Annotated in this window: 55 protein-coding genes and 1 pseudogene (2 of these 56 running past the window's edge); 14 read left to right on the top strand and 42 right to left on the bottom strand. The window is 68.8% G+C overall.

Going from position 1 to position 55907, the window contains the following annotated elements; genetic code table 11:
* The 8 genes from WS92_RS13335 to WS92_RS13300 form a co-directional block, all read right to left on the bottom strand.
* A protein-coding gene (locus WS92_RS13335) for a cytochrome c oxidase subunit 3 (protein ID WP_006024431.1) crosses the window boundary here: on the bottom strand, nucleotides 1-512 show its 5' portion. The gene continues 346 nt to the left of window position 1, outside the view; the window shows 512 of its 858 coding nt (coding positions 1-512); its start codon is at nucleotides 510-512; its stop codon lies off the left edge, out of view.
* A 133-nt stretch (nucleotides 513-645) separates the two neighbouring features.
* On the bottom strand, nucleotides 646-846 hold the full coding sequence (locus WS92_RS13330) for a DUF2970 domain-containing protein (protein ID WP_006024430.1): 201 nt from the start codon (nucleotides 844-846) through the stop codon (nucleotides 646-648).
* A 19-nt stretch (nucleotides 847-865) separates the two neighbouring features.
* A complete protein-coding gene (locus WS92_RS13325) occupies nucleotides 866-1471 on the bottom strand; it encodes a cytochrome c oxidase assembly protein (RefSeq protein WP_006024429.1) in 606 nt (201 codons plus the stop codon).
* A gap of 21 nt (nucleotides 1472-1492) precedes the next feature.
* On the bottom strand, nucleotides 1493-1633 hold the full coding sequence (locus tag WS92_RS13320) for a cytochrome oxidase small assembly protein (RefSeq protein ID WP_006024428.1): 141 nt from the start codon (nucleotides 1631-1633) through the stop codon (nucleotides 1493-1495).
* Nucleotides 1634-1701: 68 nt separating this feature from the next.
* Nucleotides 1702-3309: a cytochrome c oxidase subunit I gene (gene ctaD / locus WS92_RS13315; protein WP_006024427.1), complete on the bottom strand. Its 1608-nt coding sequence runs from the start codon at nucleotides 3307-3309 to the stop codon at nucleotides 1702-1704.
* 43 nt (nucleotides 3310-3352) lie between these two features.
* Nucleotides 3353-4930, bottom strand: coding sequence for a cytochrome c oxidase subunit II (coxB, locus tag WS92_RS13310; protein WP_015600434.1), 1578 nt, complete (start codon nucleotides 4928-4930; stop codon nucleotides 3353-3355).
* Between the two features lie 49 nt (nucleotides 4931-4979).
* Nucleotides 4980-5468 carry a DUF2244 domain-containing protein gene (locus WS92_RS13305; RefSeq protein ID WP_009911163.1) on the bottom strand — a complete coding sequence of 163 codons (489 nt, stop codon included), beginning with the start codon at nucleotides 5466-5468 and terminating at the stop codon, nucleotides 4980-4982.
* 236 nt (nucleotides 5469-5704) lie between these two features.
* Nucleotides 5705-6670, bottom strand: coding sequence for a methyltransferase domain-containing protein (locus WS92_RS13300; protein WP_015600782.1), 966 nt, complete (start codon nucleotides 6668-6670; stop codon nucleotides 5705-5707).
* Between the two features lie 83 nt (nucleotides 6671-6753).
* Here WS92_RS13300 and WS92_RS13295 point away from each other — a divergent pair, with 83 nt between their 5' ends.
* Nucleotides 6754-7521, top strand: coding sequence for a ComF family protein (locus tag WS92_RS13295; RefSeq protein ID WP_015600171.1), 768 nt, complete (start codon nucleotides 6754-6756; stop codon nucleotides 7519-7521).
* Nucleotides 7522-7582: 61 nt separating this feature from the next.
* On the top strand, nucleotides 7583-8053 hold the full coding sequence (gene trmL / locus WS92_RS13290; protein ID WP_006024422.1) for a tRNA (uridine(34)/cytosine(34)/5-carboxymethylaminomethyluridine(34)-2'-O)-methyltransferase TrmL: 471 nt from the start codon (nucleotides 7583-7585) through the stop codon (nucleotides 8051-8053).
* 233 nt (nucleotides 8054-8286) lie between these two features.
* On the opposite strand, the gene WS92_RS13285 is transcribed toward trmL, so the two are convergent.
* From WS92_RS13285 to WS92_RS13265, 5 genes are all read right to left on the bottom strand, one after another.
* Nucleotides 8287-8820, bottom strand: coding sequence for an O-acetyl-ADP-ribose deacetylase (locus WS92_RS13285; protein ID WP_059932655.1), 534 nt, complete (start codon nucleotides 8818-8820; stop codon nucleotides 8287-8289).
* A gap of 148 nt (nucleotides 8821-8968) precedes the next feature.
* A complete protein-coding gene (locus WS92_RS13280; protein ID WP_059932657.1) occupies nucleotides 8969-9967 on the bottom strand; it encodes an NAD(P)H-dependent glycerol-3-phosphate dehydrogenase in 999 nt (332 codons plus the stop codon).
* A gap of 25 nt (nucleotides 9968-9992) precedes the next feature.
* Nucleotides 9993-10463: a protein-export chaperone SecB gene (gene secB, locus WS92_RS13275; RefSeq protein ID WP_006024419.1), complete on the bottom strand. Its 471-nt coding sequence runs from the start codon at nucleotides 10461-10463 to the stop codon at nucleotides 9993-9995.
* Between the two features lie 116 nt (nucleotides 10464-10579).
* A complete protein-coding gene (grxC, locus tag WS92_RS13270; RefSeq protein ID WP_009911157.1) occupies nucleotides 10580-10840 on the bottom strand; it encodes a glutaredoxin 3 in 261 nt (86 codons plus the stop codon).
* An 11-nt stretch (nucleotides 10841-10851) separates the two neighbouring features.
* On the bottom strand, nucleotides 10852-11259 hold the full coding sequence (locus WS92_RS13265; RefSeq protein ID WP_006024417.1) for a rhodanese-like domain-containing protein: 408 nt from the start codon (nucleotides 11257-11259) through the stop codon (nucleotides 10852-10854).
* A gap of 133 nt (nucleotides 11260-11392) precedes the next feature.
* Between WS92_RS13265 and gpmA the strand changes: the two genes are divergently transcribed.
* The 3 genes from gpmA (at nucleotide 11393) to moeB (ending at nucleotide 14817) form a co-directional block, all read left to right on the top strand.
* Nucleotides 11393-12145 (top strand): 2,3-diphosphoglycerate-dependent phosphoglycerate mutase, encoded by a 753-nt coding sequence (gene gpmA / locus WS92_RS13260; protein ID WP_015600149.1) that lies wholly within the window; start codon nucleotides 11393-11395, stop codon nucleotides 12143-12145.
* 230 nt (nucleotides 12146-12375) lie between these two features.
* Entirely contained in the window at nucleotides 12376-13950 is a 1575-nt protein-coding gene (locus WS92_RS13255; protein ID WP_015601591.1) for a S41 family peptidase, read from the top strand.
* 108 nt (nucleotides 13951-14058) lie between these two features.
* Entirely contained in the window at nucleotides 14059-14817 is a 759-nt protein-coding gene (moeB, locus tag WS92_RS13250; protein WP_015602212.1) for a HesA/MoeB/ThiF family protein, read from the top strand.
* Between the two features lie 91 nt (nucleotides 14818-14908).
* On the opposite strand, the gene ptsP is transcribed toward moeB, so the two are convergent.
* The 7 genes from ptsP to WS92_RS13215 form a co-directional block, all read right to left on the bottom strand.
* Nucleotides 14909-16699 (bottom strand): phosphoenolpyruvate--protein phosphotransferase, encoded by a 1791-nt coding sequence (gene ptsP, locus WS92_RS13245; protein WP_171845220.1) that lies wholly within the window; start codon nucleotides 16697-16699, stop codon nucleotides 14909-14911.
* A 178-nt stretch (nucleotides 16700-16877) separates the two neighbouring features.
* Entirely contained in the window at nucleotides 16878-17147 is a 270-nt protein-coding gene (locus WS92_RS13240; RefSeq protein WP_006024411.1) for an HPr family phosphocarrier protein, read from the bottom strand.
* Nucleotides 17148-17225: 78 nt separating this feature from the next.
* Nucleotides 17226-17699, bottom strand: coding sequence for a PTS sugar transporter subunit IIA (locus WS92_RS13235; RefSeq protein WP_006024410.1), 474 nt, complete (start codon nucleotides 17697-17699; stop codon nucleotides 17226-17228).
* A 172-nt stretch (nucleotides 17700-17871) separates the two neighbouring features.
* Nucleotides 17872-18828, bottom strand: a complete 957-nt coding sequence (gene gshB / locus WS92_RS13230; RefSeq protein WP_015601505.1) for a glutathione synthase — start codon at nucleotides 18826-18828, stop codon at nucleotides 17872-17874.
* Nucleotides 18829-18855: 27 nt separating this feature from the next.
* Nucleotides 18856-20145 (bottom strand): glutamate--cysteine ligase, encoded by a 1290-nt coding sequence (gshA, locus tag WS92_RS13225; RefSeq protein ID WP_006024408.1) that lies wholly within the window; start codon nucleotides 20143-20145, stop codon nucleotides 18856-18858.
* A gap of 391 nt (nucleotides 20146-20536) precedes the next feature.
* Entirely contained in the window at nucleotides 20537-22060 is a 1524-nt protein-coding gene (locus tag WS92_RS13220) for an ammonium transporter (protein WP_061083858.1), read from the bottom strand.
* 32 nt (nucleotides 22061-22092) lie between these two features.
* Nucleotides 22093-22431, bottom strand: coding sequence for a P-II family nitrogen regulator (locus WS92_RS13215; protein WP_004198020.1), 339 nt, complete (start codon nucleotides 22429-22431; stop codon nucleotides 22093-22095).
* A 368-nt stretch (nucleotides 22432-22799) separates the two neighbouring features.
* Here WS92_RS13215 and WS92_RS13210 point away from each other — a divergent pair, with 368 nt between their 5' ends.
* Together WS92_RS13210 and WS92_RS13205 are read left to right on the top strand one after the other, a co-directional pair.
* On the top strand, nucleotides 22800-23051 hold the full coding sequence (locus WS92_RS13210) for an accessory factor UbiK family protein (protein ID WP_006024405.1): 252 nt from the start codon (nucleotides 22800-22802) through the stop codon (nucleotides 23049-23051).
* 139 nt (nucleotides 23052-23190) lie between these two features.
* Entirely contained in the window at nucleotides 23191-24774 is a 1584-nt protein-coding gene (locus tag WS92_RS13205; RefSeq protein ID WP_059932660.1) for a YifB family Mg chelatase-like AAA ATPase, read from the top strand.
* Between the two features lie 316 nt (nucleotides 24775-25090).
* On the opposite strand, the gene WS92_RS13200 is transcribed toward WS92_RS13205, so the two are convergent.
* Nucleotides 25091-25531 carry a GNAT family N-acetyltransferase gene (locus tag WS92_RS13200; RefSeq protein WP_059932662.1) on the bottom strand — a complete coding sequence of 147 codons (441 nt, stop codon included), beginning with the start codon at nucleotides 25529-25531 and terminating at the stop codon, nucleotides 25091-25093.
* Here WS92_RS13200 and WS92_RS35790 point away from each other — a divergent pair.
* Both WS92_RS35790 and WS92_RS13195 read left to right on the top strand, forming a co-directional pair.
* Nucleotides 25521-25685: a hypothetical protein gene (locus tag WS92_RS35790; protein WP_156443003.1), complete on the top strand. Its 165-nt coding sequence runs from the start codon at nucleotides 25521-25523 to the stop codon at nucleotides 25683-25685. The two genes, WS92_RS13200 and WS92_RS35790, sit on opposite strands and share 11 nt — an antisense overlap.
* A 135-nt stretch (nucleotides 25686-25820) precedes the next feature.
* Complete coding sequence (locus WS92_RS13195) at nucleotides 25821-26600, top strand: thioesterase II family protein (RefSeq protein WP_059932664.1); 780 nt, start codon at nucleotides 25821-25823, stop codon at nucleotides 26598-26600.
* Nucleotides 26601-27005: 405 nt separating this feature from the next.
* On the opposite strand, the gene WS92_RS13190 is transcribed toward WS92_RS13195, so the two are convergent.
* A complete protein-coding gene (locus tag WS92_RS13190) occupies nucleotides 27006-27821 on the bottom strand; it encodes a hypothetical protein (RefSeq protein ID WP_059932666.1) in 816 nt (271 codons plus the stop codon).
* A gap of 73 nt (nucleotides 27822-27894) precedes the next feature.
* Between WS92_RS13190 and WS92_RS13185 the strand changes: the two genes are divergently transcribed.
* On the top strand, nucleotides 27895-28431 hold the full coding sequence (locus tag WS92_RS13185) for a peroxiredoxin family protein (RefSeq protein WP_015602162.1): 537 nt from the start codon (nucleotides 27895-27897) through the stop codon (nucleotides 28429-28431).
* Nucleotides 28432-28486: 55 nt separating this feature from the next.
* Here WS92_RS13185 and WS92_RS13180 read toward each other — a convergent pair whose 3' ends face one another.
* From WS92_RS13180 to WS92_RS13140, 9 genes are all read right to left on the bottom strand, one after another.
* A complete protein-coding gene (locus WS92_RS13180; RefSeq protein ID WP_006024398.1) occupies nucleotides 28487-29842 on the bottom strand; it encodes a sigma-54-dependent transcriptional regulator in 1356 nt (451 codons plus the stop codon).
* Between the two features lie 49 nt (nucleotides 29843-29891).
* Nucleotides 29892-31925, bottom strand: coding sequence for a sensor histidine kinase (locus WS92_RS13175; RefSeq protein ID WP_059932668.1), 2034 nt, complete (start codon nucleotides 31923-31925; stop codon nucleotides 29892-29894).
* A 2-nt stretch (nucleotides 31926-31927) separates the two neighbouring features.
* The gene (locus tag WS92_RS13170) at nucleotides 31928-33214 is read right to left on the bottom strand and encodes a dicarboxylate/amino acid:cation symporter (protein ID WP_006024396.1); all 1287 of its coding nucleotides are present in this window, start codon (nucleotides 33212-33214) and stop codon (nucleotides 31928-31930) included.
* Between the two features lie 366 nt (nucleotides 33215-33580).
* Complete coding sequence (locus tag WS92_RS13165; RefSeq protein ID WP_059932714.1) at nucleotides 33581-35296, bottom strand: cation acetate symporter; 1716 nt, start codon at nucleotides 35294-35296, stop codon at nucleotides 33581-33583.
* A gap of 11 nt (nucleotides 35297-35307) precedes the next feature.
* Nucleotides 35308-35613, bottom strand: coding sequence for a DUF485 domain-containing protein (locus WS92_RS13160; RefSeq protein WP_059932670.1), 306 nt, complete (start codon nucleotides 35611-35613; stop codon nucleotides 35308-35310).
* Nucleotides 35614-35746: 133 nt separating this feature from the next.
* Nucleotides 35747-36952 (bottom strand): CaiB/BaiF CoA transferase family protein, encoded by a 1206-nt coding sequence (locus tag WS92_RS13155; protein WP_006024393.1) that lies wholly within the window; start codon nucleotides 36950-36952, stop codon nucleotides 35747-35749.
* A gap of 25 nt (nucleotides 36953-36977) precedes the next feature.
* Nucleotides 36978-38120, bottom strand: coding sequence for an acyl-CoA dehydrogenase family protein (locus WS92_RS13150; RefSeq protein ID WP_059932671.1), 1143 nt, complete (start codon nucleotides 38118-38120; stop codon nucleotides 36978-36980).
* Nucleotides 38121-38134: 14 nt separating this feature from the next.
* A complete protein-coding gene (locus tag WS92_RS13145; RefSeq protein ID WP_015601637.1) occupies nucleotides 38135-39346 on the bottom strand; it encodes an acyl-CoA dehydrogenase family protein in 1212 nt (403 codons plus the stop codon).
* 52 nt (nucleotides 39347-39398) lie between these two features.
* Nucleotides 39399-41525 (bottom strand): 3-hydroxyacyl-CoA dehydrogenase NAD-binding domain-containing protein, encoded by a 2127-nt coding sequence (locus WS92_RS13140; protein WP_059932673.1) that lies wholly within the window; start codon nucleotides 41523-41525, stop codon nucleotides 39399-39401.
* 158 nt (nucleotides 41526-41683) lie between these two features.
* On the opposite strand from WS92_RS13140, the gene WS92_RS13135 reads away from it, so the two are divergent.
* Nucleotides 41684-42586 carry a LysR family transcriptional regulator gene (locus WS92_RS13135; protein ID WP_009911141.1) on the top strand — a complete coding sequence of 301 codons (903 nt, stop codon included), beginning with the start codon at nucleotides 41684-41686 and terminating at the stop codon, nucleotides 42584-42586.
* Between the two features lie 67 nt (nucleotides 42587-42653).
* Here WS92_RS13135 and WS92_RS13130 read toward each other — a convergent pair.
* A pseudogene (locus WS92_RS13130) lies at nucleotides 42654-42891 on the bottom strand (hypothetical protein); the annotation flags it as partial.
* A 251-nt stretch (nucleotides 42892-43142) separates the two neighbouring features.
* Between WS92_RS13130 and ggt the strand changes: the two are divergent.
* Nucleotides 43143-45035, top strand: a complete 1893-nt coding sequence (ggt, locus tag WS92_RS13125; protein WP_059932675.1) for a gamma-glutamyltransferase — start codon at nucleotides 43143-43145, stop codon at nucleotides 45033-45035.
* Between the two features lie 126 nt (nucleotides 45036-45161).
* On the opposite strand, the gene WS92_RS13120 is transcribed toward ggt, so the two are convergent.
* Nucleotides 45162-46076 carry a LysR family transcriptional regulator gene (locus tag WS92_RS13120; protein WP_059932677.1) on the bottom strand — a complete coding sequence of 305 codons (915 nt, stop codon included), beginning with the start codon at nucleotides 46074-46076 and terminating at the stop codon, nucleotides 45162-45164.
* A 103-nt stretch (nucleotides 46077-46179) separates the two neighbouring features.
* Between WS92_RS13120 and WS92_RS13115 the strand changes: the two genes are divergently transcribed.
* The gene (locus tag WS92_RS13115) at nucleotides 46180-47169 is read left to right on the top strand and encodes a zinc-dependent alcohol dehydrogenase family protein (protein ID WP_059932679.1); all 990 of its coding nucleotides are present in this window, start codon (nucleotides 46180-46182) and stop codon (nucleotides 47167-47169) included.
* 170 nt (nucleotides 47170-47339) lie between these two features.
* Here WS92_RS13115 and lipA read toward each other — a convergent pair whose 3' ends face one another.
* The 3 genes from lipA to WS92_RS13100 all read right to left on the bottom strand — a co-directional run bounded on the left by lipA (nucleotide 47340) and on the right by WS92_RS13100 (nucleotide 49526).
* Complete coding sequence (gene lipA / locus WS92_RS13110; RefSeq protein WP_059932681.1) at nucleotides 47340-48329, bottom strand: lipoyl synthase; 990 nt, start codon at nucleotides 48327-48329, stop codon at nucleotides 47340-47342.
* Nucleotides 48322-49110, bottom strand: coding sequence for a lipoyl(octanoyl) transferase LipB (gene lipB / locus WS92_RS13105; protein ID WP_015601790.1), 789 nt, complete (start codon nucleotides 49108-49110; stop codon nucleotides 48322-48324). Before lipB ends, lipA begins: the two co-directional genes overlap by 8 nt.
* 89 nt (nucleotides 49111-49199) lie before the next feature.
* A complete protein-coding gene (locus WS92_RS13100; RefSeq protein WP_059932683.1) occupies nucleotides 49200-49526 on the bottom strand; it encodes a DUF2917 domain-containing protein in 327 nt (108 codons plus the stop codon).
* Between the two features lie 101 nt (nucleotides 49527-49627).
* On the opposite strand from WS92_RS13100, the gene WS92_RS13095 reads away from it, so the two are divergent.
* Nucleotides 49628-50590: a transcriptional regulator GcvA gene (locus tag WS92_RS13095; RefSeq protein WP_006024381.1), complete on the top strand. Its 963-nt coding sequence runs from the start codon at nucleotides 49628-49630 to the stop codon at nucleotides 50588-50590.
* Between the two features lie 10 nt (nucleotides 50591-50600).
* Here the strand turns inward: WS92_RS13095 and WS92_RS13090 are convergent, their stop codons facing one another.
* The 6 genes from WS92_RS13090 to WS92_RS13065 all read right to left on the bottom strand — a co-directional run.
* Nucleotides 50601-50909: an HP0495 family protein gene (locus WS92_RS13090; RefSeq protein WP_004189266.1), complete on the bottom strand. Its 309-nt coding sequence runs from the start codon at nucleotides 50907-50909 to the stop codon at nucleotides 50601-50603.
* A gap of 33 nt (nucleotides 50910-50942) precedes the next feature.
* Nucleotides 50943-51854, bottom strand: a complete 912-nt coding sequence (locus WS92_RS13085; protein ID WP_015600393.1) for a D-amino acid aminotransferase — start codon at nucleotides 51852-51854, stop codon at nucleotides 50943-50945.
* A gap of 85 nt (nucleotides 51855-51939) precedes the next feature.
* Complete coding sequence (locus WS92_RS13080; RefSeq protein WP_015601443.1) at nucleotides 51940-53250, bottom strand: D-alanyl-D-alanine carboxypeptidase family protein; 1311 nt, start codon at nucleotides 53248-53250, stop codon at nucleotides 51940-51942.
* Between the two features lie 581 nt (nucleotides 53251-53831).
* Entirely contained in the window at nucleotides 53832-54476 is a 645-nt protein-coding gene (locus tag WS92_RS13075; RefSeq protein ID WP_059932685.1) for an alpha/beta hydrolase, read from the bottom strand.
* Nucleotides 54477-54510: 34 nt separating this feature from the next.
* Nucleotides 54511-54828, bottom strand: coding sequence for a (2Fe-2S) ferredoxin domain-containing protein (locus tag WS92_RS13070; protein WP_015601571.1), 318 nt, complete (start codon nucleotides 54826-54828; stop codon nucleotides 54511-54513).
* Between the two features lie 152 nt (nucleotides 54829-54980).
* Nucleotides 54981-55907: the 3' portion of a VanZ family protein gene (locus WS92_RS13065; RefSeq protein ID WP_170963089.1), read on the bottom strand. 285 nt of this gene lie beyond the right edge of the window; 927 of the gene's 1212 nt are visible here — the last part of the coding sequence; its start codon lies beyond the right edge, outside the window; its stop codon occupies nucleotides 54981-54983.

Genomic DNA, 55907 nt, shown 5'->3' with positions numbered 1-55907 from the left:
TGATGCGACACCGTCAGCGTCGCGCCCGACGACAGCAGCAGCGCGGTGTTGAGGGTCGGGATCGGCCACGGGCCCATCGTCTTGAAGTGGCCGACGAGGGCGCCCGGGCCTTCGTTCGGCCACACGGCGGAGAAGTCCGGCCAGATCAGCTTGTAGTCGAGGCTGCCGAGCTGGTGCATCGCGATTTCGCGCGCATAGAACAGCGCGCCGAAGAACGCGCCGAAGAACATCACTTCGGAGAAGATGAACCAGCTCATGCTCCAGCGGTACGACTTGTCGACGCGCTTGCCGTACATCCCGCCTTCCGACTCGGCGATCGCGTCGCCGAACCAGTGATACAGCACGAACAGGAGCCACAGCAGGCCGACGAGCGCCGTATAGGGCGCCCACGGCTCGCCGTTGACCCACAGCGCGAACGAGCCGAGCATGATCAGCAGGCCGATGGCCGCGCTGATCGGGTGCTGCGACGGGTGCGGCACGAAATAGTACGGGCTCTCGTTTTGACCGGTCATGCTTGATTCTCCACTTCAGTCCAATTTGTTCCGGAACGATCCGGCTTATTTCTGCGGCGGCGCGCGCGGCGCCGCCTCGCTTTGTTTCTGCTCGCGGCCGCGCACGGCGGCGCGCCCGCTGAATCCGCCCCTGCTACCCGACGACCGCGTGCACGATCAGGATCAGCACGCCGACGAACACGGCCGCCCCGATCAGCGCGGCGATCAGCACGTACAGCGGGTTCAGTTGCGTCGCGTCCGCCTCGAGATCGCGCCGCTTGCGCACGCCGAAGAACGACCACATCACCGCCTTGATCGTCTGCGCGAACGTGCTCTTGTTGTCCGTTCCGCTCACCTACGTCGCCTCCTCAATATCACGCGGCGGGCTTCGCCGCAGCGCCGCCCGTGCGCTCCGCCGCGCCGCGCACGGCGGGCGCGGGCGTGTTCAGCTCGAAGAACGTGTACGACAGCGTGATCGTCTTCACGTCCTTCGGCAGCTTCGGATCGATCACGAACACGACCGGCATGTCGCGCGTCTCGTTCGCCGCGAGTGTCTGTTGCGTGAAGCAGAAGCACTCGATCTTCTTGAAGAACTCGGTGGCCTGCTTCGGCGCATAACTCGGGATCGCCTGCGCGACCACCGTCCTGCCCTGCCCGTTCGTCACTTCGTAGACGACCGTCGTCAACTCGCCCGGATGCACGTCGATGCTGTTGCGCTTCGGCTTGAAGCCGAGCGGGCCGCGCGCGTTCGCGTCGAGCTCGATCGACACCGTCCGGGTGTAATCGATCTGCGTATTTCTCGCCTCTCGCGCGCTGACGTCGCGCTGCAACAGGTTATTGATGCCGGTGATCTGGCAGATCGCGCGGTACATCGGCACCAGCGCGAAGCCAAAGCCGAACATCAGCCCCGCCACGACGACGAGCTTCACGAGCATCGACCGGTTGAACGCGCGATCGACGTTCGCCTCGGGCTTCGACATCAGGACTTCCTCAATACTGCGTCAGGACGTGGACGCAATCCACTGCCTGACGACGGCACCCACAAAGAAAACGGCGACGACGATGAGCAGGATCAAGAGCAGCCGCCTGTTGCCCGCGCGAATCTCGTCGGGCGTTCGTCTTTTTTGTGAATTCCGGGTCATGCGAATTTTTTCGTTCGGGTTGGCGCCGCCCGCGTCGTGCGACGCGGGCGGCGAACGCCATCAAACCATTACTCGACCGTCGGCGGATGCTCGAACGTGTGGAACGGAGCCGGGCTCGGCACCGTCCACTCGAGGCCCGTCGCGCCGTCCCACGGCTTGTCGGAAGCGCGCTCGAGCTCGCCGCCGCCGCGATACGCGGGCAGCACGACCGCGAACAGGAAGTACACCTGCGCGAGGCCGAAGCCGAACGCGCCGATCGTCGCGAGCTGGTTGAAATCGGTGAACTGCGCCGGGTAGTCCGCATAGCGGCGCGGCATGCCCGCGAGCCCCACGAAGTGCATCGGGAAGAACGTGATGTTGAAGAAGATCATCGACGACCAGAAATGGATCTTCCCGCGCGTCTCGTTGTACATCCAGCCGGTCCACTTCGGCGCCCAGTAGTACCAGCCGGCGAAGAGCGCGAACAGCGAACCCGCGACGAGCACGTAGTGGAAGTGCGCGACGACGAAGTACGTGCCGTGGTACTGGATGTCGAGCGGCGCCATCGCGAGCATCAGGCCCGTGAAGCCGCCCATCGTGAACACGAACAGGAAGCCGATCGCGAACAGCATCGGCGTCTCGAACGTGAGCGAGCCGCGCCACATCGTGGCCGTCCAGTTGAACACCTTCACGCCCGTCGGCACCGCGATCAGCATCGTCGCGTACATGAAGAACAACTGGCCCGTCACCGGCATGCCGGTCGCGAACATGTGGTGCGCCCAGACCATGAACGACAGGATCGCGATCGACGCGGTCGCGTACACCATCGAGCTGTAGCCGAAGAGGGGCTTGCGCGAGAACGCCGGGATCACCTGCGACACGATCCCGAACGCCGGCAGAATCATGATGTACACCTCGGGGTGGCCGAAGAACCAGAAGATGTGCTGATACATCACCGGATCGCCGCCGCCCGCCGCGTTGAAGAACGACGTGCCGAAGTGGCGGTCGAACAGCACCATCGTGATCGCGCCCGCCAGAACAGGCATCACGGCGATCAGCAGGTACGCGGTGATGAGCCACGTCCACGCGAACATCGGCATCTTCATCAGCGTCATGCCCGGCGCGCGCATGTTCAGGACCGTCACGACGATGTTGATCCCGCCCATGATCGACGACGCGCCCATGATGTGCACCGCGAAGATCGCGAAATCCATGCCCGGACCCATCTGCGTCGACAGCGGCGCGTACAGCGTCCAGCCGGCGGCCGTCGCGCCGCCCGGCGCGAAGAACGAGCCGACCAGCAGCACCGCCGCGACGGGCAGCAGCCAGAAGCTGAAGTTGTTCATCCGCGCGAACGCCATGTCCGACGCGCCGATCTGCAGCGGAATCATCCAGTTCGCGAAGCCGACGAACGCCGGCATGATCGCGCCGAACACCATGATGAGCCCGTGCATCGTCGTCAACTGATTGAAGAACTCGGGCCGCATGATCTGCAGGCCCGGCTCGAACAGCTCGGCGCGAATCGCGAGCGCCATCACGCCACCCGACAGGAACATGATGAACGAGAACAGCAGGTACAGCGTACCGATATCCTTGTGGTTGGTGGCGAACAGCCAGCGCCGCCAGCCGTGCGGGGTTTCGTGCGCGTGGTCGTCGTGCGCGTGGCCCGCGGCTACGTCGTGCCCGATGCTAGACATGAGAATCTCCTAATGCGAATACGTCGACAAACACAGCGACACGTCAAGCCGCCGGGCCGATCTCGACCCGCCGGGCTTCCTTCGCGTCCGCCCCGCCCGTGATCGTTTCCGGCTTCTTCAGAATGATGCGCTCCTGCGCGACGCCGGCCGTCTTCAGCGCGTCGCGCACGGCCTGCGCGCGGCGCCTGGCCAGTTCGGCGTTCGCGTCGGCCGAGCCCGTCTTGTCGGTGAAGCCCGACAACGCGAGCTTCGCGTCCGGATGCGCCTTCACGTATTCGGCCGCCGCGGCGATCGCGTCCTTCGCGTCCGCCGGCAGCTCGCTCTTGCCCGTCTCGAAATAGATCGCCGCCGGCAGCGCCTGTGCCTGCGCCGGCGCGGCCGCGCCCGATGCGTCGGCCGCCGGCGCCGCCGCACCGCCGTCCGCCTGCTGCGCGTCTTCCGGCATCTTGCCGTTGCGCGCGTCGGCCACCTGCTTCGGCTGCAGCGCGTCGCCCTTGTGGTTGCCCCACGAGTTGCGCTCGTACGTGATCACCGACGCGATGTCGAGATCCGGCAGCGACGCCCACGACGGCATTGCGCCCTTGCCCTTGAGCACCTGCTCGAGATGGCCGGCGATCGGGCCGTTGACGATCTTGCCCCCGTCGAGCGCCGGGAACGCGCCGACGCCCTTGCCGTTCGGCTGGTGGCACACCGCGCAGTTCGCCTTGTAGACTTCCTCGCCGTGCGCCATCAGCTCGGCGCGCGTATACACCTTGTCCGGATCGACCGCGCCCGCGGCGAGCTTCGCCTTCTGCGCGCTCACCCACTTCGCGTAGTCGTCGTCCGACAGCACCTCGACGACGACCGGCATGTACGCGTGCTCCTTGCCGCAGAGCTCCGTGCAGAAGCCGCGGTAGGTGCCGACCTTCTCGGCCTTGAACCAGGTATCGCGCACGAAGCCCGGAATCGCATCCTGCTTGACGCCGAACGCCGGGACGTACCACGAATGGACGACGTCGTTCGCGGTCGTGATGACGCGGATCTTCTTGTTGACCGGCACGACGAGCGGGTGATCGACTTCCTGCAGGTAGGTGTCGCTGATCGGCTGCTGGCCGTTCACTTCGGCGCGCGGCGTCGACAGCGTGGACAGGAAGCTGATGCCTTCGCCCGGGCCCTTCACGTAGTCGTAGCCCCACTTCCACTGGTAACCGGTGACCTTGACCGTGAGGTCGGCGTTCGTCGTGTCCTTCATCGCGACGACGGCCTTCGTGGCGGGCAGCGCCATCAGCACGACGATGATGAACGGCACGATCGTCCAGATGATTTCGACGGTGGTGCTTTCGTGGAAATTGGCGGCCTTGTGGCCTTTCGACTTGCGGTGCGCGAAGATCGAATAGAACATCACGCCGAACACGCCGACGAAGATCGCTGTACAGAGGATCAGCATCATCGTGTGGAGGTCGTAGAGCTCCTCGGCGATCTTCGTCGCGGGCGGCTGGAGATTGATCTCGTTGACGCGGGGGCCGCCCGGGCTGTCGCCCACCGCCAGAGCGGCGCCGGACAAGAGCAGACCGCTGCATGCCAGCACGCCCGTGAGGGCTCGCTTGATTGTTTTCATAGCTTCCTTACCCAAAATTTCCATTCAAACCCTCCCCCGTCGCAAGCCGCCCGCTTCACGCCGGCCGCCTCGTTCAGCCGCAGCGCGAAAGCGACGCGCGCAGCTCGCGCGCGAACTGCGCGCGCCGGTATTGCGCGAGGTGCTGCCCGACCACGACGGACTCTCCGCGCGACACCAATGTGACGGGATCGCGCGGCGACGCACCCGGCTCGACCCGCACCCAGCGCGGATTCAATTCGATCTGCGTCAGCCGCTCCGCGCTCATCCGCTCGATGACGAGCCGGTGAGGAAACAGCCGGATGCGTTCGTAATCGACTGCATGGCGCGCGTAGATGGCAAACGCGACGCCCACCGCCAGCAACTCGACCCCGGTGAAAGGCAGCACGAGCCACGCTCCGCGCCACGACAACAGGACCGCGATCAACAGCGAAAACGCCGCGAGCGACACGTAGAACGCCACGAACTGGCGTGGAGACGCCGAGCAGTTGCGCTTCATCAGCCAGTCCGCGAGGACCGGTTCGGCGTCGTGCAACCCGTCGTGCAACCCGTTCGCTGCTTCCATCGCTGCCTCTCGCGAATGGCGTCTGATGCTTGCCCGCATCGGGCCGGCCGTCCTGTATTGTGAGGACCCCCAGGACGACAAACTGTCGCATTATAGGCGGGTTCAAAGTCATCCACAAGCAAACGGCCATCGCCCGGCGAGCCAAGCGCGACAAGCTTCCCGGCCGTTTTAGGAGGCTTTTTGCAGCGTCCCTCGGCCGTTAATTTCCGGCATAACGAAAACCCCTCTTTACCGCGTCATGAACGCTTCGGCCGCCCTTTGCCGATGTCCTGCACGCGCACGATGCCGAAGCCTTCCGCCGTCGTGCGCGGCGCCGCCTTCCATGCATGCCCGTAGATCACTTCGAACGTGAGCGGAATCGTTCCGTCGTCGCGCCGGCGCGCTTCGAGCGCGTCGTACAGCGCCGCGCGCAGGCGGCGCGACGCATGGCCCGACGCGCCGCGCTCGAACGGATACGCGCCGAGGCGGCGCACGTCGGCGAGCAGCGAATCGGCGGACTTGTACGTGACGGTCAGCGTCTCCTGGTCCATCACCGGAATCTCGAAGCCGCTCTCGACGAGCATGTCGCCGAGGTCGTGCATGTCGACGAAATCGATCACGCGCGCGACGGCGCGCGCGCCGCCCGCCGCGGCGGCCGCGTCCGCGCACGCGGCGCGCAGCTCGCGCAGCGTGTCGGGGCCGAGCGTGCTGAACATCAGCAGCCCGTCGACGCGCAGCACGCGATGCCATTCGGGGAACACGAGATCGGGACGCGCGTGCCAATGCAGCGCGAAGTTGGACCAGAGGAGATCGAACGCGCCGCTCGCGAACGGCAGCGCGGAGAAATCGGCTTGCGCGACGCGCGGCCCGCGATGGCCGAGCGCTTTCGTGAGCGTCGCCGGCAGGAACCGGCGCCAGCTCGTCTCGGCCGTGTCGCGCGCGGCCGCGCGCGCGAGCATCCCGCCCGACGCGTCGACGCCGAACACGGGCGCTTCCGGAAAGCGCGCGCGCAGCAGCGGCAGGTCGTCGCCCGTGCCGCAGCCCGCATCGAGCACGCCCGCCGGGTTCACCTTGATGTAGTCGAGGCGCTCGCGCATCCGCTGCGCAATCTCGCGCGGCAGGAACGACACGGCGTCGAACGCGGCGGCGCGGCGGTCGAAGATCCGCCGCAAGCGCCGCGGATCGTAGGCCGGACGGCCGGTTTTTGCGGAAGCTGGGGACATGTCGGGCACACTGGCGAAGAGCCCGAAGTATACTCGCTCGCTTCGCGCCATTCAGCGAAGCGGCCCTCCGCAGGAGCCCGGCGATGGCGAATCCGGCCGTATTGCGCCGCCGCATACGTGCGGCGGCCGCGTGCGTGGGCATTGTCCTGGCACGTTTTTCCGCTGCTGCGCTGCCGAACCGCTGCGCGTTATGCGGCAATTTGTCACATAGGACAATTTGCGACTGTTGCGACGACGCCTATTGGAATGAGACCCGGCTGCGCTGCTCACGCTGCGCGTTGCCGCTGCACGGCGCGCGCGGTGCGATGCACTATTGCTGCGCCGCGTGCGCGAACGCGCCGCCGCCGTTCGACGCGACACTCGCGCTCGCCGACTACCGCGCGCCGCTCGACAGCCTCGCGCTCGACCTGAAGTTCCGCGCGCAGCTCGCGCTCGGCCGCGAATTCGGCGAGCGCCTCGCGCGGCTCGCGGCGGACGCGCTCGACGGCGCGCCGCCGCTCGACGTGATCGCGCCCGTGCCGCTCGCGCGGCGGCGGCTCGTCGAGCGCGGCTACAACCAGGCGTGGGCGATCGCGCGGCCGCTCGCGCGCGCGCTGAAGGTGCGCGCCGATGCGGCGCTCGTTGCGCGCGTGGCCGATACCGCGCCGCAATCGCGGCTCGCGTTCGATGCGCGGCGCACGAACGTCGCGGCGGCGTTCGACGTCGCGCGGCCGGTCGCGGGGCTGCACGTCGGCATCGTCGACGACGTGATGACGTCGGGCGCGACGCTCGATGCGCTCGCGCGCAAACTGAAGGATGCGGGCGCGCGGCGCGTGACGAACTTCGTCGCGCTGCGCACCGCGAAGGATTGACGGCGCGCCGCGGCGCGGCCGCCACACGGGTTCACACGCTTTTCACCGATCGAATCGAATCATGTTCAACGTTGTTCTCGTCGAGCCCGAAATTCCGCCGAACACCGGCAACGTGATCCGGCTGTGCGCCAACACGGGCGCGCGGCTGCATCTGATCGAGCCGCTCGGCTTTCCGCTCGACGACGCGAAGATGCGCCGCGCGGGGCTCGACTATCACGAATACGCGCAGATGCGCGTGCATCGCGACTGGGACGCGTTCGTCGCCGCCGAGGCGCCCGATCCCGCGCGGATGTTCGCGTTCACGACGCGCGGCTCGGGACGCTTTCACGACCGCGCGTTCGAGCCGGGCGACTGGTTCGTGTTCGGCCCGGAGACGCGCGGGCTCGCGAGCGCGCTCGTCGAACGCTTTCCCGCCGGGCAGCGCGTGCGGCTGCCGATGCGGCCGGGCAATCGCAGCCTCAATCTGTCGAACACGGTCGCGGTCGTCGTGTTCGAGGCGTGGCGGCAGACGGGGTTCGAAGGCGGGGCCTGAGCGAACGTCGGCCGCCTGGCGGCGGCGCGAAGCAAACGGCATGCGCGACCCACGCGCACGAAGCGAACGCCGCGTGCGCCTCTCGCACGACGCTTCTTGCACGACGCTTCTTGCACGACGTTCGCCGCCGACCTCCGATCGCCGGCCGATCACAAGCCGATTGCCGGCGCGGGGGCCGCGGCGGGAACCGATCGACGACGGCGGCGAGCGGCGAGCCGCGAACGAACGCGCGCTCAAATACGCGCAAGCGCCGCGCGATAAAGATCGAGCATCGCGTTGGAAAAGCACGCGAATACGATGCGCTCGAATCTCGCGTCGGCCAATTCGCCCGCGAGCGCGTCGGTCACGGTGCGCACCGCGATCGCAGTCGCGTCGGCCGGCGGAAAGCGATACACGCCGCAACTGATCGCCGGAAACGCGATCGACGTGCAGCCGGCGCCGGCCGCGACTTCGAGCGAGCGCCGGTAGCACGACGCGAGCAGTTCGGCCTCGCCGCGCCCGCCGCCGTGCCAGACCGGGCCGACCGTGTGGATCACGTACTTCGCGGGCAGGCGATAGCCTTGCGTGAGCTTCGCGTCGCCCGTCGCGCAGCCGCCGAGCGTCGCGCATTCCTTCACGAGCCCGGGCCCCGCCGCGCGGTGGATCGCGCCGTCGACGCCGCCGCCGCCCAGCAGCGACGCGTTGGCCGCGTTGACGATCGCGTCGAGCGCGAGCGTCGTGATGTCGACGACGCGCGCTTCGACCGACGTCGAACCGATGTTCGGCATGATGCCTCCATCGAGTGGATCGCGATGCACACAGCGTACGCCCGCGCGCCCCCGGGCGCACGGAACGCGCGAACGCGAACGCGGGCGCGCCGTGCAGCGCGCCCGCGTCCGTTCGCTTCGGATTGGATTCGATCCGGCCCGCCGGACCCTATTCGGCCTTCGCGTCCCGCCGCAGCAGGCCGCTCACCGCGTCACGCGGCGCGACGCCGTCGAACAGCACCGCGCACACCGCTTCGGTGATCGGCATGTCGACGCCGCGCTCGCGCGCGATCGACAGCACCGCGCGCGCGCACCGCACGCCTTCGGCCACGTGGCCGAGCGCGGCCAGGATGTCGTCGAGCGAGCGGCCGGCCGCGAGCTGCAGGCCAACGGTCCGGTTGCGCGACAGATCGCCTGTCGCCGTGAGGATCAGGTCGCCGAGCCCCGTGAGGCCCGTGAACGTCTCCGCGCGGCCGCCGAGCGCGACGCCCAGGCGCGACATCTCCGCGAGCCCGCGCGTGACGAGCGCCGCGCGCGCGTTGAGGCCGAGGCCCAGGCCGTCGGCGATGCCCGTCGCGATCGCGAGCACATTCTTCACCGCGCCGCCGACCTCGACGCCGACGACGTCGTCGCCCGTGTAGATCCGCATCGCGCCGTGATGGAACGCGGCGAGCGTGCGCTCGCGGCACGCGGCCGACGCGCTCGCGACGGTCAGCGCGACGGGCAGCCCCTGCGCAACTTCGCGCGCGAAGCTCGGGCCCGACAGCACGCCGTAGCTCGCGTGCTCCGGCAGTTCCTCGGCGACCATCTGATGCGGCAGCAGCCGCGTGTCGGCCTCGAAGCCCTTGCAGACCCAGACGAAATGAGCGGGCATGCAGCATGCGTCGCGCATCGCGCGGCAGAGCGCGCGCAGCCCGGCCACGGGCGCGGCGATCACGCAGAGCGCGCCGTCCGCTTGCGCGTGCGACAGCGCGGCCGCGAGATCGGCCTCGTAATGCAATGCGGGCGGCAGCGCGACGCCGCCCAGGTAGCGGACGTTCTCGCGCCGCGCGGCAAGCTCGGCGACGAGCGCCGCGTCGCGCGCCCAGAGCAGCGTATCGTGCCGCGCGGCCAGATGCGCCGCGAGCGCGGTGCCCCATGCGCCGGCGCCGAGAACAGCGACTTTCATGCTCAGCACCGGTCGTCGTTCATGCTCAGTTCACCGTCGCGCCGCTCGGCACACCGCCTTGCTGCGCGATCTCGGCGAGGCGCTGCTCGTACAGCGCCTGGAAGTTGATCTCGGCGAGATGGATCGGCGGGAAGCCCGCGCGCGTGATCGCATCGGCGATGTTCGAGCGCAGGTACGGGAACAGGATCGTCGGGCATGCGATGCCGCAAAGCGGATCGATCTGCTCGGCCGGGATGTTACGGATGTCGAAAATGCCCGCCTGCTTCGCTTCGACGAGGAACGCGACCTTCTCGCGCACCTTCGCGGTGACGGTGCCCGCGACGACGATCTCGTAGACCGTGTCGGCGAGGCGCTCGGCTTTCACGTCGACCTCGACTTCAACGGCGGGCATCTCCTGCTCGAGGAAGATCGCGGGCGAATTCGGCTGCTCGAGCGACAGATCCTTCAGGTAGATGCGCTGGATGTTGAAGAACGGTTGGTTTTCGACGTCGGACATGGTGGCTCCCTAAAAATGATTTCGTGGCGGCCGGAACCCTCCGGCACGCCCGGTATGATCGCGCCTGGACCGCGCACCGCCCGCAAGACGGCGGCCGCGCGATGGCTCGCGCCTCGTCAGGCGGCTTCGAGAAGCGGCTTCAGGCCGCCTTCGCGGTCGAGTTTCGACAAGTCGTCGTAGCCGCCGACGTGCGTGTCGCCGATATAGATCTGCGGCACGGTGCGGCGGCCGGTGCGCTCCATCATTTCCGCGCGGCGCGCCGGCTCCTTGTCGATCAGCACCTTCTCGACGTGCTCGACGCCGCGCAGCTTGAGCAGCCGCTCGGCCTGCATGCAATACGGGCACACCTGCGTGCTGTACATGACCACTTTGTTCACTTCGCCACTCCTCATTTGACGACCGGCATGCCGGCCTGCTGCCATGCGGCGACGCCGCCCTGCAGCACATGGACGTCCTGGTAGCCCGCTTCCTCGACGATCTTGCGCGCCTTTTGCGACTGCTGACCGTTCTGGCACACGAGCAGCACGGGCGTAGCCTTGTTCTTCGACAACTGGCCGGCCTTCGCCTGCAGCTCGCCGAACTCGACGGAGCGCGCGGACGGCAGGTGGCCCGCGCCGTACTCGGCCGCCGGCCGCAGATCGACGACGACCGCGTTGCGGCGGTTGATCAGTTGGGTCGCCTCCGCGGCCGACAGGCCGCCGCCCCCGCGCCGCAGCGCGGGCCACGCGAGCAGGCCGCCGGAAACCACCAGGATCGCGATGAGCGCGAGGTTCGTGTAATCGGTGAAGAACGTCACGGAAAATCCGCCGAAAAAGAGAAATCGGAAAGGGCAATCTTGCCATTATAAAATAACCGTCTGACGCGATGTCGCCCCAGAGCACGGGTCCGCATCCTGCTTACCGCTTCCTCACCACCGACCGCAAGCATCTATGTACAAGCTCGTTCTCATCCGCCACGGCGAATCGACCTGGAACAAGGAAAACCGCTTCACCGGCTGGGTCGACGTCGACCTGACCGAACAAGGCAACCGCGAAGCCCGGCAGGCCGGCCAGCTCCTGAAGGAAGCCGGCTACACGTTCGACATCGCGTACACGTCGGTGTTGAAGCGCGCGATCCGCACGCTCTGGCACGTGCAGGACCAGATGGATCTGATGTACGTGCCCGTCGTCCATTCGTGGCGGCTGAACGAGCGCCATTACGGCGCACTGTCGGGCCTGAACAAGGCGGAGACGGCCGCGCAGTACGGCGACGAGCAGGTGCTCGTCTGGCGCCGCAGCTACGACACGCCGCCGCCCGCGCTCGAGCCGACCGACGAGCGCGCGCCGTACGGCGATCCGCGCTACGCGAAGGTGCCGCGCGAACAACTGCCGCTCACCGAGTGCCTGAAGGACACGGTCGCGCGCGTGCTGCCGCTCTGGAACGAATCGATCGCGCCCGCGGTGAAGGCGGGCAAGCAGGTGCTGATCGCCGCGCACGGCAACTCGATCCGCGCGCTCGTCAAGTATCTCGACGGCATTTCGGACGCGGACATCGTCGGCCTGAACATCCCGAACGGCGTGCCGCTCGTCTACGAACTCGACGCGAGCCTCACGCCCATCCGGCACTACTACCTCGGCGATCCGGACGCGATCGCGAAGGCGCAGGCCGCCGTCGCGCAGCAGGGCAAGGCGTCGGCGGCCTGATCGCCGCCTTGCGCGGCGCGCGGACGGCAGCCCGCCCGCGCCCGCCCGCCGGCATGCGCCGCGCGAACCTGAACCTGTTTCGCGCGGCGCTGTCCGAATCACGCTGGCGCTCCCCGTTTCGCCCCGATCCACAAGGCATCCGGACGAACAGTTATACTTGACCGTCCTATGACCGTCACCATCCCGTTGCTCCCGCGACAGCCACGCGCTTTCCGACCGCACCAGACTCTATGCGTATGAAATTGAAGAACATCGGCCTGATTGCCGCGGGCCTTGCGACTGGCGTCTTCGCGACGCTGCAAATCTCCGCGTCGGCCCAGCAGGCCGTCACGACGGCCGCCGCGCCGCTGCCGCTCGATCAATTGCGGCTCTTCGCGGAAGTGTTCGGGCAGATCAAGCGCGAATACGTCGAGCCCGTCGACGACAAGAAGCTCTTGACCGCGGCGATCAAGGGCATGGTGTCGAGCCTCGACCCGCACTCGTCGTTTCTCGACAAGACCGATTACCAGGAGCTGCAGGAGCAGACGAAGGGCCGCTTCGCCGGCCTCGGCATCGAAATCTCGCAGGAAGACGGCCTCGTCAAGGTGATCTCGCCGATCGAGGACACGCCCGCGTTCCGCGCCGGCATCCGTCCGGGCGACCTGATCACCCGCATCAACGATCGCCCGGTGCGCGGCATGACGCTCGACAAGGCGGTCAAGCAGATGCGCGGCGAGCCCGGCACGAAGGTCACGCTGACGATCTTCCGCAAGAGCGACGACCGCACGTTCCCCGTCACGGTCACGCGCGCGGTGATCCGCGTGCAGAGCGTGAAGATGAAGCTGCTCGATCCGGGCTACGCGTACCTCCGCATCACGAGCTTCCAGGAGCGCACGACGCCCGATCTCGCGGCGAAGCTGCAGGACATCGCGCGCCAGCAGCCGAACCTGAAGGGCCTGATCGTCGATCTGCGCAACAACGGCGGCGGCCTGCTGCAAAGCGCCGTCGGCGTCGCGGGCGCGTTCCTGCCGCCGGATTCCGTCGTCGTGTCGACGAACGGCCAGATCCCCGATTCGAAGCAGATCTACCGCGACAACTACGAGAACTACCGCCTGCCGTCGTTCGACTCCGATCCGCTCAAGAACCTGCCCGCCGTCTTCAAGACGGTGCCGATGGTCGTGCTGACGAACGCATATTCGGCGTCGGCGTCGGAGATCGTCGCGGGCGCGCTGCAGGATTCGCACCGCGCGGTGATCATGGGCAAGGCGACGTTCGGCAAGGGCTCGGTGCAGACGGTGCGGCCGATGACGGCCGATTCCGCGCTGCGCCTGACGACCGCGTACTACTACACGCCGAGCGGCCGCTCGATCCAGAACAAGGGCATCCTGCCCGACATTCCGGTCGATCAGTACGCGGATGGCGATCCGGACGACGTGCTCGTCACGCGCGAGGTCGACTACACGAACCACCTCGCGAACACGCAGGACCCGAACGAGAAGAAGGAGCTCGAGGAACGCGAGCAGCGCAGGATGGAGCAGTTGCGCATCCTCGAAGAGCAGAACGACAAAAAGACGCCCGAGCAGCGCCAGAAGGATCGCGAGCGCAAGCCGATCGAATTCGGCAGCGCGGACGATTTCATGATGCAGCAGGCGCTCAACAAGCTCGAAGGCAAGCCGGTCGCGCAATCGAAGATGATCGCCGCCGACAGCACGACGAAGAGCGCCGCCGCCAAGGCCGCCGCCGCATCGGCACCGAAGGGCGCGTCGGGCGCGGCTGCGAAGCCCGCGTCGGCTGCCAGGCCGGCGTCGGCGCCGCAACCGCAGTAAGCGCACGGCGCCACGCACGGGCCATCGCGGCACACCGCCGCGATGGCCCGTTTTCTTTGCGCGCCTAGAATAATATTCGAGACCGTTTCACCGCCTTGCGGCCCCACGATGAACGACGAACAACTCCTCCGCTATTCCCGCCACATCCTCGTCGACGAGATCGGCATCGACGCGCAGCAGCGCTTTCTCGACGCGCACGCGATCGTCGTCGGCGCGGGCGGGCTCGGGTCGCCCGCGGCGATGTATCTCGCGGCGGCGGGCGTCGGCACGATCACGCTCGTCGATGCCGATACCGTCGATCTCACGAACCTGCAGCGGCAGATCCTGCACGTGACGGCGTCGGTCGGCCGCAAGAAGGTCGAATCGGCGCGCGACGCGCTCGCGCAGCTCAATCCCGACGTGAAGGTGAACGCGGTCGCCGAGCGCGTCGACGACGCGTGGCTGAACGCGCACGTGCCGCGCGCGGGCGTCGTGCTCGACTGCACCGACAACTTCGCGACGCGCCACGCGATCAACCGCGCGTGCGTCGCGCATCGGGTGCCGCTCGTATCAGGCGCGGCGCTGCGCTTCGACGGGCAGATCAGCACGTTCGACTTCCGCGATCCCGGCTCGCCGTGCTACGCATGCGTATTTCCGGAGGATCAGCCGTTCGAGGAAGTCGCGTGCTCGACGATGGGCGTATTCGCGCCGACCGTCGGCATCATCGGCGCGATGCAGGCGGCCGAGGCGCTGCGCGTGATCGGCGGCATCGGCACGACGCTCGTCGGCCGGCTGATGATGCTCGATTCGCTGCGGATGGAATGGAACACGATGAAGATCGCGCGGCAGCCGGATTGCCCGGTGTGCGGCGCGGGCGGCACGCATTGAGCAGCGGCGCCGCTGTCTGCATCTCGTAAAAGCGCAGCGCGCGATCGCGCTTGCGATCGAACCGGAACGGGCGGGCGCGTGCGCCGCCCGATCACGCGGCCACGTCCGCTCGCGGCTCCGCGCTCGCGAGCCGCCCGAGCGCCGCCTGCACTTCTTCCGGCTCGAACGCCGCGAGCACGTCCGCGGTCGGCTTCTCGAGCGCCTTCAGATGCGCGCGCAGGATCTCCTGCTTGACGACGAGCAACTGGCTCGGATGCATCGAGAACTCGGTGAGCCCCATGCCGAGCAACAGGCGCGTGAGCGCCGGATCGCCCGCCATCTCGCCGCACACCGACACCGGCACGCCCGCGCGCTTCGCTTCGCGCAGCGTGAACGCGATCAGATGCAGCACCGCCGGATGCAGCGGATCGTACAGGTGCGCGACCGCGTTGTCCGCGCGGTCGATCGCGAGCGTGTACTGGATCAGGTCGTTCGTGCCAATCGACAGGAAGTCGACGCGCTTCAGGAACAGCGGCAGCGCGATCGCCGCGGCCGGAATCTCGATCATCGCGCCAACCCGCACGTTCGGATCGTAGGCGAGCCCCGCCGCGTCGAGCTGCCGCTTCGCCTCGTTGATGAGGTCGAGCGTCTGGTCGATCTCCTGCGCGTGCGCGAGCATCGGCACCAGGATCTTCACCTGGCCGAACGCCGACGCGCGCAGGATCGCGCGCAGTTGCGTGAGGAACATCTGCGGCTCGGACAGGCTCCAGCGGATCGCGCGCAGGCCGAGCGCCGGATTCGGCGCGGTTTCGTAGCCTTCGTCGTGCGCGTCGAGCGGCTTGTCCGCGCCGACGTCGATCGTGCGGATCGTGACGGGCATCCCGTGCATCAGCTCGACGGCGCGCTTGTACGCGGCGAACTGCTCCTCTTCCTCCGGCATCCGCACCTTGCTCATGAACAGGAACTCGGTGCGGAACAGGCCGACGCCGACCGCGCCCGCGTCGACGGCCGCCTTCGCGTCGTCGGGCAACTCGATGTTCGCGAGCAGGTCGATCTTCGTGCCGCAGAGCGTCTGCGCAGGCGAGAACTTCAGGCGCTGCAGCTTGCGCTGCTCGAGCGCCTTCTCCGATTGCCGGTACGAGTATTCCTCGAGCACGATCGGCGCGGGATCGACGATCACGATCCCCTGATCGCCGTCGACGATGATGAGATCGTCCTGGCGAATCAGCGCGCTCGCGTGCTGGACGCCGACCGCGGCCGGAATCCCGAGGCTGCGCGCGACGATCGCCGTGTGCGACGTGCGCCCGCCCAGATCGGTGACGAACGCCTGGAACGACTGCGTCTTGAACTGCATCATGTCGGCGGGCGCGATGTCGTGCGCGACGACGATCATCTCGTCGTGGCCGTTGCCCGCCGCGCGGTCGAGCGCCTGCGCGGCGGACGGCGCGCCCGCGAGCGCCTTCAGCACCCGCTCGACGACCTGCTCGATGTCGGCGCGGCGCTCGCGCAGGTATTCGTCCTCGATGTCGTCGAAGTGGCCGGCGAGCACGTCGAGCTGCTCGGTCAGCGCCCATTCGACGTTGTAGCGGCGCGTGCGGATGAGGTCGATGGTTTCCTGCACGAGCATCGCATCGCCGAGGATCATCGCGTGCACGTCGATGAATGCCGCGACTTCGGTCGGGGTATCGTCGGCCAGATCGGCGCGCAGCACGTCGAGCTCGCGCCGGACCGCGTCGAGCGCCGCACGGAAACGTTCGATCTCGGCCTCGATCCGCTCGGCCTCGATCAGGTAATGCGCGACGTCGAGCGCCGCCGGCGCGATCAGATACGCTCGTCCGATCGCGATGCCTCTTGAAACGGGAATGCCATGCAGCGTGAAGGACACGCGCACCTCCTTGATCACGTGAGTCGCGGCGCACCGCTGCGATGCGCTTATGACCCCGATCGACGATTATAAATTCCGCATGCCCTGCGTGACTGCGTGCGGCGCAGCATCGCGGCACGCCGCCGCGGGACGAAAAAAATGCCGCGACGTTGCGCGGCATTCTCGCTGGATAGCTGAGCGGCCTGCCGCCGCGGCGTCATTGCCCTTCGCCGAATTTGTCGGCGATCAATTTGAGGAGCGCGTCCATCGCCTCCCGCTCGTCCGGCCCCTCGGTCTCGATCGTCACCGTGCTGCCGATGCCCGCCGCCAGCATCATGACGCCCATGATGCTCTTCGCGTTGATCCGGCGGCCGTTGCGCGTCATCCATACTTCCGACTGGAAATTGCCCGCGAGCTGCGTGAGCTTGGCCGACGCGCGCGCATGGAGCCCCAATTTGTTCACGATGGTCGTTTCTTGTTCAAGCATGGTGTTCCGATGAGGTCAAAACGGGCTGCGGCCGGCCTGCCGGCCGCACAGGGTGATGCGAATCGGTGCGCGGCGGGCTCAATGCGGTTGCGTCTGCGCCTTCGGCTCGGGCGGAATCGGCGCGCACTCGCCGCACCCGAGCGCGCTCGGATGCGGCGGCGGCGTGCCCGCCGCGATCTCGTGGATGCCCTTCGTCGAGCCGGCGAGCGCCTTGTCGACGAGCGTATCGAGCGGCGTCGTCCGATAGCAGACGGCGCGCACGAGCATCGGCAGATTGACGCCCGCGAGCACGCGAACGCCTTCGACCTTCGCGAGCTGCCCCGCGATGTTCGCGGGCGTCGCGCCGTACATGTCGGTCAGCACGAGCGCGCCGTTTTCTTCCTTCAGGCGCGCGAGCTCCGCATGCGCGAACGCCATCACCTGGGCCGGATCGTTCTCGGCCTGCACGTCGATGCAACCGATCCGCGCGGGCACGCCGCCGTAGATGTGCGCGATGCAGTCCCGCAAAGCGGTAGCGAGCGGCGCATGCGCGATGATGAGAATGCCTGCCATGTCAGCCTTGCAACGTGTTCGGCCCGACCGCCGGGCCTGACGCACGGAAAACCGTGCCGGGCGAACGGGCATTGTAGCAGGCCAGTCGAGCCTGTCCGGCCGGGCTTGCCGGGCCGGGCGGACCGATCCGGCGGCGGGGGCCTGCGCAAGCCGCCGCCGGGCCGTGCGCGCATCAGTCGACCGCGCGCTCCAATGCGTCGACGAACATGCCGGCGACGTCGAATCCAGTCTGCTCCATGATTTCGCGAAAGCAAGTCGGGCTCGTGACGTTCACCTCGGTCAGCCAGTCGCCGATCACGTCGAGACCGACGAGCAGCAAGCCGCGCGCCGCGAGCGCCGCGCCGAGCGCCGTCGCGATCTCGCGGTCGCGCCCGGTGAGCGGCTGCGCGACGCCGACGCCGCCCGCCGCCAGATTGCCGCGCACCTCGTTGCCCTGCGGAATCCGCGCAAGCGAGTACGGCACCGGCTCGCCGTCGATCAGCAGAATCCGCTTGTCGCCAGCTTTGATCTCCGGGATGAACTTCTGCACCATCACCGAGCGCGCGCCGTCGTGGCTCAGCATCTCGATGATCGAGCCGAGGTTCATGCCGTCCGCCTTCACGCGGAACACGCCCATCCCGCCCATGCCGTCGAGCGGCTTGAGGATCACGTCGCCGTGCTCGGCGTGGAACGCGCGCAGCCGCGCCGCGTCGCGCGTGACGAGCGACGGCGCGACGAACTGCGCGAACTCGCCGATCGCGAGCTTCTCCGAATGGTCGCGGATCGTCTGCGGCTTGTTGAACACGCGCGCGCCCGCGCGCTCGGCGAGCTCGAGCAGCCACGTCGACGTCACGTACTCCATGTCGAACGGCGGATCCTTGCGCATCAGGATCGCGCCGAACGACGGCAGCGCGCGCGACTCGCGCGCCGCCGCCTCGTACCAGCGATCGCGGTGCAGATCAGCCGTGTCGCCGACGATCGCCACGCGGCGCACGTCGGCCTCGACGCCCGCGCCCGTCCACGCAAGCTGGTTCGGCTCGCACGCGTACACCGCGTGCCCGCGCCGCGCCGCCTCGGCCATCATCGCGTAGGTCGAGTCCTTGTAGATCTTGAAGCGCTCGAGCGGGTCGGCGATAAAGAGAATGTCCATGCGAATCCTGATACTGGAAGGAGCGCGTCACACCTGGATCGCTTCCGGGTCGGTCTTCTCGAGCTCGACCGACGACGCGAGCAGCCCGAGCCGTGCGACGACGCCATACATGTAGAAGCGGTTCGGCGGCGCCGCGCCGGGCTTCGCGTGCGTATCCGGCAGCGCCGTGTGCTCGAAGCCGAGCGGCACGTAATGCATGCCGGGCGCATTCAGATTCTGGTCGCGCTCGCGCGCGCCGTGTGTGCGGTAGAACCCGCCCACCACGTAGCGGTCGATCATGTAGACGACGGGCTCGGCCACCTCGTCGCCGATCCGCTCGAACGTGTAGACGCCTTCCTGCACGATCACGTCGCGCACCGGCACGCCCGCCTTCGATTCGGCCATCTGCGCGCGCTCGTGCTTCGTCATCCGGCCGATCTCGGACGCGTCGTGCACCGTCATCACGCCGCGCCCCGCCGTGCCGGCGTCCGCCTTCACGACGACGTACGGCTTCTCGCCGATCCCGTATTCGCGATACTTGCGCGTGATCTTCTTGAGCACCGCGTCGATCGCTTCGGCGAGCGCCTCGCCGCCGTTGCTCGCGTGCCAGTCGACGCCTTCGACGTGCGAGAAATACGGATTCAGCATCCACGGATCGACGCCCACCATCTTCGCGAACTTCTTCGCGACGTCGTCGTAGCACGAGAAATGCGTCGACTTGCGGCGCACCGCCCAGCCGGCGTGCAGCGGCGGCAGCAGATACTGCTCGTGCAGGTTTTCCAGCATGCCCGGAATGCCCGCCGACAGATCGTTGTTCAGCAGGATCGAGCACGGATCGAAATTCTTCAGGCCGAGGCGGCGCGGCGTGCGCTCGAGCGGCTCGAGCACGATCTTCTGGCCGTCGGCGAGCGTGATCGGCGTGACGTCGACGATGCCCGGATCGAGCGAGCCGAAGCGCACGTTCAGGCCCGCCTGGCGCATGATCATCGCGAGGCGCGCGACGTTCTCGAGATAGAACGCGTTGCGCGTCGGCAGCTCGGGGATCACGAGCAGATTCTTCGCGTCCGGGCAGATCTTCTCGATCGCGGCCATCGCCGCCTGCACGGCGAGCGGCAGCACTTCGGGCGGCAGGTTGTTGAACGCGCCCGGGAACAGGTTCGCGTCGACGGGCGCGAGCTTGAAGCCCGCGTTGCGCAGATCGACCGAACAGTAGAACGGCGGCGTGTGTTCCTGCCATTCGAGCCTGAACCAGCGTTCGATCGCGGGCGTGGCGTCGAGGATCTTCCGCTCGAGCTCGAGCAGCGGGCCGTTTAACGCCGTAACGAGATGGGGAACCATGTGTGACTCGCGGACGGGAGAAAAAAGATTGTAGAGCAATTGCCCGTCGCATTTGGGGATTGTTCCCGGTATCGCAAGGATTTACCGCATGTTTGTCGCTATTGACCCGATAGCCCACAGGGTTATCGCGTGCGGCCCGCTCCGGGCGCGGGCTTCCGGCGGGTGTTGCGAAGGCGTCGCCCGGCTGTTGCGCGAGTGTCGCGCGGTATCCGGCGAGGTGTCGCGAGCGAGGTTTCCGACGCCTTGCGCGCGACGCCCGGTGCGCCGCCCGGCGGGCCGCGAGCGCGCGAAAAAAAACCCGCCTGGAGGGCGGGTCGAAATCGCTGCGCTCATTCTGCGGGCGGCGAAGCGTGCAAGCACTTCGCCCCCTGGATTCGGGGATTGAATCCTGTTATTCGACGTGCTCGCCATGCAGGATCACGTCGAGGCCTTCGCGCTCTTCTTCTTCCGTCACGCGCAGGCCGATCACGAGGTCGATCACCTTCAGCAGCACGAAGCTGACGACGCCGCTGTAGACGAGCGTGATCAGCACGCCCTTCGCCTGCAGCAGCAGGCTGCCGTCGGCGCCGCCGATGTCCTTGACCGCGAAAACGCCCGTCAGGAGCGCGCCGAGCATGCCGCCCACGCCGTGCACGCCGAACGCGTCGAGCGAATCGTCGTAGCCGAGCTTCGACTTGAGCCACGTCGCCGACCAGAAGCAGACGACGCCCGCCGCGATGCCGATCACGAGCGCGCCCGCGACGCCGACGAAGCCGGCAGCCGGCGTGATCGCGACGAGGCCCGCGACCGCGCCCGACACGATGCCGAGCACCGAAGGCTTACCCTTCGCGATCCACTCGGCGAACATCCAGCCGAGCGCCGCGCACGCGGTGGCGACTTGCGTCGTGAGCATCGCGAAGCCGGCGCGGCCGTCCGCGGCGACCGCGGAGCCCGCGTTGAAGCCGAACCAGCCGACCCACAGCATCGAGCCGCCGATCAGCGTCAGCACGAGGTTGTGCGGCGCCATCGCTTCGCGGCCGTAGCCGACGCGCTTGCCGAGCACGAGGCACGACATGAGGCCCGCGATACCGGCGTTGATGTGCACGACCGTGCCGCCCGCGAAGTCGAGCACGCCGTCAGACGACAACCAGCCCGTCGGCTCCCAGACCATGTGCGCGATCGGCACGTAGACGATCAGCGACCAGAGCGTCATGAAGACGAGCATCGCCGAGAACTTCATCCGGTCGGCGAACGCGCCGCAGATGAGGGCCGGCGTGATGATCGCGAACGTCATCTGATAGACGAAATAGACCGATTCCGGGATCGTCGGCGCGAGGTGGCTGACGGTGAGCGTCGTCGCCTTGTCGCCGTGGATGTAGTTCATCCCGGACAGGAACACGCGCGAGAAGCCGCCGATGAAGCCGCTGCCCGGCGTGAACGCGAGGCTGTAGCCGACCACCGTCCAGAGGACCGTGATCAGCGCGGTGATCGCGAAGCTCTGCATCACGGTCGCGAGCACGTTCTTCTTGCGGACCATGCCGCCATAGAAAAGCGCAAGGCCCGGGATCGTCATGAACAGCACGAGCGCGGTCGACGTGAGCATCCACGCGGTGTCGCCCGAGTTGATTTTCGACGAATCGACCGAGAACGGCGCGCTCGGCGCGGCAGGCGCGGCGGCGGCCGAGGCCGGCGCGGCGGCCGAAGCGGCCGCGGAGGCATCGGCCGGCGCGGATGCGGCCGGCGCGGATGCGGCCGGCGCGGATGCGGCCGGCGTGGATACGGCCGGCGTTGATACGGCGGCGCTCGCCGACGTGTCGGAAGCCGTTGCGGCCGATGCGGCGGCGGGAGCCGACGAAGCGTCGTCGGCCATCGCGGCGCCGATGCCGCCCGCAAGCAGCGAGCCGGCCATCAACAGGGACATCAGGATTTTGCGCATCTTGGTTTTCCTCTTATCGCTCGTGTCTCTTGTTACAGGGCGTCAGCGCCCGTCTCCCCAGTACGAATCCGAATCACCTGCTCGATCGACGTGACGAAGATCTTGCCGTCGCCGATCTTCCCCGTACGCGCCGCGCGCTCGATCGCCTCGACGGCCTGGTCGACGAGGTCGTCCGACACCGCGGCTTCGATCTTCATCTTAGGAAGGAAATCGACGACATATTCGGCCCCCCGGTACAGCTCGGTATGCCCCTTCTGGCGGCCGAACCCCTTGACCTCCGTCACCGTGATGCCCGAGACGCCGAGCGCCGAGAGCGCCTCGCGCGTCTCATCGAGCTTGAACGGCTTGATGATTGCGGTAATCAGTTTCATGAAGTCCTCTCGCTATGGTGGTTGTCCCATCACTGCTGCAATGTGTAGCGAAACACCTACAGCAACTCGCATGCCATATCGGCACACGCCGGTCTCGAAAGGCTTTCACGCAGATTTCCGCCATCCGCACACGCTTGCGTAAACGCAAGCGCGCCTTGGCCGAACGGCCAACGCGGGCCCGGTTTGCTGGCGCGCTGAAAGGAAGGTTGCTAGAGTGCACGCACGTCCGGCGCATCACGAACGCGGCTTCACGCGGGCGAATGCCCGGAAAACGGGCCTGCGGGCGCACCAATTTCGGTCATGCGCAATTCGTGGGCACGACTGCAACGGCTATTGCACAAATTTTGTGCATCTGGAAGGGGAACACCATGAAGCAACCCAGCGACGTTTTCAACGACCTGCAGGCGCGCATCGGCGATCTGCTGAAAAACTCGCCGGTCAAGGATGTCGAGCGCAACGTGAAGGCCATGCTCACGCAAGGCTTCTCGAAGCTCGACCTCGTCACCCGCGAAGAATTCGACACGCAGGCGCAGGTGCTCGCGCGTACCCGCGCGCGGCTCGAGGAGCTCGAAAAGCGCGTCGCCGAGCTCGAACAGAAACTGGCGGACGTCCAGTCGTGACGTCCGCCGCCGCTCGTATTCGCTGAGCGGCTTCCCCCGCAGTTCGCGCCACGCCGGCAAGCGCGCATCGAAACCATCCTCCGGACGCCACGGGCGGCGCGATTCGCGCCGCCCGGTCCGGGTCACGCGGAGTCGAATCATGTCGCTTGCCGTGGTGCGCAGCCGCGCGCCCGCTGCCGGCCGCGCGCCGGAAGTCACCGTCGAAGTCCATCTCGCCAACGGGCTGCCGTCGTTTTCGATCGTCGGGCTGCCCGATCTCGAAGTGCGCGAAAGCCGCGAGCGCGTGCGCGCCGCACTGCAGAACTGCGGCTTCGAATTCCCCGTGCGGCGCATCACCGTCAACCTCGCGCCCGCCGACTTGCCGAAGGAGTCCGGCCGCTTCGATCTGCCGATCGCGCTCGGCATCCTCGCCGCGAGCGGCCAGCTTCCGGCAGGCGCGCTCGACGGCCGCGAGTTCGCGGGCGAACTGTCGCTGACGGGCGCGCTGCGGCCGATGCGCGGCGCGTTCGCGATGGCGTGCGGCGCCGCCCGCGGCCAGCAGGCGGACGAAAGCGGCTCGTCCGCGGATGCCGAATCGCCGCCCGTGGCGATGACGGCGGCGGCCGCGGAGCTTTACCTGCCGCTGCCGAGCGCGGCCGAAGCGGCGCTCGTGCCGGGCGTGACGGTATACGGCGCGGCCGATCTGCCCGCGCTGTGCGCGCATCTCGCCGACGCGCCGGACGGGCGGCTCGCGCCCGTCGCCGCGCCCCGTCTCGACGCGCTCCCCGCGGCATCCACCCTCGACCTCGCGGACGTGATCGGCCAGACGAGCGCGAAGCGCGCGCTCGAAGTCGCGGCGGCGGGCGGCCACCACATGCTGATGATCGGGCCGCCGGGCGCGGGCAAGTCGATGCTCGCCGCGCGCCTGCCGGCCCTCTTGCCGCCGCTCACCGACGACGAGGCGCTGACGTCGGCCGCGATCCTGTCGTCGAGCCGCGCCGGCTTCTCGCTCGCGCAATGGCGGCGGCGCCCGTTTCGCGCGCCGCATCACTCGTCGAGCTCGGCCGCGCTCGTCGGCGGCCGCAATCCGCCGCAGCCGGGCGAGATCACGCTCGCGCACCTGGGCGTGCTGTTCCTCGACGAGTTGCCGGAATTCGACCGGCATGTGCTCGAGACGCTGCGCGAGCCGCTCGAAGCGGGCCGCATCACGATCTCGCGCGTCGCGCTGCAGGCGGATTTCCCGGCCGCGTGCCAGTTGATCGCCGCGATGAATCCCTGCCCGTGCGGCTGGCGCGGCGACCCCGGCGGCCGCTGCCGCTGCTCGCCCGAGATCGCCGCGCGCTATCTGCGCAAGCTGTCCGGGCCGCTCCTCGACCGGATCGACATCCAGATCGAGATTCCCGCGCTCACGCCCGCCGAGCTGGCCGAACGGCCCGCAACCGCCGGAGAATCGAGCGAGACCGTGGCCGCGCGCGTCGCGCTCGCGCGCGGGCGGCAATTCGCGCGGCAGCGCAAGACCAACCACATGCTGACGGGCCGCGAGACCGATGCGTTCTGCCGTCCGGACAGCGCGGGCGAGACGCTGCTGCGCGACGCTGGCGAGCGGTTCCGCTGGTCGGCGCGGGCGTACTACCGGGTGCTGAAGGTCGCGCGGACGATCGCCGATCTCGCGGGCGACGAGGCGCCGAGCGCTGCGCATATCGCCGAGGCGATCCGGTACCGACGGGTGTTCGCACCGGCGTGAACGGACCTTGATCCGAGAATCCGCCGACGGTTGCCGAGGCGGAACCCGGAAAGGCGGCGGAGTGACGGGCGATGTGGCGCCGCACCGCGAGCGGCGACATGGAACGATGCGTCAATGCCAAGCTGACGCCCGCTGGAATACCGGCCTGGGTCGAGAGAGAACCGGCGGGCGCGCGCCATCGGCAGAACGAGCCGCGCGTCGATGCGATCGGCGCGATGCAGCCGTGCCGCGAACGCCGCGTGTCGACCGGCGGCGCGATACTGGAATGCGCGCGAACAGAAGCGCCCGTCGCTCGCGACTTCCCGGCCGAGCGCCGTCAGTCGCCCGCTTCCCGTGTCTCCAGCAGCCGATATTCGCCGTCCTTCGATACGCCCGAATCGATTTCGACGAATCCGTGCGCGCGATAGAACGCGAGCGCTCGTTCGTTCCGCACGAGACACTTGAGCCGGTAGCGCTCGGCGGGCCAGCCCGGCAGCGCGCGCAGCAGCGCGCTGCCGATTCCTCCACGCAGCCTCGATCCCGCGACGTACAGATGATGGACGAAGCGCTCCGGCTCCCACACCGACACGAAGCCGACGATGCCCTCGCCCTCCGCTTGCGCGACGAGCAGCGATTCGCCCCGCGTGTGCGCGTCGAAATCGTCGAGTGCGAAGTTGTCTGCTGGCAGCCAGACGAACGTGTCGCGGCGCGCGCGCAGATAGAGCGCGCGCAATGCAGGCCAGTCGGCGCGACAGGCGGCACGGACGATGATCGCCATGTTTTTTTACCCGAGAACGGCGGCGCTGCCCACGGAAAGCGCCCGGCGCCCGACGTTCAGCGCGATGGCCATCGCAACCGCAGCCGACAATAACAACGACACGGCCGAGCATTCGAACCGCGAAACGAAAACGGGAATCGCGGGCGAATCGTAATATAGTAGGCGCAATGACGCCCTTGCTTTCGACACAGGGCATCGCCTCGCGTCCTGCGCCCCGAGCATTCGCGGCGCCGTGGACCGCCCGAAGACTTGCCTTCCCTGACACGGACCGACACTGGAGCGATCGCGCATGGCCCTGCTGCCCGGCACCCTCACCATTCCCGACCGACGCGAGCACGCGCGGCACCGGCTGCTGATGTTCCATCACGCGTGCGGCTCCGCAACGAACTACTTCCGGTGGGCCGTCGCGTTTCCGCCGCATGTCGAAGTCTGGCTCGTCGAGCTGCCTGGGCGGGGCAGAAGTCTCAAGCACGCCGCCTTCGACACGCTGCCGGCGCTGCGCGACTACCTGCGCGAGCTGGCCCCCGCGCTCCCCGCCGACTATGCGATCTTCGGCCACAGCATGGGCGCGCTCGTCGCGTACTGCTTCGCGCACGACATGACGCAGCTCGGGCGTGCGCCGCGCTGGCTCGGCGTATCGGGCGCCGACTCGCCGTTCGCCGCGTCGCGGCGCCGCGCGTTCCCGGTCCATCAGCGCCCCGACGCGGCGATCGTCGAGCACCTCGCGACGCTCGGCGGCACGCCGCCCGAAGTCTTCGCGCACGACGAGTTGCGCGCGATGCTGCTGCAACTCGCGAAGGCCGACTTCCGGATCGTCGAGGCGTTCTTTCCGCTCGCGCCGGCCACGCCGTTGCCCGTGCCCGTCACGGTCTTCGCCGGCGCGCACGACACCGTGCTGTCCGAGGGCGGGCTGCAGGACTGGCAGCGCGCGTCGACGCTGCCGATCGGGCGCGAGACGTTCGACGGCGGGCATTTCTACCTGCTCGACACGCCGTCCGCCGTGCATGGCGCGATCGACGCCGCGCTGACGAAGCACGAACGGCGGGCGGACATCTCCGTCGTGCAGTAATCGGAAGGTGGCGGGATCGCGGCCGACCGCACCGCCCGCGGGCGTCGGCACAAGGGTTTCGAGCCCGGTCGCCTTCGAGCGACCGGCAAAAAGATGCATGTCAAGACTTGACTTATGCACAATTGGCCGAATCCCACCCAATCTCGACGCGTTCCAGCCATCACTTGAAGCGCCCCTTGCAATGCATTGATTTTATTGATTTTTTGCAAGTGCAAAGATTGCGGGCAATCTAACTGAAAGGCCCTCTGGCGGGCCTTTGCCGACTGCCCGTCGAACTTTTCAACAAAGTTGTCCACAGTGTCTGTGGATAGTCGAAAAAATCCCGCAAAATCCGGCGATTAGCGCCCGTTCTTGCGAAGGAACTTTCACTCCGGAACCGGCTCTCATGCATCCCGCATCGCCCGCTCAATCGAGTTTTAACGAGCCGAAAAATTGTTCAAGCGGCTCCGACGCCAGCGGCGCATCGGAAATCACGATCACTTCGTACACGTGCCGGCCGTGCGCGACGAGCCTCGCGATCACCGTCTTCGACGCGCGCGCGCCGGACGCGCCATCCGCCTGCCGATCCGCGCCGGATGCATCCGATGCGCCGGCAGGCGCCCCGCTCATCCGCAGCTCGACGCCCGCCGTCTGGCCGCCGGCCGCGAGCGGCACGAGCACCGCCTGTTCGGACGGCTGCGCGCGCAGATTGCGCGCCAAGCCGGTGCGCAGATAGTCGAGCGCCGCGTGCTGGGTCGCGTCGCGGTCGTCCGGCAGCATCACCGTGCCGACGGCGAACACCGCGCCGCCGACGTGCGCCGCCTGCATCCGCATCTTCATCGGCACGCCGCCGATCGCGACCGGGTGCTCTTCGACGGTCGGCTTGGCCGGCAGGTCGATCGTGTAGCCAGCGTCGTTGTGCAGCGTGCGCCAGTCATAGGCGGGCGAGCACGCGGCCAGCGACACGAGCGCGCCGAGCGCGCCGAGCACGACGGCCGCGCGGCGCGCGCGAACGCCTGGCGACGCGCGGCCCACGCGCCCACGCGTCGCCCCCGACGGAAGTAACCGCGCCGCCGCGCCGAACGCCTCAGGCCGGCCAATCGAACGGAAACGAAGCAAGCGCGCGTAGCGAAGAGCGGCACGAATCATGAAAAAGGGTGCAATGGACGTAGAACGAAGCTGCATTATCGCCGCTCGGCGCGACAGCGCGGCGCCGGTGCGCACGCACGATTGACGGTACAATGAGCGCCGTTCGCATCGATCGGGCGCCCGCACTCGGCGCCGCCTGAAGTCCACGCATTCAGAGGTCCCGCAGATGAGCCCCGCTCCCGCCTCCGCCGGCCGCCGCGCCGGCCCGTTGCGCTACGTCGCGATCGCCTTCGCCGCGGTCGCGATCGCCGTCGCCGGCTATTTCGCGTTCAACGGCAAGTCCAGCGCGCCCGAAGCGACGTTCACGCTGCTGTCCGGCCAGAAAGTCTCGACCGCCGCCGATCTGAAGGGCAAGGTCTATCTCGTCAACTTCTGGGCGACGAGCTGCGCGACCTGCATGCAGGAAATGCCGCAGATGGTCGACACGTACAACCGCTTCAAGGGCCAGGGCCTCGAATTCGTCGCGGTCGCGATGAACTACGATCCGCCGATGTACGTCGCGAACTACGCGCAGACGCGCCGGTTGCCGTTCAAGGTCGCGCTCGACGACGGCAGCGTCGCGAAGCAGTTCGGCAACGTCCAGCTCACGCCGACGACATTCGTGATCGGCAAGGACGGCAAGATCCTGAAGCGCTACGTCGGCGCGCCGCAGTTCGCGGAGCTCGATCAACTGCTGCAAAAGGCGCTCGACACGAGCGCGTAAGCGCGCCCTGCACCGCGGCGCCGCGCGGATCGCTCGACGCGGGCCCCCGCCCGCATCAGCGGTCCGTTTCTCCTTTCGCGCTCAGCCCATAGCGCTTCATCTTCTCGTAGAGCGTCGCCTTGCCGACGTGCAGCTTGTCGGCCGTCGTCGCGACCGCGCCGCCCGTGCGATTCAGCGTCTCGGCGATCACCGCGCGCTCGAATTGCTCGATGCGCTCCTTCAGCGACTGCTCGGCGCTCTCGTCGGCTTGCGCGCCCGCGTCGCCGGCGATGTCTTCCGTCACGCCGAGCACGAAGCGGTCGGCCGCGTTGCGCAGCTCGCGCACGTTGCCCGGCCAGTCGCGCTGCATCAGGCTCGCGCGCTGACGATCGGTGAGAAGCGGTGCGGGGCGCCCGTAGCGCACCGCCGCGTCGAGCATGAAGTGCTCGAAGAGGGGCACGATGTCCTCGCGACGCTCGGCGAGCGGCGGCAGCGCGATCGTCACGACGTTCAGCCGATACAGCAGGTCGCGCCGGAACGTGCCTGCCGCGACGTGCTCGCTCATGTCGCCCTTCGCCGCCGCGACCACGCGGCAGTTCACGCGGATCGGCTGGTTCGAGCCGAGCCGCTCGAGCACGCCGTCCTGCAGCACGCGCAACAGCTTCACCTGCAGCGCGAGCGGCATGCTCTCGATCTCGTCGAGGAACAGCGTGCCGCCTGACGCGTACTCGAGCTTGCCGATACGGCGCTTTGCCGCGCCGGTGAACGCGCCCGGCTCGTAGCCGAACATTTCGGATTCGAACATCGGCTCGGGCAGCGCGCCGCAGTTGACCGCGATGAACGGCTTGTCGCGGCGCGGCGACAGCTCGTGCAGGCTGCGCGCGATCAGCTCCTTGCCCGCGCCGGTGTCGCCGTTGATGAGGACCGACGCGTCAGTCGGCGCGACGTTGGCGATCAGCCGCCGCACCTGCTCGATTGCGGGGCTGCGGCCGATGATCCGCGGCGCGACGACGCCCTGCCCCGCGAGCTCGCGCCGCAGCGCGTGATTCTCGAGCACGAGCGCGCGCCGCTCGAGCGCGCGCCGCACCGTCTCGATCAGGCGCTCGGCCGCGAACGGCTTTTCGATGAAATCGTATGCGCCGTCGCGCATCGCCTGCACGGCCATCGAGATGTCGCCGTGCCCGGTGACGAGCACGACGGGCACGTCGGGCGTGCGTTCGCGGCACTGCGCGAGCAGATCGAGGCCGCTCGCGCCGGGCAGGCGGATGTCGGACACGATCACGCCGGCCGCGTCGCCGCCGATCGCCTTCTCGGCCGCCTCGACCGAACCGAATCCGATGACGTCGAAGCCCGCGAGCTGCAGGCTCTGCACGCTCGCGCGGCGCACGAGCTCGTCGTCTTCGATGTAGATCACTTGCAGGCGGTTCGCCATCTTCTGTCACCCCATGATGCTGACACGCGCCGCGCGCGAAAAAGCGCGCTCAGCGCGCGGCGGAAGTGTCCGGATGATGCGTGCGCACGCGGCGCAGCGTCAAGACGAACTCCGCGCCGCCCGCCGGCGCGTTTCGCGCGGTGAGCGAGCCGCCCGCGTCGCGCGCGATCGACGACGAGATCGCGAGGCCGAGCCCGAGCCCGCGCCCCATTTCCTTCGTCGTGAAGAACGGCTCGAACAGCCGCGCGAGCGATTCCGGCGCGATCCCCGGCCCATTGTCGCGCACGACGATCGCAAGCGTCGCGGCCGTCGCGCGGATCGTCACGTCGATGCGCGGCGCGGCGGCCGTCGCGACCGCGTCGAGCGCGTTGCCGAGCAGGTTGATGAGCACCTGCTCGAGCCGCAGATCCTCGCAGCGCGCGACGAGCGCCGGCTCGTCCCGCGACGGATCGAAGCGCGCGGCCTCGACAGGATCGCGCGTCTCGTCGCGCAGCGTGATCGCGAGCTCGACGCCCTGCATCCGCTCCTTGAGCAGCGCGAGCACGTTGCGCAGCGCGCGCGCGACGTGCGCCTGCTCGTTGCGCGGCTTCGCGCGCCCGACGAACAGCTTCAACTGATTCGTGATCTTGCCCATCCGCTCGGTGAGCGCCGCGATCGCCTCGAGGTTCTCGCGCGCGGCCGCCTGCTCGCCGCGGTCGAGCAGCACGCGCGTGTTGTCGGAGAAGCTGCGAAGCGCGGCGAGCGGCTGGTTCAGCTCGTGCGTGATGCCGGCCGCCATCTGGCCGAGCGCGGCGAGCTTGCTCGCCTGGACGAGCTCGTCGTGCGCGGCCCGCAGCTCCTGCTCCGCGCGGATCCGCTCGCCGACTTCCTTCTTGAGCCGCGCGTTCGCCTGCGACAGATCGGCCGTGCGCTCCTCGACGCGCCGGTTCAGCTCCGCATACGCGCTTTGCAGCAGCACGCGGCTGCGCAGCATCTCCTTCACGCGCGCGCGACGCGTGCGCCAGTAGAACGCGAGCAGGCTGAGCGACACGAAGCCGAACGCGGTGACGATCGTCGCATTGCGCGCGTCGGCGTCGACGGGCTCGATCGGCGCGAGCGTGACGAGCTGCCAGTCGGGCTCGCCGAGCAGGCGGCGCGTCGCGAGATAGCGCGGCGCGCGGCGCCCCGCGCCCATCCGCACGATCTGCGCATCGGGCCCGAGCACACGCTCGACGCGCAGCGGCAGCGGCGTCACCGGATACTGCGCATACTGGCGCGTCTCGTGGATCGACGTCGCGATCGGCCCCGGCAGCGGCTTGAGCGTGTGGTACTTCCACTCCGGCACCGACGACAGGAAGATCACGCCGTGGTCGTCGGCGACGACGAGCGGCTCCGACGCGTCCGCGCCCTGGAACCATTCGAGATTGAGCTTCACGACCGCGACGCCGACGATCTTGCCGTCGTGCCGCACGGGTTGCGAGATGTAGTAGCCGGGATCGCGCGAGATCGTGCCGATTCCGAAGAAGCGGCCGGTGCCGCCCTTCACCGCATCGATGAAGTACGGGCGGAACTGATAGCCGATGCCGGTGAAGCTGTCCGGGCCGCGCCAGTTGCTCGCGGCGACGCACAGCCCGTTCGCGGTGATCACGTAGGTCGCCGTCGCGTGCGCGTGGCGGTTCACGTCCTCGAGGTAGGCGTTCGCCCGATTCACGCGGCGGCGATTGCCCGGCGCGGCGAGGACGTCCTGCACGAACGGATGGCCGCCCAGCAGGTACGGCAGGGATTCGTAGCGGTCGAGCGTGCTTTTCAGCGCGTTCGTCGTGCGGTCCACGCGCGCCGCCGCGCTGCCCCGCAAATCGGCGACGCCGCGCTGCCATGTGATGGTCCACGTGAGCGCGCACGCGGCCGCGAGCATCGCGGCGAGCGCGAGAACGACGAGCAGGCGGCGCTTCACGGTGACGGCTTCCGGATTGTAAGGATCGTCTATTGTGGCATAGCCGCCGCCCGAAAAGGCCGCGGGGCCGGGCGAAGCGCGCTTCGACGCGCCCGGCCCGGCCCCGCCCGGCGGGCGCGCCGCTACGCGCCCCGCCGTGTTTCCGCTCATCGTCAGATCCGCGCGGCTTCGCCCGCGGCGGCCCCGCCGTTGCCCGACAGCGCCGCGCGCAGCTTCGCGCGGTCGAGTTCCTTCTCCCATGCGGACACGACGACCGTCGCCACGCCGTTGCCGACGATGTTGGTCAGCGCGCGGCATTCGCTCATGAAGCGGTCGATGCCGAGGATCAGCACCATGCCGGACAGCGGAATGGTCGGCACGACGGCGAGCGTCGCGGCAAGCGTGATGAAGCCCGCGCCCGTCACGCCGCTCGCGCCCTTCGACGTCAGCATCGCGACCGCGAGCAGCGTGAGCTGCTGCATCCACGTGAGCTCGATGTTGGTGGCCTGCGCGATGAAGAGGACGGCCATCGTCATGTAGATGTTGGTGCCGTCGAGGTTGAACGAATAGCCGGTCGGCACGACGAGGCCGACGACCGAGCGCGAGCAGCCCGCCTTCTCGAGCTTCTCCATCAGTTGCGGCAGCGCCGCTTCCGACGAGCTCGTGCCGAGCACGATCAGCAGCTCTTCCTTGATGTAGCCGACGAAGCGGATGATCGAGAAGCCGGTGAAGCGCGCGATCGTGCCGAGCACGACGAGCACGAACACGACCGACGTCAGGTAGAACGTGCCGATCAGCTTGAGCAGCGGCACGAGCGAGCCGACGCCGTACTTGCCGATCGTGAACGCCATCGCGCCGAACGCGCCGATCGGCGCAAGCTTCGTGACGATGTGCACGATGCCGAACAGCACGCGCGTGACGCCGTCGATGAACTCGGTGACGACGCGGCCGCGCTCGCCGAGGTGCGCGAGCACCGAGCCGAACAGCAGCGCGATCAGCAGGATCTGCAGGATCTCGCCCTGCGCGAACGCGTCGATCATCGTGTTCGGGATGATGTGCATCAGGAAGTCGACGGTCGACTGGCCGTGCGCCTTCGCCGCGTACGACGCGACTTCCTTGCCGTTCAACGTCGCCGGATCGATGTTGAAGCCGACGCCCGGGCGCAGGATGTGCGTCGCCGCGAGGCCGAGCACGAGCGCGAACGTCGACACGATCTCGAAATACAGCAGCGCCTTGCCGCCGACGCGCCCCACCTTCTTCATGTCCTGCATGCCGGCGATGCCCGTCACGACGGTGCAGAAGATGATCGGGCCGATCACCATCTTGATCAGCTTGATGAAGCCGTCGCCGAGCGGCTTCATGTCGACGGCGAGCGACGGATAGTAGTGACCCAGGATCACGCCGACGACGATGGCGAAGATCACCTGCACGTAGAGGACTTTATAGAACGGTTTCTTCACGGTGGTTCCAGAGAAGAGAGAAGGTGAGTCGAAGGAGGTCGGCGTCACGCGCGCGGACGAATGTCAGGGGAAGCCACTCGCCCGCGCGGCTGCCGTGCCGCAACAAGCGATGGCCTCAGCGAATCCGGGGGAGGTGGACGAGGTGGGTCATCGAATGTCTCCTTGCTGTAGTAGTGAGGCCCAGGCGGCCTTGGGCGTTTACTTTGCAAGGTCGATGCCAGCCACTCGATCAGGTTCAGCCTGTTGATTTCTCTGGGTTTTCCGAATCTTCGAGGGCGCGTGCGTTCCGGAAATCCGGATTTCCGGAACGCGGCCGTCCGGATCGCCGGACGAATCGCGCGCCGCCGCGCGCTGCTTCCCGACGATTCAGTGCGTGACGGCCTGCGCGGCGAGCGCGCCCGTCTGCGCGTAGAACTCCTGCCGCGCGAACGCGTCGCGCTCGCGCCGCGCGCGCTCGCCGCGGTCGGCGAGCGAGCCGATCACGATGCCCGCGAACGCGAGCGGCACCGACACGAGCGCCGGGTTGTCGAGGAACACCGGCGCGTGCGCGTGATGCAGCACGTCGACCCACACCGATTTCGACAGCAGCGTGAGCACGACGGCCGACGCGAGCCCGAGCCCGCCGCCCGCCACCGCGCCACGCGTCGTCATCCCGCGCCAGAAGATCGACGTCGCGAGCACCGGGAAATTCGCGCTCGCCGCCACCGCCGCGACGAGCCCGACCATGAACGCGACGTTCACGTGCTCGAACAGGATCGACAGGCCGATCGCGACCGCGGAGAGCGCGAGCGTCGCCGCGCGCGAAATGCGCATTTCGCGCCGCTCGTCCGGCAGGCCGCGCGCCCACATCTGCGCGTAGAGATCGTGCGAGATCGTCGTCGCGCCGGCGAGCGTCAGGCCCGCGACGACGGCGAGGATCGTCGCGAACGTGACAGCCGCAATGAAGCCGTAGAACCAGTTGCCGCCGACGGCCTGCGCGAGCTTCACCGCGACCATGTTCGAGCCGCCGACGAGATCGCGCGTGAGGCTGAACGCGCCCGTCGCGTCGTGGCGGAAGAACTCCGGATGCTGAGCGAGCAGCACGATCGCCGAGAAGCCGATCACGAACGTGAGCAGATAGAAGTAGCCGATGAAGCCCGTCGCGTACAGCACCGATTTGCGCGCCTCCTTCGCGTTCGGCACCGTGAAGAAGCGCATCAGGATGTGCGGAAAGCCCGCGGTGCCGAACATCAGCGCGATGCCGAGCGACAGCGCGTTCGCCGGATCGCGGATCAGCTTGCCGGGCCCCATGATGCCGAGCGCGCCCGGATGCACGGCCACCGCGCGGCGGAACATCTCGTCGACGCTGAAGCCGAACTCGCCGAGCGCGAGCGCGGCGAGCAGCGTCGCGCCGGCGAGCAGCAGCACGGCCTTGATCATCTGCACCCAGGTCGTCGCGGTCATTCCGCCGAAGAACACGTAGACGACCATCAGCACGCCGACGATCAGCTCCGCGACGCCGTACGACAGCCCGAACAGCAACTGGATCAGCTTGCCCGCGCCGACCATCTGCACGACGAGGTACAGCACGACGATCGTCAGCGCATTCGCGGACGTGAGGAGCCGGATCGGCCGCTGCGCGAAGCGGTACGCGACGACGTCGACGAACGTGAACCTGCCGAGATTGCGCAGCGGCTCGGCGATCAGGAACATCACGAACGGCCAGCCGACGAGAAAGCCGATCGAATAGATGAGCCCGTCGAAGCCGAACGTGAACACCATGCCCGACAAGCCGAGAAACGACGCGGCCGACATGTAGTCGCCCGCGATCGCGAGGCCGTTCTGCAGGCCGGTGATGCCGCCACCCGCCGTGTAGAAGTCGCGCGCGCAGCGGGTGCGGCGCGCGGCCCAGCGCGTCAACGCGAGCGTCGCGAACACGAAGACGAAGAACATGCCGATCGCGACGGGATTCAGCGCGACCTTGCCCGGCATCGGTGCGGCGGCGACGCCCATCGCGTGCGCGGCCGCGGGAGAAAGCGCCGCGCACGGGAAGAGCGCGGACAGTGCGAAAAGCGCGGGACGCGCGGTCGATTTGCGCAGCATCGCGGCCTCCGTCACGAACGCTCGAAGAGCGCGTCGAACGAGCGGTCGAACGAGCGGTTCGCGCGCAGCACGTAGCCCGCCGTCAGGCCGATCGCGACGAGTATGATCGCGACGCCCGCGACAATCCCGACGCTGATCGTCGCGCCCGCGTAGAGCGGCGCGGCGAGCGTGCGCGGCGCGAGCGCGACGAGCAGGATGAAGCCGTAGTACGTCGCGATCATCAGCGCCGTCAGCGTGAAGCTGAAGCGGCGCCGCGCACGCACGAGCTGCTGATAGTCGCGGCGAGCCACGACCGTTTCGATGACGGAAGTCTCCATGACGTCTCCTCCTCGATCGACGAGGTTGTTGTGTAATCGTTGCCGCCTGCGCGGCGGTCGTGCGTTCCGCGGTGATGCGGCGATGAAACGACGCGGCGACCCGGCGACCCGGCGACGCACCGCATCGCCGCGCTCAGACGACGCGGTCGCTGCGCAGTTGCGCGATCTCGCGCGCGGACATCCCGAGCCAGTCGCCCAGCACGCGTTCGGTATCCGCGCCGAGCACGGGCGGCGCGCCGCGCACGGGCAGGCGCTCGCCGTCGAACCGGTACGGCGGCGCGAGCACGTCGACTTCGCCCGCGGCCGGATGCGGCTGCCGCGTGACGAGCCCCGCCGATTGCGCGCGCTCGGAGGTGAGCGCCTCGCGCAGGCCGAGCACCTCGCCGCACGGAATGCCCGCGTCGGCGAGCGCCGCGAGCAGCGCCGCGCGCGGCCGGCGGCCGAGCTCGCGGAGAATCTCCGGCAGCAGTTCCGCGCGATTCGCGGAACGCGCGATGTTGGTCGCGAAGCGCGCGTCGGCCGCGAGCTCCGGCCGGCCGATCACGTCGCAAAAGCGCGCGAACTGCGCGTTGTTGCCGACCGTGATCACGATCGGGCCATCCGCCGCGTCGAACACGCCATACGGGACGATCGACGGATGCGCGTTGCCGTAGCGCGGCGGGTCCTCGCCCATCAGCAGCGCTTCGAGCCCGTAGTACGACGTGACCATCAGCCCGCAATCGAAGAGCGCCATCTCGATGCGCCGCCCGCGCCCCGTCGCATGCCGCTCGTAGAGCGCGGCGAGGATCGCCTGCGCCGAGTACATGCCGGTGAAGAGATCCGCGACGGCGACGCCGAACTTCAGCGGCGGCCGCCCCGCTTCGCCGTTCAGCGCCATCAGGCCGGCCTCGCCCTGTACGACGAGGTCGTAGCCCGGCCGGCTCGCTTCGGGGCCCGAGCGGTCGTAGCCGGAGATCGCGCAATGGACGAGCCGCGGATTGAGCGCGGCGAGCGCGTCGTAGCCGAGCCCGAGCTTCTCCGCGCCGCCCGCCTTGAAGTTGTGCACGACGACGTCCGCCTGCGCGGCGAGCCCGCGCGCGATGCGCCGCCCCGCTTCCGTCTGCAGATCGACGCAGATCGAGCGCTTGCTGCGGTTCACGCTGTTGAAGTAGGTCGTCTCGGTGTCGCCGACGCGCAGGCCCCAGTCACGCGTGTCGTCGCCGCGCCGCGGATGCTCGACCTTGATCACCTCCGCGCCGAGATCCGCGAGCACCATCGCGCACCACGGCCCCGCGAGCACGCGCGAGAAGTCGAGCACCTTGATCCCCGCGAGCGGCTGCGCGCCCGGTTCGTTGCGCATCTTCGTCTCCTCCGTTCGTTCGCGGTCATTGCATCGGCTGCGGCTTCGACAGCGCGGCGTAGCGCGCGAGATGATGATCCTCGTCGCCGAGCTGGTGATCGATCATCACGAGCCGCTTCGCATAGTGCGCGAGCGGCAGCTCCCACGTCATCCCGATGCCGCCGTGAAGCTGGATGCTCTCCTCGGCGACGAGCGCGCCGATCCGCCCGACGCTGTATTTCGCGGCGGACAGCGCGCGCTCGCGCGCAACGCGCGGCTCGTCGAGCTGCGCGGCCGCGTTGATCACCGCCGAGCGCGCCTGCTCGATCTCGAGCAGCAGGTCCGCCATCCGGTGCTGCAGCGCCTGGAAGCTGCCGATCGGCACGCCGAACTGGCGGCGCGTGTGCAGATATTCGAGCGTGTGCGCCTTCGCGACGTCCATCGCGCCGAGCGCCTCCGCCGCGAGCGCGAGCAGGCCGAAGCCGATCGCGCGCTCGATCGCGTCGGCCGCTTCGCCCGGCGCGCCGAGCAGTGCGTCGCCTTCGAGCGCGACGCGCTCGAAGCGCACGTCGGCCGCGCGGCCGCCGTCGATCTTCCGGTAGCCGCGCACCGCCACGCCCGCCGCCGTCTTCGGCACGACGAAGAGCGACAGGCCCGCCGCGTCGTCGTCGCCGCCCGCGGTGCGCGCGCTCACGACGAAGAACGTCGCGTGCTCGCCGCAATCGACGACGGCCTTCGCGCCGTCGAGCACCCAGCGCCCGCCTTCGCGCGTCGCGCGCGTCCTCACGGTGTGCAGCTCGTAGTGCGTGCCGGGCTCCGCGTGCGCGAACGCGCCGATCGCGCGCCCTTCGATCAGCGCCGCGAGCCGTTCGCGGTGCGCGGGGCCGCCCGCCTGCGCGAGCACACGCCCGGCCATCAGCGCGCCGGCGAACGGCTCGACGACGAGCCCGCGGCCGACGCACTCGAACACGAGCGCGATGTCGAAGCCCGCGCCGCCGAAGCCGCCGCAGTCCTCCGGGAAGAGCGCGCCGATCGCGCCCAGCTCGGCGAAGCGCCGCCACATGTCGTCGCTGTAGCCGGCATCGGACAGCGCGATCCGGTCGCGCGCGGCGAACGGATATTGCTCGGCGATGAAGCGGTTCAGGCTGTCCGCCAGCATCCGGCGGTCTTCGGTGTGTCGAAAGTCCATGATCGTCCTTCCCCTTACAGCCCGAGAATCATCTTCGAGACGATGTTCTTCTGGATCTCGTTCGAGCCGCCGAAGATCGACAGCTTGCGGTTGTTGAAATACTGCGCCGCCGCGCTCGCCGCTTCGGGCAGGCCGCCCAACGGCTCGCCGTCGTCGTCGGCGTCGAGCGCTTCGTCGACGAACGGCTGCGCGTGCGGCCCCATCGCGCGCCGCATCAGCGACGAAATCTCCTGGCGGATCTGCGTGCCGCGGATCTTCAGCATCGAGCTCTCCGCACCCGGCGCGCCGCCGCCCGCGACGGCCGCGAGCACGCGCAGGTTCGTCGTCTTCATGTTGTCGAGCTCGATCTCGACGCGCGCGAGCCGCGCGGCGAAGAGCGGATCGTCGGCGAGCGGCCGGCCGTTCTTCGTCACTTTCGCCGCCACCGCGCGCAACTTGTCCAGCGCCGCGACCGAAAAGCCCACGCCCGCGATGTTCGTGCGCTCATACGTGAGCAGGTATTTCGCGTAGGTCCAGCCCTTGTTCTCCTCGCCGACCAGGTTCTCGGCGGGCACGCGCACGTCGGTGAAGAACACTTCGTTGACTTCGTGCTCGCCGTCGAGCGTGACGATCGGGCGCACCTCCACGCCGGGCGAACTCATGTCGACAAGCAGGAAGCTGATGCCTTCCTGCTTGCGCACGCCGGTCGCGGTGCGCACGAGGCAGAAGATCATGTTCGCGTAGTGGCCGAGCGTCGTCCACGTCTTCTGGCCGTTGACGATGTAGTGGTCGCCCTGCGCGTCGACGCCCCGCACCGCGCTCGTCGCAACCGACGCGAGATCGGAGCCCGCGCCCGGCTCCGAATAGCCCTGGCACCACCAGTCGGTGCCGTCGAGAATGCGCGGCAGCCAGCGGCGCTTCTGCGCTTCGCTGCCGAACTTGATGAGCACGGGGCCGAGCATGTTCACGCCGAACGGCACGATGCGCGGCGCGCCCGCGATCGCGCATTCGTTATCGAACAGGAACTTCTGCGCGACGCTCCAGCCGGGGCCGCCCCATTCGCGCGGCCAGTGGCTCGCGAGCCAGCCCCGCGCGTTGAGGATGGCGTGCCATTCGCGCATGTCGTCGCGCGTGAGACGCAAGCCGCCCTTCACCTTGCGCGAAATGCGCGGCGGCAGCGCGTCGGCGAGAAAGCGCTGCACTTGCGCGCGGAACGCTTCCTCTTCTGCGGTGAAATTGAGATCCATGTGCGTCGTTCTCGAATACTTGAAGGGCAACCGGCGGGCGACCGGGCGGGCGTCAGTCGATGCGGTTCAGGCTCGCGAAGGTCTCGCCGCGCGCGACGAGATCGACGAGGAGCGGCGACGGCTTCCAGAAGACCGGGTCCTCGCTCGCGAACGCGCGAATGTCGGCGAGCACGTTCGCGAGGCCCACCGCGTCCGCGTAATGCATCGGGCCGCCGCGATGGCGCGGGAAGCCGTAGCCGTGCAGGAACACCGCGTCGACGTCGAGCGGGCGCAGCGCGATCCGCTCGTGCACGACGTTCGCGCCTTCGTTGATCATCGCGGCGAGATAGCGGCGCACGATCTCGTCATCGGTGAACGCGCGCGGGCTCACGCCCTTTTTCGCACGTTCTTCGGCGATGATCGCGTCCACTTCCGGGTCCGGCGTGCCGACGCGCGCGCCGTCCGGATACAGGTAGTAGCCGCGGCCCGTCTTCTGGCCGAACCAGCCGCGCTCGCAGAGGCGATCGCCGATCTCGACGTAGCGCAGCCGCGGATCGCGCGTCGGCGCGCGGCGCTTGCGCGTCGCCCAGCCGATGTCGCCGCCCGCGAGATCGACGACCTGGTACGGCCCCATCGGAAAGCCGAATTCGCGGATCGCGCGATCGATCCGATACGGCGACGCGCCGTCTTCCATCATGTAATCGGCGGCCGTCCGGTACACGGCGAGCACGCGGTTGCCGATGAAGCCGTCGCACACGCCCGCGCGCACCGGAATCTTCTTGAGCTTCTTCGCGAGCTCGAACGCGGTCGCGACCACGTCCGCGCTCACCTTCGCCGGCACCACCACTTCGAGCAGCTTCATGATGTTCGCGGGCGAGAAGAAATGCAGGCCGATCACGTCCGGCGCGCGCTCGACGCTCGCGGCGAGTTCGTCGATGTCGAGATACGACGTGTTCGTCGCGAGCACCGCGCCCGGCTTGCACGCGCGCGCGAGTTCGGCGAACACCGCCTTCTTGACCGCCATGTCCTCGAACACCGCTTCGATCACGACGTCGGCCTGCGCGAGCGCATCGTACGACGTGCCGCCCGTCAAGCGCGCGAGACGCGCCGCCTGCGCGGCGGGCGTCATCCGGCCCTTCGCGACGAGGCCCGCGTAGACCTTCTCGACGTGCGCGCGGCCGCGCTCGAGCGACGCGTCGTCGCGCTCGATCATCGTCACCGGGAAGCCCGCGTCGAGCGCGGCGACCGCGATGCCCGCGCCCATCGTGCCGCCGCCGACCACGCCGATCCGCTCGATCGCGCGCGGCGCGGCGCGGCGCGTCTCCGGCGACTTCGCCGCCTCGCGCTCCGCGAAGAACGCATGCACGAGCCCCGCGCGCTGCGGGCTGTCGAGGCATTCGACGAACAGCCGGCGCTCGGTGCGCAGGCCCTCGTCGAACGGCTGCGCGAGCGCGGCGGCGACCGCGTCGACGATCTTCGCCGGCGAAAACAGGCCGCGCGACTTCTTCGCGACGTCGGCGCGCGCCGCGTCGAGCGCGGCTTCGGCCGCCGCGCGATCGGCGAGCCCTTGCGCGTCGCGCGTGCGGCGCGCGCTCGCGCCCGCCGCGAGCAGCTCGTGCACGTACGCGAGCCCTTCGGCGAGCGTGTCGTCGCTGTGCGCGAGACGATCGACGAGGCCGAGCGTCAATGCCTCCTCGGCCGGCGCGTGCCGGCCGCTCAGCATCAGCTCGAGCGCCGCCTTCGCGCCGACGAGGCGCGGCGTGCGCTGCGTGCCGCCCGCGCCGGGCAACAAGCCGAGCTGCACTTCGGGCAGGCCGAGCTTCGCGCCCGGCACCGCGATCCGGTAATGCGCGGCGAGCGCGATCTCGAGGCCGCCGCCCAGCGTCGCGCCGTGCAACGCGACGACGACGGGCTTGCCGCTCGCCTCGATCCGGTTGCACACGTCGGGCAACAGCGGCGGCACGGGCGGCTTGCCGAATTCGCGGATGTCCGCGCCGGCGATGAAGTTGCGCCCGGCGCCGACGATCAGCACCGCGCAGACGGCGGCATCGGCGTCGGCCGCGTCGAGCGCGTCGACGAGGCCGCGCCGCACGCCGGCGGACAGTGCGTTGACGGGCGGATGGTCGATCGTGACGACGAGCACCTTGTCGCGCCGCTCGCGCGTGACGGCGCCGGGTGCGTGGGAAGCCTGCTGATTCATGTCTGTCGCTCCGTGCGGAATGCGCGCCTTCGCTCCATCGAGGGAAGCGCGGGGTTTGCCACGATTCTCGATTGATCCAGATTGATTGACAATTCCAGCATTCTTTAACAACCTGTCAAGCCGGTTTTGACAATTAACTGCTACACGCGGGCATGGCGATGGATCTGAATGCGCTCACGCTGCTCGTCGACATCCTCGACGCGGGCAATCTCAGCAAGGCGGCGCAGCGGCTCAAGATGAGCCGCGCGAACGTCAGCTACCGGCTCAACCAGTTGGAGAAGTCGATCGGGCTGCAGCTCGTGCGGCGCACGACGCGGCGCATCGAGCCGACCGAGGTCGGGTTGCGGCTCTACGAGCACGGCCGGCGAATCCAGAACGAGCTGCTCGCCGCGCGCGAGGCGTTGACGACGCTCGGCCAGGATCTGCAGGGGCGCGTGCGGCTGTCGGTGCCGAGCGGCTACGGGCAGCTCGTGATGTCGAACTGGCTGATCGCGTTCAAGCGGCTCTATCCGGGGATCGTGCTCGACGTCGTGTTCGAGAACCGCGTCGAGGATCTGATGCGCGACGAAGTCGACATCGCGGTGCGCGTGATGTCCGAGCCGCCGCAGAACCTCGTCGCGCGCGACATGGGCGCGGTGCGCTACGTCGCGTGCGCGTCGCCCGGCTTCGCCGCGACGCACGGCATGCCGACCGGGCTCGACCAGTTGTTCGACGCGCCCGTCATCACGTCGACGGTGGTCGGCCGGCAGTTGCGAGTGGCCGCGTACCTCGGCGACGAGCGGCACGAGGTGCTGCTCGAGCCGACGCTCATCTCCGAGAACTTCCTGTTCCTGCGGCAGGCGATCCTGGCCGGGCTCGGCGTCGGGATCGTGCCGGACTACGTCGTCCACGACGACGTGCGGCGCGGCGCGGTCGTCACCACGCTCGACGCGTACCGGCTCAGCATCTTCGGCACGCACATGTACATGCTGTACATGCCGAACCGCCATCACACGCGCGCGACGTCGACGTTCATCGACTTCGTGCTCGACGAGGCACGGAACGCCGGGCGCGGCGGGTGACGCGGCGCGCCCGGCGATGTCCGCCGATGTCCGGTCCGGCGCCGGGACGCAGGGCGGCCGCACGCCGGCGCCGCAGATGCACGAGCAGCGCGATCGCCCAGCCCGTCAGCAAAAGGCCGCCGACGGGCAGCGAACCGAGCATCAGCCATGCCGCGCACGCCCATCGCGTAAAGCGTCTCGCCGAAGTCGATGCCGCCGATCAGGCAAGGATGGACAGCGGCTTCGTTCAGCTCGCAGCCGGCCGCGTCGGCGACGATCCCGGCGGCCGCCACCGACAGCACGGGAAACAGCGCGATCACGAGGATCGCGGCGAGCGCGAATCCTTATGCGCGGACCAGCGCGCGCCGCGCGGCGGGCGGCGGACGGCGGACATCGCCCGGCCACCGCGGCAGTCGGCGGCAGTTCGAACCCGCGACGCTAAGGGTTTATTGTCGGATGACAAGCCGCTTCCGACGCGGCGACAATACCCCGCCCGCGGCGCCGCACGGGCGTTCGCATTTGCATGCGCATGCGCCGTCGTCGTCTTTCGCCGTCTTTCGTTCGCACCGAGGTATTCATGACCGACCGGATTCGTCCGCGCCCATCCCGCTCGCGGGCTGGCGCGATCGCCGCCGCCCTCTTCGCCGTCGCCGCCGCCGGATGCGCGAACGCGCCCGGCCCGGGCGCGCAGAACGCCGCCGCGTCGGCCTCGGCGGCAGCGTCGGCCTCGGCGGCTTCCGCGACGTCGGGCGACGAATCGCCGGCCGCGCCCGCCGAGCTGTCGAGCTGGGTCGACAAGCCGGGCTGGACCGCGCAGCGCGACATGATCGCGGCCGCGCACCCGCTCGCCGCGCAGGCCGGCCAGGAGATGCTGAAGGCGGGCGGCGCCGCCGTCGACGCGGCGATTGCCGCGCAGATGGTGCTGATGCTCGTCGAGCCGCAGGCGTCGGGCATCGGCGGCGGCGCGTTCCTGCTGCATGCGAATGGCAAGACAGTCGAAGCTTACGACGGCCGCGAGACCGCGCCCGCCGCCGCCACCGACCGGCTCTTCCACGATGCCGGCGGCAAGCCGCTGCCGCGCGCGGCGCTCGGCGCGCGCGCGGTCGGCGTGCCGGGCGTGCTGCGGATGCTCGAGCTCGCGCACCGCTCGCACGGCAAGCTGCCGTGGCGGCGCCTGTTCCAGCCCGCGATCCGGCTCGCCGAGCAAGGCTTTCCGCTCGGCCCGCGGCTGGCGGCGGCGCTCGCGAACGATCCGTCGCTCGCGAGCGATCCGGCCGCGCGCGCGTACTTCTACGACAGGAACGGCGCGCCGAAGCCCGCCGGCGCGACGCTGAGGAATCCCCAGCTCGCGGCGACGCTCAGGCTCGTCGCCGCGCACGGCGCGAACGCGTTCTATACGGGCGCGATCGCGCGCGACATCGTCGCGAAAGTCCGGCAGGCGCCGAATCCGGGCGTGCTGAGCGTGCAGGACCTCGCGCAATACCGCGCGAAAGCGCGCGAGCCGCTGTGCGCCGACTATCGCAAGTGGACCGTGTGCGGGATGCCGCCGCCGTCGGCGGGCGGGCTCGTCGTCGCGCAGATCCTCGGTCTGCTCGAAGCGCAGCCGGACTGGCGGCAGATCGGCGCGCAGAAGCCCGTGCGCAATGCGACAGGCGTCGAGCCGACGCCGTTCGCCGCGCATCTGTTCAGCGAGGCGGGCCGGCTCGCGTATGCGGACCGCGCGCAATACGTCGCCGATCCCGATTTCGTCGCGCCGCCCGGCGGCAACTGGAAGAGCCTCGTCGAGCGGCGCTACGTCGCCGAGCGCGCGCGGCTGATCGGCGATGCGAGCGCGGGCGCCGCGAGCGCCGGCTCGCCGTCCGGCCTGCCGCCCGCGTCCGCCGCCGACCGCGGCGCGGAGCCGCCGTCGGGATCGCAGATCACGGTCGTCGATCGCTACGGCAACGCCGCATCGATGACGTCGACGCTCGACGACCGCTTCGGCTCGCGGCTGATGGTGCGCGGCTTCCTGCTCAACAGCCAGTTGCTCGACTTCTCGCCCGTGTCGGCCGAGCACGGCAAGCCGGTCGCGAATCGCGTGCAGCCGGCCAAGCGCGCGCGCTCGACGCTCGCGCCCGAGCTCGTGTTCGAGAAAGGCTCGCAGCGGCTGATGATGGCGCTCGGCTCGGCGGGCGGCGCGTCCACCGCGAACGACGTCGCGAAAACACTCGTCGGGATGATCGACTGGGGCATGACGATGCAGCAGGCGATCGCGCTGCCGAACTTCGGCTCGCGCAACGGGCCAACCGAGCTCGAGAAGGGGCGCGTGTCCGATGCGCTCGCCGATGCGCTGAAGGAGCGCGGGCACGACGTGCGCGTCGTCGAGCTGGGGTCGAGCCTGCAGGGGATTCAGCGGATCAACGTCGAGGGGCAGTCGGTGTGGTTCGGCGGCTCGGACCCGCGGCGCGACGGGATCGTCGCGGGCGATTGAGCGCTTCGCCGAGCGGTCCGCGCTTCGGGACGCAGGGGAGCGCTCGCACGCCGCGCCCCGCCGCCCCCCGTTCACCCGGCCCACCCGGCCTTACGCCGAACCTCGCGCCGAACCTCGCGCCAAACCTCACGCCCGCCCGTCGCCCGCCCGTTCACCGAACCCCGCCATCACGGCGTCGATGAAGCTCCGCAGCTTCGGCGTCGGCTGCCGGTCGGGCGAATACAGCAAATGGATCGGCCGCGCGGGCGGCTCGTGGCCGGGCAACAGACGCACGAGCCGGCCCGCCGCGAGATCGTCGCGCACGAGCTCGGCCGGCTGCAGGATGATCCCGAGCCCGTCGAGCGCGGCCATCCGCAGCGCCGCGCCGTTGTTGACCGCGAGCCGGCTCCTCACGCGTACCGAATGCTGCTGCCCTTGCGCGCTCTCGAACGGCCATTCGAGCGCCGCCGGCTGCCCCGAATACGAAAACCCGAGGCATTCGTGCGCGGCCAGATCGGCGGGCGTGGCCGGCGTGCCGCGCTCGGCGAGATACACGGGCGACGCGCACAGCACGAGCCGGTATGGCGCGAGCGGCCGCGCGATCAGCCCCGAGTCGGCGAGCGGCGCGATGCGGATCACCGCGTCGTAGCCTTCGTCGACGAAATCGACGACGCGATCGCTCAACGTCAGATCGACCCGCACTTCCGGATACGCGCGCAGGTACGACGCGAGCATCGGCATCAGGCAATGCACGCCGAAGCTGATCGGCGCGTTGATGCGCAGCGTGCCGCGCGGCGCGGCCATCAGGTTCGCGGCGAGCGCATCGACGGCCTGCGCCTCGGCCAGCACCGCGCGGCTGCGCTCGTAGAACGCGCGGCCGGCTTCGGTCAGGCTCTGGCGGCGCGTCGTGCGATTGATGAGCCGCATCCCGTAATGGGTCTCGAGAAAGCGCACGTGCTTGCCGACCATCTGCGACGACAGGCCGAGCGACGCGCCCGCCGCCGCGAACGAGCCCGTTTCCGCGGCCTTCACGAACACCGCCATGCTGGTGAGTCGATCCATAATTCGAAACTGTTTGTTTCAATAGATGATCCGGCTACGCGATTTATCGTCGAATCGGCGCGAATTATAGTGGGCTCACCGATTTTTCTCACGGAGATCCGATATGGCACGCATCGTTCGCATCCATCAAACCGGCGGCCCCGACGTCCTGCGCTTCGACGAAATCGCCCCCGCGCCGCCGGGACCAGGCGAAATCACGCTGCAAGTGAAGGCGCTCGGCCTGAACCGCGCCGAATCGATGTTCCGCTCGGGGCGCTATGTCGAGGAACCGGTCTTCCCCGCGCGGCTCGGCTACGAGGCGGCGGGCGTCGTCAGCGCGGTCGGCCCCGGCGTGACGGGCTTCGCGGCCGGCGATGCGGTCAGCATCGTGCCGCCGCTGTCGATCACGCGCTGGGGCACGTACGGCGAAGTCGCGACAGTGCCCGCCGCCGTCGCCGTCAAGCATCCCGCGTCGCTCGGCTGGACCGAGGCGGCCGCGGTGTGGATGCAGTACGTGACCGCGTGGGGCGCGCTGATCGACCTCGCGCGGATCGAGCGCGGCGACGCGGTCGTCATCACGGCGGCGTCGAGCAGCGTCGGCCTCGCGGCGATCCAGGTCGCGCGGATGGTCGGTGCGGTCGCGATCGCGACGACGCGCACCGACGCAAAGGCGCAGGCGCTGCGCGAGTTCGGCGCCGACCACGTGATCGTCACGCAGCGCGAGGATCCCGCCGCGCGCGTGCGCGAGATCACGGGCGGCGCGGGGGCGCGGGTCGCGTTCGATCCGGTGGCGGGCCCGATGCTGCCGCAACTGGCCGACGCGCTCGCGGTAGGCGGCATCGTGATCGAATACGGCGCGCTCGCGGCCGACCAGGCGCCCTTCCCGCTGTTCGCCGTGCTCGGCAAGATGCTGAGCGTGCACGGCTACCAGTACAAGCGCGTCGTCGGCGATCCGGCGAAGCTCGACGCCGCGAAGCGCTTCGTGCTCGACGGGCTCGAGGCCGGCGCGCTCAAGCCGGTGATCGACCGCGTGTTCCCGCTCGAGCGAATCGCCGACGCGCACCGCTATCTGGAATCGAACGAGCAGTTCGGCAAGATCGTCGTCACGGTGTAGCGCCGGACGCACGAGCTTCGCCCGTTCGGACGCGACGGACGCGACGGACGCGATCGGCGCGGCGGAATCCGCGAAGGTGGCGCGCAGCGCATCGCGCGCCACGCGCATGAAAAAACCGCAGCCTTCGCTGCGGTTTCTTCATTCGGCTGCCCGTCAGGCCGGCGGAGCGGTCAAACCACTCCGGCGCCGTGCGCCTGCTGATCGGCGTGATAGCTCGAGCGCACCATCGCGCCGACGGCCGCATGCGTGAAGCCCATCTTGTACGCCTCTTCCTCGTACATCCTGAACGTGTCCGGATGCACGTACTCGCGCACCGGCAGATGGTGCTCGGACGGCTGCAGGTATTGGCCGATCGTCAGCATGTCGACGTCGTGCGCGCGCAGATCCCTCATCACCTGCAGGATCTCGTCGGTCATCTCGCCGAGGCCGACCATCAGGCCCGACTTCGTCGCGACGTCCGGATGCAGCGCCTTGAAGTCCTTCAGCAGCTTCAGCGAGTGCGCGTAGTCCGAGCCGGGGCGCGCTTCCTTGTACAGGCGCGGCACCGTTTCGAGGTTGTGGTTCATCACGTCGGGCGGCGCGGCGTTCAGGATCGAGATCGCGCGGTCGAGACGGCCGCGGAAGTCCGGCGTCAGGATCTCGATGCGCGTTTGCGGCGACTGCTCGCGCACTTCGCGGATGCACTCGACGAAGTGGCCGGCGCCGCCGTCGCGCAGGTCGTCGCGATCGACGCTCGTGATCACCACGTACTTGAGCTTGAGCGCCGCGATCGTGCGCGCGAGGTTCTTCGGCTCGTCGGCGTCGAGCGGATCGGGCCGGCCGTGGCCGACGTCGCAGAACGGGCAGCGGCGCGTGCACTTGTCGCCCATGATCATGAACGTCGCGGTGCCCTTGCCGAAGCATTCGCCGATGTTCGGGCAGCTCGCTTCCTCGCACACGGTATGCAGGTTGTGCTCGCGCAGGATCGTCTTGATCTCGTTGAAGCGCGAGCTGCCGGTGGCCGCCTTCACGCGGATCCATTCGGGCTTCTTCAGCTTCTCGATCGGGACGATCTTGATCGGAATGCGCGCGGTCTTCGCCTGCGCCTTCTGCTTGGCGGTCGGATCGTAGGCGGGCGCGGCCGGTTCGGCGGGTGCGGGGGTAGCGGTAAGGTCAGTCATTCGATTGTTCCAGTGCCTGCGGCGGCAATGCGGCGGCCGCGGTTGCGCCGTCGAGGTTGGCGATCAGACGGCGCACGAGCGTCTGCGCAACCTCGTGCCAGTCGGCGGTCGCGCCGAGGCTCGCCATGTCGATCGTTTCGAGCCCCGCGTAGCCGCACGGGTTGATCGCGAGAAACGGGCGCAGATCCATCTTCACGTTGACGCTCAAACCGTGATAGCTGCAGCCGTTGCGGATCTTGAGACCGAGCGCGGCGATCTTCGCGCCCCGATGCGGCCCCGATTCCACGTAGATCCCGGGCGCGCCGGCCTTGCGGACCGACGCGAGATTATACGCCGCGAGCGTCTCGATCACGGCCTCTTCGATCCGCGTGACGAGCGTGCGCACCATCAGCTTGCGCCGCCTCAAGTCGACGAGCAGATACGCGACGATTTGCCCTGGGCCGTGGTACGTGATCTGCCCGCCTCGGTCAACCTTCACGAGCGGCACGCCGCTGTCGGCGACAAGCAGGTGCGCCGGGTTGCCCGCCTGGCCGAGCGTATAGACGGGCGGATGCTCGACGACCCAGATCTCGTCGCCGGTGTCCGGCGTGCGCGCGTCGGTGAACGCGCGCATCGCGTCGAAACACGTGTCGTAGGGCGTCTCGCCGAGCCAGCGAACCGTGACGGGCGGCGTGACGGGCCGCGCGGCGGGAGGAGAATGCGGGGAAGCGGACGCGGCGGCGTCGGGCGCGGCATGCGCGTCGGGAGCGGGAGGCACGATGGAAACCGGCGAGGCTGACATGGGCGGTAGTTTACCGAAAACCCATGCACCTCGCCGGTGCCGGATGGAGCCGGCCGCGCGGCGGCGCGCGCCGGCGGCCGGTGCGACGCTCAGACCGTGCGCCACCCGTCGCGAAAGAGCGCGACGAATCGCGCCGCGAGCCGCATGATGCCGGACACGGCCGCCTGCTGCGGCGGCACGATCATCGAGAACGACACGCACGCGCTCGTCGCGCCGTCGGCGCTCAGCCACAGGCGCTCGCCTCGCCGCAGCTTCAGCGTCTCGCCGGCGCACAGGAAATAATCGTGGACATCGTTGCTGCGCGTCGCCCAGACGGGCGCGCCCCGCACGGTGAGCCGCGTGCTGCGCGCGACCTTCATCGGCACCGTTTCGCCGGGCTGGATCTCGAACGTGATGCTTGAGGAAATCTCTTTCATGACAGCCTCCGCCAAAATTGCTTCAGTGGCTACAATCGTAGTTCCCACAAGGCTTTGCGCAAAACGATCGATTCTCACGTGCTTGTGAGAAAAACTAACCGATGACCGTCCGTCAACTGCCGATGCTGAACGCGCTGCGCGTGTTCGAGGCCGCCGCGCGGCACGAAAGCTTCTCGCGCGCGGCGAACGAGCTGTCCGTCACGCACGGCGCGGTCAGCCACCAGATGCGCGCGCTCGAAGCGGAGCTCGGCGTGCGGTTGTTCGTGCGCCACGGCAAGCGGCTCGCGCTGACGGAGGCTGGCGGCCGCTACGCGCAGCAGGTGCGCGCCGCGCTCACGCTCCTCGCCGACGCGACCCGCGAGATCCGCGCGAGCGACCGGGACAAGCGGCTCGTCGTATCGACGCTGTCATCGTTCGCCGCGCGCTGGATCACGCCGCGCATCGGCCCGTTCATCGAGCGGCATCCGGAGATCGACCTGGAGCTGCGGGCAAGCGATTCGCTCGTCGATTTCACGCGCGACGACGTCGACGTCGCGATCCGCTTCGGCTACGGCGTCTATCCGGGGCTGTACGTCGAGCCGCTCCTCGACGAGACGTTCTTCCCCGTCTGCGCGCCCACGCTCAACGGCGGCGTGCTGCCCGAGACGCCCGCCGATCTCGTCCGCTATCCGCTGCTGCGCTCGGACGACGAGCTGTGGCGGCCGTGGTTCGACGCGGCGGGCCTCGACACGCTGACCGAGCCGAAGCGCGGCGTGCTGTACCAGGATTCGTCGAATCTGCTGCAGGCGGCGATCGACGGCCAGGGCATCGCGCTCGTGCGGCGCTCGCTGGCGGTGCCCGAAGTGGCGGCGGGAAGAATCGTGCGGCTGTTCGACATCGCGGGGCCGAGCCCGTGGCACTACTTTTTCGTGTGCCCGCCGTCGCTCGCGCAGACGCCGCGCGTGCAGGCGTTCAGGACCTGGCTGCTGGACGAGATCGCGCGCTTCAAGGCGCTGTGCGCGGCGCAGGAGGCGCGGCACGCGGCGGCCTATGCTGCCGCGCGTGCGCGAAAGGAAGAGGATTAGCGGCCGGCCGTCACAGCACGACCTTGACCATCGGGTGGCCCGTCAGCGCGCGGTAGATGTTGTCGAGCTGCGCCTGGCTCGTCGCGCGCACGGTGATCGTGAGGCCCGTGTAGTTGCCGCCGCTCGACGCGCGCTCCTCGATCTTCTCGAGATCGATCTCGTTGTCGTGCACGCTCACGACCTTGAAGATCGTATCCTTGAACTCCGGATGCGCGCGGCCCATCACCTTGATCGGGAAGTCGCACGGAAATTCGAGCAGCGTTTCCTTGGGCGTTGCGATTTCGCCCGTCAGCTCGACGGTCTTGTTCGGTTCGGTCATGTCGTTTCTCCACGCGTCGGCGGGGCGGCCCGCTCAGACGCTTTCCATCTCGCGCGCCTTCGCCCGCTGGTACGCGGCGTACAGCGCCTCGAACACCGGGCCCGGCTGGCCGCCCTGCACTGGCAGATCGTCGAGCAGGGTCACGGGCAGGATTTCCTTCGTCGCCGACGTGAGCAGGATCTCGTCGGCTGCACGCAGCTCCGCTTCGTTGATCTCGCGCGCGACGAAGCGGATCCCGCACTCCTCGGCGAGCTCCTCGACGAGCGCGTAGCGGATCCCTTCGAGAATCCTGTTGCTGCGCGGCGGCGCGATCAGCTCGCCGTTCTTCACGATCCACACGTTCGAAGACGAGCCTTCCGTCACGTTGCCGTCGCGCAACTGGATCGTCTCGGTCGCGTCGTGTTCAACCGCATGCTGCGCCATCAGCACGTTGCCGAGCAGCGACACCGACTTGATGTCGCAATGCAGCCAGCGGCGGTCCTCGGCCGTCACGCAGCGCACGCCTTGCGCGCGCTGCGCGTCGGTCGGCAGCACGAGCGGGCTCGCCATCGCGAACACGGTCGGCACCGCGTTCGCCGGAAACGCGTGGCCGCGCTTCGCGACGCCGCGCGTCACCTGGATGTAGACGATCGCGTGCTGGCCGTCTCCGAGCGCGGCCGCGTTCGCGCCGACGACCCGCGCGACGAGCGCGCGCCAGCCCGCTTCGTCGTGCGGATCGGCGATGCCGATCTTCTTCAGGCTGCGCGCAAGACGCGCGAGATGCTGCGCGATCCGGAACGGCGCGCGGCGCGCGCCGTCCGCGTAGACCGGCACGACTTCGTAGACGCCGTCGCCGAAGATGAAGCCGCGGTCGAGCACCGGCACGCGCGCTTCGGAAAGCGGCACCAGCTCCTCGCGCGAAGCGACGCTCAGATAGACGATCGGTTCGATGTCGGCTTGACTCATGGCGTTGAACGAATGACGAAAATCGTGACGGAAGGCGAATGCCTGCGGCGCCGGCGTGCCCGGCGCCGCAGGCGGTGCGGACAGCTTACTTCTTTTTGCTGAACATCAGCAGGATCGAATCCCAGATGCGGCCGAGGAGGCCTGCTTCCGGCACCGGCTGCAGCGCGACGACCGGGAATTCCGCCACCATCTTGCCGTCGGCGACGAGCTTCACCGAGCCGACCGCCTGGCCGTCCGCGAGCGGCGCGATGAGCGGCGCGTTCAGCGCGACTTCCGGCTTCACCTTGTCCGCCAGGCCGCGCGGCACGGTGATGAACTGGTCCTTCTTCACACCGACCTGCACGTTGTTGCTCTTGCCCTTGTAGACGCGCGGCGTGTCGATCGGCTGGCCGGCCTTGTACAGGCGCACCGAATCGAACGCGGTGTAGCCGTAGCTCAGCATCTTCATGCTGTCCTGCACGCGGTCGCTCTCCTTCGTCTCGCCCATCATCACGGTGACGAGGCGGCGCGTCGCGTCGGCCGCGCCCGGCAGCGAGCGCTTCGCCGACGCGATCAGGCAGTAGCCCGCCGCCTGCGTGTGGCCGGTCTTCAGGCCGTCGACGGTCGGATCGAGCCACAGCAGCCGGTTGCGGTTCGGCTGCTTGATGTTGTTGTACGCGAATTCCTTGACCGAGAAGATGTTGTAGTAATCCGGATAGTCGCGGATCAGGTGCGTCGACAGCTTCGCCAGGTCGCCCGCCGTCGTGTAGTGATTCGGGTCGGGCATTCCGTTCACGTCGGCGAAGTGCGTGTTCGTCATCCCGAGGCGCTGCGCCTGCGCGTTCATCATGTTGACGAACTGCCCTTCGCTGCCGCCGACGAGTTCGGCAAGCGCGATCGCCGCGTCGTTGCCCGACTGGATGATCATCCCGTAGACGAGGTCGTGCACGCTGACGGGCTTGTTCGCCTCGATGAACATCCGCGATTCGTCGCGGCCGACGCGGCGCACCGCTTCGCCCGGCGTGACGATCTGCTCCATCGTGATCTTTTTCGAATCGAGCGCCTCGAACACGAGGTAGGCCGTCATCAGCTTCGTGAGCGACGCGGGCTCGACGCGCTCGTCGGCGTTGCCGGACGCGAGCACCTGATTGCTCGACGCATCGACGAGCACCCACGAGCGCGCGTTCACGCCGGGCGGCGGCACCGCGCCCGGCACGTACGTGGCGGGCGCGCCCGTCGGCGCGGCGGCGGCCGGCGCGGCCGCGTGCTTCGCCTTGGCGGCGGGCTTTGCCTGCGCGACGGCGATCGTCGACACGAGCGCGGCGGGCAGCACGATGCCGAGCGCGACGTTACGCGCGGCGACGGCGATGGCGGTGGAGGAAGCGAGTGACGTGAGGCCGAAGGAAGACAGACGCATATCGATTCAGGCTGATGGCAGAAATGGCAGCGCGCACGGGGCGCGCGGTTGAAGGGCCGGTCGGCGGCGTTCCGGCGGCATGTCGGGGAACGAAGGCTCGCGAAACGCGCCGATTGGACAGGCGGCGGCGCGATCGGTTCGCAGAGCGAAAAGCGGCGCGGCGGCCTGCACGGCGCATCGGACGTCCGTGCGGACGGGCCGACGCAAACCTAGGGTCTGTTTACATACGGAACGTGCATGCGTTGCCACGAGAACGGCCGCTCGCGAGGCGCGCGACGCTGCGAATACTGGACGTATTCGCAAGGAGCGCAACGCGGCGAGCGGCCGTTCTCGTGGCAACCCCAAACTTGGAATCCATTCCAGGGGAATGCCCGAAATCGCCCGTAGGGCGGCGTCGCTCGTCGCTTGTCCCCCAAGGGGACTTCCTTCGGGGCGTTTGGCTCGGCCAAACCGCGCTCCTCGCTTCTTGCCCTACGGGCGATTTCGGGCATTCGCATGCACGTTCCGTATGTAAACAGACCCTAGCCATTATACGGAAGTTCGCCGCGGGGGCCCTTCGGGATCGAGACGCTCGCTGCCCGTCAGCGCCACGCGCCGACGACGACGCGCTTCAGGATATGCAGCTTGCGATGGAAGAAATGCTCGGCGCCCGGAATCACGACGACGGGCAGCTCCTGCGGACGCGCCCAGTCGTAGACCGATGCGATCGGCACCGTGTCGTCGTTCTCGCCGTGGATCACGATCGTGTCTTCCGGCACGTCGGCGACTTGCCAGCGGCTCGCCGCCGTGCCGACGAACACCATCCGCTCGATCGCCTGCCCCGCGTCGCGCAGCCGCTTGCCGACGTGCGACAGCACGAACGTGCCGAACGAGAAGCCGGCGAGCACGATCGGCAGCTCCGCGTGGCCGGGCAGCGCGCGCATGTGCGCGAGCACCGCGAGCAGATCGTCGACTTCGCCCGCGCCGTTGTCGTGCTCGCCCTCGGTCGCGCCGACGCCGCGAAAATTCGAGCGGATCACCGCGTAGTTCAACTGGACGAAGATGCGCGCGAGCGTCTGCGCGACCTTGTTGTCCATCGTGCCGCCGAAGAGCGGATGCGGATGCGCGACGAGCGCGATCCCGCGCGGCGCGGCCGAGCCGTTGCGCACGGCGTCGGGCAGGTCGATCGCGATCTCGATGTTGCCGACGGGGCCGGCGACCAGGGACTTCTGGGTATGGGCGTTCATGCGACAGCGTGTGGGGCGATTCGAAAAACCGTGCTCAAATTCTCAGGCGCTCAACGACCTGGCCGTCGCGCAGATGCGATTCGACGATTTCGTCGATGTCGCTCTTGTCGACGTACGTGTACCAGGTGCCTTCCGGATAGACGACGACGACAGGGCCTTCCTCGCAGCGGTCGAGGCAGCCCGCCTTGTTGACGCGCACCTTGCCCGCGCCCGCGAGGCCGAGCTCCTTGACGCGCTTCTTCGCGTATTCCTGCATCTCCTGCGCGCCGCAGTTCGCGCAGCTCGGGCGCTCGGCGTCCTTTTCGCGCTGGTTCAGGCAAAAGAAGACGTGGTGTCGATAGTAGGGATCCATGATGTGGCCCATTGCGTGCGGACGCCGCGTGAGCGCCCGGCGTTATTGGACAGAAACCCGGACAGAAACCCGGACAGAAACCCGGATTGAAACTCGGATTGAAACGATCAGCCGGCATCGGCAGGCAGGTCGCGGCCGGTAGTCGTGGCCGATTATAGCGACCGGCGCCGTTTGCCGCTGGCGCCGCGCGAAGCGCCCGCCCCGCGCTTCGCGAGCCACGCGCGCTCCGCGCGGCCGGCAAGCCAGACGAGCGCCGCGTACGGCCAGATCCACGCGAGCCAGCGCGCGATGCTGTTGAAGTGCACGTAGCGGCCCTGCTGCCAGCCGGACAGCGCGAAATCGAAGAACGGATTGACGGGCAGCACGTTGACGAGCACGAGCGCGACGGCGAGCGCGGCCGCCGCGAGCGCCGCGCGCCATGCGCCCGGCAGCCGCAGCGCGACGAGCGCGGCGACGAGGCCCGCCGCGATGCCGCGCAGCGCGCCGGGCGTCGCCCAGTCGAACACGAGCCCCGTGTGCGACTGCATGAACGTCGCGGCCGCCTTCAGCGCGAGCGCGAACGCGGTGAAGCCGACGACGAGCCGCACGCGCGGCGCGCGCACGCGCATCGCGAGCGACGCCACCGCGAGCGCCGCGAACAGGCCGAGCGCGGCGAGCAGCGTCTCCCATGCGGAATCGGACAGGAGGCCGTCGAGCCGGTCCGGCCACGCGGGCACATTCCACGCGCCGGGCGCCCATGCGAGGAGCGCGCCGCGCATCGACACGTCGGCGCGCTCCCACAGCTCGCTCGGCCAGTCGCCGATGCCGAACAGGAACGGCGACGGAAACAGGATCGCGCCCGCCCACAGCGCGGTGAGAAAGAGCGGCGTCGGCGCGTCGCGCTCGAACCACGCGAAGCGCACGCGCCGCACGACGCCGCGCTCGATCAGCGCGGTCGCGGCGGGCGCGGCCGCCGCCGCGCCGACGAGCGCGCCGAGCGCGTTCGCCGCGAGATCGAGATTCGACGACACGCGCGTCGGCAGGTAGGTTTGCAGCGCCTCCATCGCGCCCGACAGCAGCGCGCCCGCGAGCGTCGCGGC

The organism is Burkholderia sp. MSMB1588, from assembly GCF_001546925.1.
Classification (GTDB): Bacteria; Pseudomonadota; Gammaproteobacteria; order Burkholderiales; family Burkholderiaceae; genus Burkholderia; species Burkholderia humptydooensis.
The sequence above is the reverse complement of the archived record's forward strand: the minus strand, read 5'-3'. Positions and strand labels throughout refer to the sequence as shown.

Excerpts from the sequence above, each read along its gene's own strand:
- WS92_RS13100 (WP_059932683.1), bottom strand. The coding sequence starts at position 49,526 with ATGAAAGAGATTTCCTCAAGCATCACGTTCGAGATCCAGCCCGGCGAA.
- WS92_RS13195 (WP_059932664.1), top strand. The coding sequence starts at position 25,821 with ATGGCCCTGCTGCCCGGCACCCTCACCATTCCCGACCGACGCGAGCAC.
- WS92_RS13165 (WP_059932714.1), bottom strand. The coding sequence starts at position 35,296 with ATGCTGCGCAAATCGACCGCGCGTCCCGCGCTTTTCGCACTGTCCGCG.
- WS92_RS13075 (WP_059932685.1), bottom strand. The coding sequence starts at position 54,476 with ATGAACGCCCATACCCAGAAGTCCCTGGTCGCCGGCCCCGTCGGCAAC.
- WS92_RS13305 (WP_009911163.1), bottom strand. The coding sequence starts at position 5,468 with ATGGAAGCAGCGAACGGGTTGCACGACGGGTTGCACGACGCCGAACCG.
- trmL (WP_006024422.1), top strand. The coding sequence starts at position 7,583 with ATGTTCAACGTTGTTCTCGTCGAGCCCGAAATTCCGCCGAACACCGGC.
- WS92_RS13150 (WP_059932671.1), bottom strand. The coding sequence starts at position 38,120 with ATGGACTTTCGACACACCGAAGACCGCCGGATGCTGGCGGACAGCCTG.
- ggt (WP_059932675.1), top strand. The coding sequence starts at position 43,143 with ATGACCGACCGGATTCGTCCGCGCCCATCCCGCTCGCGGGCTGGCGCG.
- gshA (WP_006024408.1), bottom strand. The coding sequence starts at position 20,145 with ATGGTTCCCCATCTCGTTACGGCGTTAAACGGCCCGCTGCTCGAGCTC.
- WS92_RS13135 (WP_009911141.1), top strand. The coding sequence starts at position 41,684 with ATGGATCTGAATGCGCTCACGCTGCTCGTCGACATCCTCGACGCGGGC.
- coxB (WP_015600434.1), bottom strand. The coding sequence starts at position 4,930 with ATGGAAATTTTGGGTAAGGAAGCTATGAAAACAATCAAGCGAGCCCTC.
- lipA (WP_059932681.1), bottom strand. The coding sequence starts at position 48,329 with ATGACTGACCTTACCGCTACCCCCGCACCCGCCGAACCGGCCGCGCCC.
- WS92_RS13210 (WP_006024405.1), top strand. The coding sequence starts at position 22,800 with ATGAAGCAACCCAGCGACGTTTTCAACGACCTGCAGGCGCGCATCGGC.
- WS92_RS13145 (WP_015601637.1), bottom strand. The coding sequence starts at position 39,346 with ATGGATCTCAATTTCACCGCAGAAGAGGAAGCGTTCCGCGCGCAAGTG.
- WS92_RS13320 (WP_006024428.1), bottom strand. The coding sequence starts at position 1,633 with ATGACCCGGAATTCACAAAAAAGACGAACGCCCGACGAGATTCGCGCG.
- WS92_RS13215 (WP_004198020.1), bottom strand. The coding sequence starts at position 22,431 with ATGAAACTGATTACCGCAATCATCAAGCCGTTCAAGCTCGATGAGACG.
- WS92_RS13255 (WP_015601591.1), top strand. The coding sequence starts at position 12,376 with ATGCGTATGAAATTGAAGAACATCGGCCTGATTGCCGCGGGCCTTGCG.
- WS92_RS13205 (WP_059932660.1), top strand. The coding sequence starts at position 23,191 with ATGTCGCTTGCCGTGGTGCGCAGCCGCGCGCCCGCTGCCGGCCGCGCG.
- WS92_RS35790 (WP_156443003.1), top strand. The coding sequence starts at position 25,521 with ATGATCGCCATGTTTTTTTACCCGAGAACGGCGGCGCTGCCCACGGAA.
- WS92_RS13180 (WP_006024398.1), bottom strand. The coding sequence starts at position 29,842 with ATGGCGAACCGCCTGCAAGTGATCTACATCGAAGACGACGAGCTCGTG.
- lipB (WP_015601790.1), bottom strand. The coding sequence starts at position 49,110 with ATGTCAGCCTCGCCGGTTTCCATCGTGCCTCCCGCTCCCGACGCGCAT.
- WS92_RS13220 (WP_061083858.1), bottom strand. The coding sequence starts at position 22,060 with ATGCGCAAAATCCTGATGTCCCTGTTGATGGCCGGCTCGCTGCTTGCG.
- WS92_RS13240 (WP_006024411.1), bottom strand. The coding sequence starts at position 17,147 with ATGCTTGAACAAGAAACGACCATCGTGAACAAATTGGGGCTCCATGCG.
- WS92_RS13160 (WP_059932670.1), bottom strand. The coding sequence starts at position 35,613 with ATGGAGACTTCCGTCATCGAAACGGTCGTGGCTCGCCGCGACTATCAG.
- WS92_RS13155 (WP_006024393.1), bottom strand. The coding sequence starts at position 36,952 with ATGCGCAACGAACCGGGCGCGCAGCCGCTCGCGGGGATCAAGGTGCTC.
- WS92_RS13280 (WP_059932657.1), bottom strand. The coding sequence starts at position 9,967 with ATGAAAGTCGCTGTTCTCGGCGCCGGCGCATGGGGCACCGCGCTCGCG.
- gshB (WP_015601505.1), bottom strand. The coding sequence starts at position 18,828 with ATGGACATTCTCTTTATCGCCGACCCGCTCGAGCGCTTCAAGATCTAC.
- WS92_RS13140 (WP_059932673.1), bottom strand. The coding sequence starts at position 41,525 with ATGAATCAGCAGGCTTCCCACGCACCCGGCGCCGTCACGCGCGAGCGG.
- WS92_RS13285 (WP_059932655.1), bottom strand. The coding sequence starts at position 8,820 with ATGCCGAACATCGGTTCGACGTCGGTCGAAGCGCGCGTCGTCGACATC.
- WS92_RS13325 (WP_006024429.1), bottom strand. The coding sequence starts at position 1,471 with ATGTCGAAGCCCGAGGCGAACGTCGATCGCGCGTTCAACCGGTCGATG.
- WS92_RS13175 (WP_059932668.1), bottom strand. The coding sequence starts at position 31,925 with ATGAGCGGAAACACGGCGGGGCGCGTAGCGGCGCGCCCGCCGGGCGGG.
- WS92_RS13120 (WP_059932677.1), bottom strand. The coding sequence starts at position 46,076 with ATGGATCGACTCACCAGCATGGCGGTGTTCGTGAAGGCCGCGGAAACG.
- ctaD (WP_006024427.1), bottom strand. The coding sequence starts at position 3,309 with ATGTCTAGCATCGGGCACGACGTAGCCGCGGGCCACGCGCACGACGAC.
- WS92_RS13300 (WP_015600782.1), bottom strand. The coding sequence starts at position 6,670 with ATGTCCCCAGCTTCCGCAAAAACCGGCCGTCCGGCCTACGATCCGCGG.
- WS92_RS13115 (WP_059932679.1), top strand. The coding sequence starts at position 46,180 with ATGGCACGCATCGTTCGCATCCATCAAACCGGCGGCCCCGACGTCCTG.
- moeB (WP_015602212.1), top strand. The coding sequence starts at position 14,059 with ATGAACGACGAACAACTCCTCCGCTATTCCCGCCACATCCTCGTCGAC.
- WS92_RS13085 (WP_015600393.1), bottom strand. The coding sequence starts at position 51,854 with ATGAGTCAAGCCGACATCGAACCGATCGTCTATCTGAGCGTCGCTTCG.
- WS92_RS13095 (WP_006024381.1), top strand. The coding sequence starts at position 49,628 with ATGACCGTCCGTCAACTGCCGATGCTGAACGCGCTGCGCGTGTTCGAG.
- WS92_RS13200 (WP_059932662.1), bottom strand. The coding sequence starts at position 25,531 with ATGGCGATCATCGTCCGTGCCGCCTGTCGCGCCGACTGGCCTGCATTG.
- WS92_RS13185 (WP_015602162.1), top strand. The coding sequence starts at position 27,895 with ATGAGCCCCGCTCCCGCCTCCGCCGGCCGCCGCGCCGGCCCGTTGCGC.
- WS92_RS13070 (WP_015601571.1), bottom strand. The coding sequence starts at position 54,828 with ATGGATCCCTACTATCGACACCACGTCTTCTTTTGCCTGAACCAGCGC.
- secB (WP_006024419.1), bottom strand. The coding sequence starts at position 10,463 with ATGTCCGACGTCGAAAACCAACCGTTCTTCAACATCCAGCGCATCTAC.
- gpmA (WP_015600149.1), top strand. The coding sequence starts at position 11,393 with ATGTACAAGCTCGTTCTCATCCGCCACGGCGAATCGACCTGGAACAAG.
- WS92_RS13080 (WP_015601443.1), bottom strand. The coding sequence starts at position 53,250 with ATGCGTCTGTCTTCCTTCGGCCTCACGTCACTCGCTTCCTCCACCGCC.
- WS92_RS13235 (WP_006024410.1), bottom strand. The coding sequence starts at position 17,699 with ATGGCAGGCATTCTCATCATCGCGCATGCGCCGCTCGCTACCGCTTTG.
- WS92_RS13090 (WP_004189266.1), bottom strand. The coding sequence starts at position 50,909 with ATGACCGAACCGAACAAGACCGTCGAGCTGACGGGCGAAATCGCAACG.
- WS92_RS13295 (WP_015600171.1), top strand. The coding sequence starts at position 6,754 with ATGGCGAATCCGGCCGTATTGCGCCGCCGCATACGTGCGGCGGCCGCG.